Below are 45,132 nucleotides of genomic sequence, written 5' to 3'. Positions count from 1 at the left end.
ACGGGGCTATCCAGGACGGCTCCGACGCCGTGATCACACCAGCCACACCAAGATCATCTCACCCGTGGCCAGCAGTTACGGGACAACCCTTAGCCCCGCACTGCTGATCGACGAGATGGACAAAGACGACCTCGACTTGCCCAACGGCCTGGGCGAGAGCGAGGAACTCTGTCAGTCCGCAGCGGTTCCGGTCTGGGCCCCGTCTCCGAGTACACGGCGTGCGCCAGTGGCAGGCGCCGGGCGGGCGGCGAGGGTGCCGCGCGCCCGGAGATCCGCGACGTCGGGGAGGTCCACGGCGGGAAACTCGACGAGCAGGTCCGCCTAGGCAGGCCGTCCCAACCGGTGTCGTCGGGCCTCAGCGGCGCGGTGGAGGGCAGGGCGGTGAGGCGGGCCTTGTCGGCGGCGCGGTGGGCCAGGGGCCTATCGAGTGCGTGGGCGGCGACCGTGCCCGGTGTCAGGAGCGGTCTGCGGCGTTGCAGAGTCTGCGTGAGCCGCTGCAGATCGATGCGCCGGGGTGCGGCCGGCGGGCAACGGGCGTGGGGCCAACAGGCCGATCACGGCGGCGCGCTGCCCGGGCGCGTCCGGCGCGAGGATCGTGATTGTGCCGTTGGCCATGGCGGCGTCTCCGCGTTGGTCGTCCCGCCCAACATCCTGGTCCCGTGGGTGCTGCATCGCGCCACCCGGCCCGCTCCCCAGCACAGCAAGGACCGGTGGGTCTTCCTCACCGAGAACCCCTCCGTCGCCGCCGCGGCCCTGCGCAACATCGACGGCAACGTACGGCTGCTGTGCACAGTGGGGACGCCGTCGCAGACAGAACTGGACGCCGTCGCACGCCTGGCGGCAACAGGATGGCGCGTCGCGGTGCGCGCCGACTTCGACGGTGCGGGCCTCGCCCTCGTCCGCGCCGTCCTCGCCGCCGTCCCCCACGCCGCGGTGTGGCGTATGACCGCCTCCGACTACATCGCCGGCCTGCACCCGGCGCCCTTCGAACCAGGCGTCCTGGACTCCGGCTCTCTCGGCGGCACCCCGTGGGCCCCTCTCTCGCCACCACCATGCGTACGTCCGGCAGGCCGGCCTACGAAGAGGCCCTGATCGAGGAGCTCCTCGCGGACCTCCGCCGTGGATACCCCCCAGACACCGCTGCTCGACCCACCAGCTGCGGAACAGTCCTGAAGACCGGCGGAAGTGACAACAGTCACCTGCCGCGAAGGGACACCGCCGTCTCTTTTCCTGCGCAGTACCGGACACGGCCGACGACGGAGGGAGCTGTCGCTGTGCAGCACACCTTCCGCCTTCGGGATGGGAACGTAGCCGCCGTCGGCTCGAATGTTCGCGACGAGTTTCCCGAGTTCGGCCAGAGTGTCCTCACCGAGCAGCGAGGGGTTCGCTTCGAGCATCACCGCGACGTACTCCCCGATGCGCTGGGGCGTGGGGTCGTCCATCGCCCCCGGCTTCACTGGGTTGTCCTCCCCCCTTATGCGGGTGAAAAGACGCCCGAGTTCCCTGAGGGGGAGCTTCCCAGCAAACTCGCCCGCAGTCACGCGGAGTTCAACCTCCTTGAGAAGCATCACCGGCTCCTCCTGCCAGCCCTGGCCGCCAAGGACGACGAGCTCCAGAGTCTTCGGCGCGAGCTGAGCACGTTCAGCCGTACGTTCCCCGCTCCGGTCCCGGATCAGGGACCGGGGACGGCGCCAAGGGCGTAGCCCCAGGCACCGGCTCTGACACTCGTCCTGGTCGGAGCCCTATCCCCGCGTCGTCGGCGTCACCAGCCCCAGCTCGTACGCCAAGATGACCAACTGCACCCGGTCTCGCGCGTCCAGCTTTGTCAGCAGCCTGCCCACATGGGCCTTGGCCGTGGCCATGCTGATGTGCAGCCGCGCGGCGATCTCCGCGTTGGACAGTCCGCGACCGACGAGGGTGAGCACTTCCCGTTCGCGGACGGTGATGCCCTCCACCGGTCGCGGGGGCGGCGGTGTGACATCGGGGCGGGCCGCGAACTCCGCGATCAGGCGGCGTGTCACGCTCGGTGCGATGAGGGCGTCGCCCGCGGCGACGACCTCGATCGCGGTGAGGATCTGGTCCATGTCCATGTCCTTGACGAGGAAGCCGCTCGCTCCTGCACGCAGCGCGCCGTAGACGTACTCGTCGTCGTCGAACGTCGTGAGGATGAGGACCTTCGGCAGTGTGCTGGAGCCCGCGGTGATCCGCCGGGTGGCCTCGATGCCATCCATGCCGGGCATCCGGATGTCCATCATCACCACATCCGGCGCCATCTGCTCCGCGAGCCGCACCGCCTCCTCCCCGTTCGCCGCCTCGCCCGCCACCTCCAGCCCGGGGCGGTCGGCGATCAGCACCCGCAGCCCGTGGCGGACCAGCGGCTGGTCATCGGTGAGCAGTACCCGAATCATGTGACCGCCACCGGCAGCGGGAGCCGTACCGCAACACGGAAGCCGCCCTCGGGGCGCGGTCCGGCCGTGAACTCGCCGTGCAGCAGCGCCGCCCGTTCCCGCATGCCCGTCAGCCCGTAGCCGGCCGCGCCGGGCAGACCGGACAGGCCGCGTCCCTCGTCAGTGATCTCGATGAACAGATCGTCCTCCTGGCAGTCGATGGTCACCCGGCAAGCGGGGGCGCCCGAGTGGCGGACCACGTTGGTGATCGCCTCCTGGATGATGCGGTACCCGGACAGCTCGATCTCCGCCGGCAGCGGCCGCCGCTCCCGGCGCCACTCGACGTCCACCCGTACCCCCGTGCCCTGGGCACGCTCCACCAGTACGTCGAGATCGGCGAGCCCCGGCGCCGGGCCGAGCGGTGCACCGTCCTCGGGAGCCGTCTGCCGCAGCGCGCCGAGCATCCGGCGCAGGCCCGCCAAGGTGTCCCGGCTGGTGTCCTCAATGGCGGCAAGGGCGTTACGGGCCTCCGACGGCTGCGTGTCGATGACACGCCGACCCACCCCGGCCTGGATGGCGATGACACCGATGCTGTGCGCCACCATGTCATGCAGTTCCCGGGCGATCCGCAGCCGCTCCGCGACAACGGCCTGCTCCGCTGCCCGCGCCCGCAGGTCGGCCGTGTGCTGGCGGCGTTCGCGGACCGAGTAGCCGACCGTCCAGGCGGTGACCATCATCAGGGCCAGGAAGACCAGGGCGGCGAGGAACGGCGACGAACCCCCACGGTAGTAACTGGCGGCCCCGATCTGTACGCCGAGCGCCACCAGCGCGGCGACGACCGCGGTCCGCCTCGACCGGGTGGCGGCGATCCATCCGACGGTGAGATCGGTGAGGACTGCCTGTACAGACGCGATCTGCCACGCCTGTGTCTGCGCGGGCGGCACGATGTCCATCACGTGCTGGGCCGCGGCCATCACCGAGTCCGCCCGCAGGGTCGCCAGGAAGGAGGCGGTGAGCAGCAGCGCCAAGGCGGGCAGCGGCCGACACCGCACCAGGGGCAGCAGCAGAACGACCAGCAGTGCGGCCGGCAGCAGACGCATGCCGGTCAGTTCCCGGCCGGTGTTCAGCACGACGACGTGGAGCAGGACGACGTATGCGATACCTGAGCACCAGGCCAGGACCTCGGCAAGGAACGACCGCGGAACATCCAGCGGGACTTTCATGCGCCGATGATAGGCAGGCAGCCCACACCGCGGCATTGGCCCACGGGCCTACTCCCAGGGGCTACTTGGAACGCCCCTGTTGCGGCCCGTGGTCCGATGCCGAGCCGAATCCGCCCCGCCATCGTGGACACCGTGATCGAAGCAACCGAACTCACCAAGCGCTACGGCAAGACCACCGCCGTCGACCGGCTGTCCTTCACCGTACGCCCGGGCGTCGTCACCGGGTTCCTGGGCCCGAACGGTGCGGGGAAGACCACCACGCTGCGCATGGTCCTCGGGTTGAACCAGCCCACGGGTGGCACCATCACCGTCGACGGGCAACCGTTCGGCGACCGCCCCCGCGGCCTGCGACACGTCGGCGCCCTGCTCAACGCCCACGACGTACACGGCGGCCGCACCGCCCACGCCCATCTGACGACGCTGGCGGTCAGCAACGGCCTGCCGCGCAGGCGGGTCTCGGAGGTGTTGGCAGAGGTAGGCATGGCAGACGCGGCCGGCCGCAGGATCGACGGATTCTCCCTGGGGATGAAACAACGGCTCGGTATCGCCGCCACCCTGCTCGGTGATCCGCCCGCACTGCTCTTCGACGAACCGCTCAACGGCCTCGACCCCGAGGGGGTGCGATGGGCGCGCGGCCTCTTCAAGCAGCTGGCGGGCGAGGGCCGCACCGTGCTCGTCTCCAGCCATCTGATGCGGGAGATGGAGCAGACCGCCGAGGAGCTGATCGTCATAGGCCGCGGCAGGCTGATCGCGGCACAGAGCCTGCGCGACTTCGCGGCCCGCAGCACACAGCTGCGGGTGAGCGTCCGTACCCCCGACACGGAACTCCTCCCCGCACTGCTGTCGGGCGAGGGCGCGGTGGTTCGGCCGGAGGACGACGGGTCGTACACCGTGACTGGTCTGCCCGCGGAGCGCATCGGCGAACTCGCCTTCACGCACAGGGTGCGGCTGCACGAGCTCAGCCCGCAGTCGGCCTCCCTGGAGGAGGCGTTCATGGAACTCACCCAGGAGAGCGTCGAATACTCCGCAGGAGCCGCCCGATGACCGCCGTACTCGACAATGCCCCCGCTCGCCTCCCGGTCGGGGCACCTGCACGGTTCCGTCATCTCCTCGCCGCCGAGTGGATCAAACTCTGGTCACTGCGCTCCACCTACTGGGTGCTCGGTACCGGCGCGCTGACCGTGATCGGCATCAATGTGAACTCCGCCCTGTCGAACGCGGACCGGTTGGCGCATCAGCAACTGCCGTCGGAGCCGCCGCCGGGGGTTCCGGCCCGCCCTGATCTGTTGTTCGATCCGCTGTACACGGCGTTCGTCGATCCCGCCTGGCAGCTGCTCATGGTCATCACCGCAACGGTGGGAGGGATCGCGGTCTTCGGCGAGTACACCAGTGGGCTGATCCGTACGACCTTCACCGCCGTGCCTGACCGGCAGGCGGTGATCGCCGCCAAAGTGACCGTGGTGTCGGCGGTCATGCTGACGCTCGGCACGCTCGTCGCCGGCGCCTCCTTCGGTGTCACCCAAATGCTGCTGAGGGAGTACGGCGGCCTGTCGCTGGGCGACCCAGGCGCACTGCGCGCTGTCACCGCGGCCGCCCTACTGGCACCCCTGTGTGCGCTGGTCGGTATGGCGGTGGGTGCGGTCATCCGGCACGCCGCGGGCTCCATCGTCGCCGTCATCGCCCTGCTGTTGCTGGTACCGGCGCTGTTCCAGGGCGAGCGCTACCGCTGGGTCAAGGAGATCGGCAACGCCATGCCGCTCAGTGCCTGGGAGCGGCTGGTGACGAACCCGGAGCGAGCGCGCGACCTGGGCAAGTATCCGCTGACCATCACCGAGTCGTGGATCGTCTACGGCGCGTGGGCCACCGCGGCGGTGGCCATCGCGGTGCTCGTGGTGCGACGCCGGGATGTATGACCGAAGAGCCTGCCACCCTGGGGTCTGCCCGTTACTTGCCAGCACCCCGAGTTGGTGCCCTCTGTCAGCCTCGCGGGTGCACTTCGGTGAGACGAAACGCTCTCGCCAACCGAGACAAGCCGAGCTGACCCAGTGAGCGGTGTGCATCGTAAAGGTGCTGGCTGTGGGTCTGGCGTAAGTTGTCTTCGGCGTACTCGTGCTGGTCGTGGGCGGCAGTCTGAGGTGTGGATCGATCGTCTGGCAGGTGCGGGTTCTGCGATTTCTCGCCCGCCGTCTTGAGTTGCGCTCGTACGCTCCGGCGCATGGTGGACCCGGAGGTGCATGAGCGGATCACCGCCCGCCGCGCGGAACGGGGGGGGCCGAAGCCACTGGGCCACTGCGGGAGCAGAAGCTCTTGGTCGGGCCGCTGCGGGAGCAGCGGTCGGCCGGCTAATCGGTTGCGGACCTTCGGGATGGAGTGTCTGATCCCGGCTATGACGATTGTGCTGGGTACGCCAACTGTCGACGGGGTACGCGAGGCCATGGCCGCGCTGCGGGAGTGGCAGTACGACGAAGCGCCGATGCAGTTGCATTCCGGGGACATCGGCTGGAACTACCGGTTCGGAACGGCCGAGACGGCCGTGGTGGTCCGGACCTGGAGTCGGGACGGGCGGATTCTCGCGGTCGGGATGCTCGACTCGCCGACGCTGGTGCGGATGACGGTCGCTCCGGACGCTTTCCAGGATGAGGACTTGGCGCGGCGGCTTGTCGAGGACTTCTCGCTGCCTGAACGCGGCGTGCTGCCGGAAGGAGCGGTGTCCATCGAGGCGCCGCTGGGCCTGCTGCTCCACGACCTGCTGAGCAAGGAGTGCTGGGGCGTCGGCGAGCCGTGGACGCCGCTCTACCGCGACCTCACCGAGCCGGTGGAGGACCCCGGCGTGCGGATCAAGTCGATCGCCCAGGTCGGCGAGTGTGTAGGCGCGGGGGCAGGCTGTGCAGACCACGGCGACGTAGCGGTACTGACGGCCAGCCGACTCATAGGGACGGCGCAAGGAGTGCAGCGGTTTGTCGCTGTGGGGCAGGAGCGGGAGACTTGCTCCTGGTAGGACCACCCCGGCTCCCGGAACCGCGCCAGGAGGTCTTCCTCATCGAGGACGGTCCCCCAGCGCTGTTGGACGAGCTCAGCAACCGTGGTCTGGGCTGTTTCTTCTTCCGCAGCGTGCACAGGGGTAACTGTGCCATCGGCTGCCACTGTTGGCGGAGGAAACCAGCCGAGCCGGACGGATGCCCAGGCCCAGGGCCGCGCCTCTGGGGCCTTGTGGGGACTGTAAGACGTTCGGCGTAACTCGCGATCATGGAGGATGCATCGATGGCCGGTGAGAACGTGTCCGAGTCCGAGACCGCCCAGCCCAGCCCAGGAAGGCTGCGTCGGTGAAGGCTGCGGATGACCAGTTGATCGACGAGCCGGTGGGACGGGCCCGGGCCGAGGGCCTGTAGCTGACCGGCGAGGGCGGGCTGCTGCAGCAGTTGACCGAGCGGCTGCTGAAGTCCGCCCTGGAAGGCGAGATCACCGACCGTCTCGGCTATGACCAGCACGATCCGGCGGGCAAGGACGGCGGCAACTCGCGTAACGACAAACGCTCCAGGACGGTGCTGACCGATGTCGGCCCGGTGGAGATGGCGGTGCCCCGCGACCGCCACGGCTCCTTCGAGCCGAAGATCGTGAAGAAGTGGCAGAAGAGTCTGACCGGCGTCGACAAGATGGTCGTATCGCCGGCCGCGAAGGGTCTGACCCACCGGCGAGGGTCGGCGGGAGATTCTGGGGCTGTGGGCCGGCGACGGCGGCGAGGGCGCCAAGCACTGGCCGCACAGCCTCACCAAGATCAAGAACCGTGGCGTCAGCGACGTGTCTCATGGAGGAGTTCACCCCGTTCCTCCATTTCGACACCGAGATCCGCCGCATCGCCTGCATCACGAATGCGATCGGGTCGGCCAACGCCCGCACCCGGCCAGCGGTCAAGGCCCGCGGGCACTTCCCGAACGAGACCGCCGCCCTGAAGCGCGTCTACATGGCGATCATGTCACTCGATCCCACAGGCAAGGGCCAGGTCCGCTGGACCATGCGCTGGAAAACCGCGCTGAACGCTTTCGACATCACCTTCGACGGCCGGCTCCCCGCAGCCCGGCAGTAACCATCAACCTCAGCTACACCGCTCGTTTGACAGGCCCGGCACTCGCCGCCCGGGGCCGCTCCAGCATCTCGGCGACCTCCCCGTGAGGCATGCCGGGCTCTCGCCAGCCACGGGCCCAGTCCAGCGCACTGCCCCCAGCGCCGTCGCGCTCCTTCAGCTCAGGGTCGGCGCCGTGAGCCAGCAGCAACCCCACCATGGCGGTATCGGCATGGGCCGCCGCCGCCGCCAGCGGGAGCCCGTCGCGAGGGCCATGGGACTCCAGATTCGGCGAGGCTCCAGCCGCCAGCAGAAGCTCCGCACAGCGGACCTCGCCCTGCGCCGCGGAAAGATACAGGGCGGTCCCACCGTCCGGGCGCCGATCGTCCGGCGCGGCGCCCAGGCGCAGCAGACGGGTCAGCTCCCCCACTCGGCCTTGCTCTGCCGCCCCGCACAGGCGTCGGGCGAGCTTCTTGTACTGCCTGTTGTTCACCATGCTCCTCACCTGAAGCTGGGGTCGGTCGCCCGTGCACCGCGCTGCGGCCGCCCCCGTCTCTCACCTGAACACACTACGGAATGTGCAGTGATGGGCCCGGTACCCTTTACCGTACTTCTGGCTGATCTGCGCCTGGACATCACTCTGGGCCGCGTTCTCGGCAGCCTTCTTGCTCTTGCCCGTACCGTTCCCCTTGAGTTGCTTGTTGCCGTGATCCCCCGACCCGATCTTCTCGACCGCACAGGTCGCCGAGGAGTGCCACTTCTTCTTCAACGCAACGGCATCCGCGCTGGTCGCCCCGGTCAGCGGCACCAGAACCAGCAGAGCCGAAACCATCGCCGCACGGATCTTGTGACTCATCAGATCTCACCCTCCTGGCAGGTCGTCGTGGGCGCCGGCTGCCCCTCACAACGAGAACTCGCACACAGCGTAACGAGATCGCTACCGATTGTATTCTTGTGGAAGTCTTGGCTTCCACTGGAACTTCAGTACGCACGGTAATCACGCCGACATGCTCGGGTGTTCGCGTAGCGCTCTGCACAATGCCCTGGCCGGGGGCGGCGCTGCCCGGCCAGGAACTGCCGGCGGCCTTCGCCACGGCGCCGACGCCGGTACTCCGGACGAACAGCCACCCGGGCAGGCCCCCTTGGCGCACAGCACGCCGTACGTCACGCAGCCCGACGCTCGCACAGATGGCAAGAGCAGCATGCCTGCCGCCAGGACGGCCGGGACGATAAGCCCGGCCGACAGACCGGCCACGAGGCGGGAGCGGTCCCTTCCCGTGGCCATCGCCTGGTCCGGGGGGCGTCATAGAAGGAGCGGTGGTTGCCATTCATGCCCTGATCAGGCGCGGTCTGCAGGTCCGGCACAGCTGCCCGACCACGCACCTGCAGATGCGCACCGCACGCAGAGGGCGTTGTCTCGGCGCCCGCCGGAACGCCGGGAGAGCGACCCGCGCTTGAGCGATCTGCCCGGCCACGCGAAGATCACCGCACTGCGGCGGATCGCATCAGCGGCCCTCGGCTGATGGCACGGCACCTCTTCCCACGATTACCGCACGGAAAGAGGTGTCGGTGACGGAATGACCGGTTGATTCACGGCGTGGATGGCCACAGAGACTCACTGGCCGGATCCGTCGCATCGATCCCCTGGACGCGCGACGGGTCGGCTGCCCGTCGTCGGTCGCGCACAGAAAACCGGCTGCCCGTGAGCACCACCATCGCCACCCCGGCTCCGACTGCCGGGGTGGCGTTCAGCCGGCGAGCAGGGTGTCGAGCCAGTCGAAGGTGCGCTGGTGGAACAGGGAAATCGCACCCTCATGGCAGTGCTCTCCGGCGCCTTCGTCCTCACGGAAGAGGATCAGTTCCTTCCGGCAGGTCAGCTCGCCGAACAGACGCCGCGGCTGTCCCTTGAAGAACACATCGTTCTCCGCGTCGAGCACAAGCGTCGGACAGGTGATACGGCCGGCGATTCCCGCCATGGTGTACGCCTCGGTTGCCTCGACCAACTCATCGAAGTCACACCGAAGGTCCACCGGCCGTTGCGCACCACTCATCTCCATGCCGCCGGGCGTCGCGGCGGCGCGGCCGGCGGTTGCGGCGGCGACTTCGTGGAAGTCGTCGACACCGTCGTGCAGCACGCACGCGGCGATGCGGTGCTCGAAGGCGGCCGCCCTCGCGGCGAGGTAACCGCCGAGACTCGTGCCGACCAGCACGAGTTGTTCGGCGTCCGCCTCGGGCACGGTGAGCGCGAAGTCGACGACCGGGGTGGCCACGGCCTCCCAGTCCGGCCGGAAGTGCAGGCCCTGCTCGCGGACGGTGCTGCCCTGGCCCAGGCCGTCGAACGTTTGCGGCCCACTGGGCCGACCAGGCTTCCTCGTAGCCTTCCGGGATCTGCCGGCAGGTGACCAGGGCCTCGCCGAGGTCGGCGCCGCTGTCGGCGGCGTAGCCCGCGGCGCGCAGTGCCTCGAAGGAGAAGGACTCGTCGTCGTAGAGGAACTTCATCATCGGCTCCTTTCACGAATGGAACGGAATCGATGGCCGGCCCACCGTGGCTCTGGTCAGTTGCGAACAGAGCCACCGGCAAGTCCCGTGCTTGATGTGGGGTTGAAAATCCCCACCGCTCTTGCCCCCACCTGCCTTCGACGGCCGGCCGGCCTTGGCGCTCAGTCGTTCCATTGTTTGCGTGCGAACGCGGCCGATCCGGTTACCAGAGTGTTGGGGGGAACGTCCTTCGTGACGACGGCTCCGGCGCCGACCACGGCACCACGTCCGATCGTGACACCGGGAAGAACCGTCACTGCGGCGCCGAGCCATGCGTTGGCTTCGATCGTGATGGGTGCGCGGGTGATGAATTCGCTGCGCTCGGAGGCCGGGAGTGGGTGGTCGGAGGAGATGAGGTTGGTCTTCGGGCCGATCAGGACGCCGTCGCCCAGGTGGATGCCGCCCTGGTCCAGGAAAGTGCAACCTTGGTTGACGAATACGTGCTTGCCGAACGCGATGCGGAGTCCGTGGTCGGTGTAGAAGGGCGGATAGACGGTGACGGAGTCGTGGACAGGCTTGCCGACGATCTCCGACAGCAGGGTCGCGCGGGCAGCCTTGTCGTCGAAGGGCAGGACGTTGAGCCGTGACGTCAGCGCGGTCACGTACTCGATCCGCTCGGCCACCCGCGCGAATTCGGCAGTGCGGACGTAGAGACGGTTTTGATCAGGCATGAGGATCCTCACGATCGGGGCGTCCGGACCGTAGCCGTTGGATGACACCCGTTGGATACGACGCTCGATCAACCAGAGGTTGACCTGAGCCATCAAAGCGATCCGAGCACGCAGGAATCAAACAACAATCACGACAGCCTCGATCAACCCATGGTTGTCTGCATAGGATGCGTGGATGGACGTCATGGCCATGCGCACCTTTGTCGCCGTCGCGGATGCAGGGCAGTTCCAGGAAGCCGCCGCCGGTCTGTCGATCACGCCTCAGGCCGTGTCCAAACGCGTCGCCGCGCTGGAGAAGGAGCTCGGTGTCCAGCTCTTCACCCGCGATGCCCGCGGGGCCCGGCTGACCATCGACGGGCAAGCGTTCCTGCCCCACGCCCGAACCTTCCTCCACTCCGCCGAGCGCGCCGTCGCATCCGTGCGGCCAGGCCATCGGGCGCTGCGGGTCGACGTGATCGGCCGTCAGCTCTCCCTGGCCGGACTGCTGCGCGGCTTCCATCGCGCCCACCCCGAGATCGAGCTGGACGTGGTGACGTTGTTCGACTCCGACACCGCCATCGTCGCCGTCCGGGACGGGACCATCGACGCGACGTTCCGTGCCGTGACCATGCCTGGCCGGCAACTGCCCCGCGGTGTGGAGGCCACTTCCGTCTTCGACGAACCACTGCACCTGTTCACCGGACCACGCCACGACTTCGCGAACGCCCCGGCGCTCACTCCCGCCCAGCTCGCCGGACGACGGATCTGGATGCCCGGCAACCTGCCCGGCACCGAGTGGGCCGCCTACTACGACGAACTCGCCACCGCCTTCGGCATCACCATCGACTCGGTCGGCCCGGACTTCGGCATCGAGCCCTTGCTCGACACCATCGCCGGCTCCGCGACACTGGCCAACTTCGTCAGCGAAATGACCCCACTGGTGTGGCCCGCCGGCCACGACCTGCGCCGCATCCCCCTCAAGGACCCGATGCCGCTCTACCCCCACTCGCTGATCTGGCGCACCCACAACCCCCACCCCTCTCTGGCTTCTCTACGCCGCCATCTCACCGCCGCGTATCCCGGCCGCCCCACCGGCGGCATCTGGACACCGGAGTGGAGCCGGCCCAGGCAGCCGGAACCTTCCTGAGGGGGAAAACCAGGAAACCCACTCCCCCGGGCGTGGGCGTGGCCGGGTGTGTCAACGAGTCGGCAGGTCCTGCTCTTGCTCAGGGTGCGTTACGGGCATGGGTGTCGGCGGTTTCCTCAGAGCCCTGAAGGAGGTCAGGCCGGCCTCGATGAGCTTGGCTGCGCGACGGACGTCGACGGTCACCGCCTGGTGCACCTGCTCAGGTGTGCGAGCGCTCTGCAGGCGCTTTCCCAGGCTCCGGAACTGGATGGGCCACAGCACGATCAGAGCCGTTGCCGCGATCTGCGGCTCGGGATCATCCGGGCTCATCGCGGCACGCTGGGCCGGCGCCTCGGCTGCGACGCCGATGAGTCGGTCGGTCGGTCATGTCGCGGTGACAGGCACGCAATGAGGGCGTGGACCGGATCAGTTCGCGGAAGCGCCTGATCGTGGCGGCGGCTTGGGCCGGGTCGTCCTGGGCGGCGATCCAGGACGTCATGCTGTGCAATTCGTCGGACAGGACCCGCAGCACCGCGTGGACCGGGCAGCGGCCATCGATTGAGCCGGGGCGTTGGGCATCGCGGTATCGCGATGCCCAACGCCTGCCAATTGTTCCGCCCCGTTGTCACGCGGTCACCCGACGGTGACGGCCTCCGTGGTCTCCGACTCGTCCGCGGTGGCGAGACCGGAGCCCTTCGGCCCGCGAAGAGCGACGTAGACGAGCAGCGCGCCCATGACGGCGACGCCTGCCCACATGGCCTGCTGCCAGCCGTCGACGAAGGACCGCTGCGCGGTGTGGATCAGGGCCTGGGCGTTGCTGCCAGTGCTCGGGGCCACCTCGATGGCGTTGGCGATGCCTTCGCGTGCGGTGTCCGCGGCCCCCTGGGGGATGCCGCCGAGCCTGTCGTCGATGGCACTGCGGTAGCCGTTGGCCAGGAGCGCGCCGAGCATCGCTACGCCGAGGGCGGTGCCGAATTCGCGGGTGACGTCGTTGAGGGCCGAGGCAACGCCCTGCTCGGCGCGGGGCAGTGAGCTGGTGATGGCCTCGGTGGAGGGTGTCATCGACAGGCCCATGCCGGTGCCCATGGCGAGCATGCCGGCGAGGATGGACAGGTAGCCGCCGTCGACGGAGACGAACAGCGCCATCAGCGCGAGGCCGAGGGTGGACAGGGCGATGCCCACGGTCATGGTGGAGCGGGCGCCGGTCCTGGCGGCCATCCTGGGGGCCAGGCCGGACGTCGTCATCATCATGATGGCCATGGGCATCATCGCCACGGTGGACAGCAGGCCCGACCAGCCCAGCACTGCCTGGAAGAACGGGAAGAGCACCACGGCGATACCGGCCTGGACACCGAAGACGACAAGCAGCGTGACGGAGCCGCCGGCCAGGCCCCGCTCACGGAAGAGGCGTACGTCCAGCAGGGACGCGTCGCGGCGGTGCAGCTCCCAGGCGACGAAGGCGATGGCGGCGACGACGCCGACGGCCAGGCTGATCACGGAGACGGGGTCGGTCCAGCCGCGCTCGGGGCCTTCCTGCAGGACGAAGATGAGTCCGATCACGGCGATGGTGGACACCACTGCGCCGATGGTGTCGAAGGAATGGGCGGAGTGTTCGCGGGAGTTGGGCACCGACTTCAGGGTCATGGCCAGCGCGACGACGGCCAGTACCACGGGCAGCACGAACAGCCACCGCCAGTCCGCGATGTCCACGAGGAACGCGGAGAGGAACATGCCCAGGATGCCGCCGCCTCCGGCGACGCCGGTCCATACGCCGATGGCCTTGCCGCGTTCCTCCTCGGGGAACGTGGAGGTGATGACTGCCAGTGTGATCGGCATGATCATCGCGGCGCTGATGCCCGCGGCCACACGGGCACCGATCATCACTGCGGCCGACGGGGCGAGCCCGGCGACGACACTGGCCGCGCCGAAGATGATCAGTCCGGTGATCAGCATCGGTTTGCGGCCCCATCGGTCACCGATCGCACCGAGCGGCAGCAGCAGGGCGGCCAGGGCAAGGGTGTAAATATTGATGATCCACAGGACAGTGGTCTGCGAGGCGCCCCACTCGACGGCCATGTGGGTCTGGGCGACGTTCAGGCCGGACACCGACGCGATGACGGCCATCAGCGCGATCGACACGGTGATCAGGATCGCGCGCAGCTGACGCGCGTCCGGCGTACCCCCGCCGCTTACCGGCGTGCCCGCCGCCCGGGGAGGCTGGTTGCTTCTCATGTTTTCCTCTCGAAAAGGGCATGCAGAATCAGCGCCGGGACAGGGCCGGTCGCCGAAAGAGGGGTGGAACAGGGGGCTCGTCGCGCGGACCGCCCGCTGCGGTCCGCGCGGATCAGGCCGAGGGTCAGGCGGAGGTGCCGGAGGTGTTCGCGGCCTGGGCGGCGGCGAGGGCCACGTCGGTATCGGCGGTGGCCAGCAGGGCGTTGATGTGGGAGCCGGCCAGGGCGCCGGCCGCTGCGGAGGCGCCGAGCTGGGCGGTGAGGTCGGTGGCGTTGCCCGCCACCCACACGCCGGGAACGTCGGTGGTGCCGGCCATGGCTGAGGCGAAGCGGCGGCCCATGTTGTGGGGCAGGTCCTCCATCGGCAGCTTCAGCCCGTCCAGGCCCTCGGCGCGGGCCTGCAACCGCGTGGCCACCGCGATCACGCGCCGGGCGACGAAGGTCCCGTCCACCAGGCGCAGACCGGCCAGGGCACCGTCCTTCTCGACGACTTCCTGCACCCCGGTCTCGACGATGCGGATGTTACGGGCGGCGAACCGGGCGCGCGTGTCCTCGTCCAGGTCGGTGCCATGGGTGAAGTACACGAGGTCGTCGGTCAGCTGACGGAACAGTAGTGCGTGGTGGAGGGAGGCGGGGCTGGTGGCGAGGATGCCGATGGGCTCGTCGCGCACTTCCCAGCCGTGGCAGTAGGGGCCGTGCACAACGCTGCAGCCCCAGTGCTCGGCCAGTCCCGGCACCTCGGGCAGGACGTCGCGCAGGCCGGTGGCCACCAGGACGCGGCGCGCGCTCACGCCACGGCCGTCGGCGAGGGTGATGGTGAACCGCAGATCACCCCCGACGGGTTCAGCGGGCTCGGCGGAGGCGACTTCACCGAAGACGATCTGCCCGCCGTATGCGCGGACCTGCCGGCGTCCGCGCTTGAGGATCTCGGGCGGCGGGGTGCCGTCCAGGACGATGAAGCCATGCATCGTGGCGGCCGGTGCGTTGCGCGGGGTGCCGCTGTCGATCACGACGACCGACCGGCGCGAGCGTGCGAGCATGAGCGCGCCGTTCAGGCCCGCGGCACCGCCGCCGATCACCACCACGTCCACCGTCTCGGCGGGCAGGGTGTCGCTCTCGTCGCGGGAAGTCTGCGTAGACATGTCGCGTCCTTTCGTCGTACGTGCTCCCTCGTGCTGGACCAGCCGTATTCGACGTTAAGCTCGTTTTGCAGCAGGGACATAACAGGTTGCCTATGACGCAAGAAGAGGGGGCGTTGGACAGCCTCGTACGCAATCGAGGGCGGTCAGCGCCGCCTCACCCTGGACCACCTCGTGGAGAAACGCGTACGGAAATCCGCCCCCACATGGGGGATGATCTTGCGCGGCGGGCAGCACATCAAGCCAACCGCTTGCACATCCCGCAAGGAGTCGCCCGGTAGGCGCATGGGGTGCTTACGGTGATGTCATGCCCCCAGCGCACGAGCACACTTCCACAGCGCACGAGCACACCTCCACCACTCCGAACACGTCCCGCACCGAGCGCACCGTCCGGGCCGCCCGCCGCACCTGGCCCCTGGGCTGACCCGATTGCCTGCCGGGCAGCAGCAACCGCACCCAACACCCCTTGCCGCGCGCCGCCGTGCGCGTCGTCGGGCTGGACAACCATGCCCGCCCACCCCTCGCGCGGGCGCCAACTACCGCGCCCCCACGACGCTGTGAAGAGAAAAGGAACTCCCCTATGACTGCATCGCAGATTCCCGCCGGCTACGACGCCTGGCGCCAGGGCCGGTGGGGGGAGATCGCCGGAGAGAACGGGAAGGGCACAGTTATCGCAAAGGCCAGGATCAACTGCCGAGACCCGCACACCCTGGCCGGACTGCCCGGCACATGGACCACCACCGAAACCGGCACGCTGACCGTGACGGCCAGGGCCGAGGACGGCGTGCGCGTCAACGGCGAGACGGTCGACGGCACCACCGACGTCCCCTCCGGCGCCACGCTGGACTTCCCCGGCGGCCTCAACGGGATGGCCGGCGGCGCCAACGGTTCCTATGGCGTCATCGTCATGGACCGGGCCCGCGTCGAAGGCTCCGGCCTCAGCGGCATCGACCGCTTCCCCTACGACCCCACCTGGGTGTTCGAGGGCCGCTACCGGGCCGCGGCAGAGGGGCGCCGGATCGAGGTGGAACGACTGACCTCCCCGCGCACGACGGAAGCCATCCTGGCCCCCGTCGACCTGGTCGTGACCGTCCACGGCACCGAATACGTCCTCTCCGTGCTGGAGGAGTCGCCCGGGCAGCGCCTGGTGATCTTCACCGACGAGACCAACGGGAACACGACCCCGCAGATCGGCCGCTGGCTGGTCCTGCCGCTGCTGGAGCCCGGCAGCGCGGTGACCGTGGACTTCAACAAGGCCACACTCTCGCACCACCACCTGAACGCGGACGTGTTCGTCTGTCCGCTCTCGCCGCCCGGCAACCACCTGCCCCTGCGCATCGAGGTCGGCGAACGCGCCCTCATCCACGCCGCCACCGGCCAGAGCTGAACCGCCCCACCCTTACCGGACCCCATCCACCCGTACCGAAGGAAGACCCACGTGAGCCAGGACCTGAAGGACAAGGCCGTCACCTACCTCCGCACGCTGGAGAACCACGACTGGAAGGCCGCCCGCGCCCTGTGCGCCGAGACGACCACTGTCTGGCACAACGACGGCAAGGGCGAGCAGTCCATCGAGGAGAACATCGCCGGGATGGAGGGACAGATCGAATCCATCGAGTCGATGCGCTACACCGTCACCCGCCAGCTCTCACAGCCCGGCGAAGTCCTCCAGCAGCACGTGGTGCACGTCGCCACCACCAACGGCATGCGCGGCGAGGTCCACGCCGCGGTGTACTTCCGCTTCGACGACAAGGGTCTGATCACCCGCATCGAGGAATACGCGAACTTCATCCCCGCAGGCCAAAACACCTAGAACGGCGAAGGCGACGTTCCGCAGTCGGCTCGCTCGCAGCACGAGGTGTGTGTCTTCCGGGGGCCGGCCGGTCATCGGCCGGCGACAGGGACAGCCCGGGTCAGGGGAGGCGGCGGGGTCCGGGCCGGCCGGTAGCCGTGGCGGACACCGGAAGCACCCTGGTAGCGGGCGCGTACGGGTGGCGTCCAGTCGGCGAGCAGGCCGTCGTCGAGGTCGTAGACCTGGACGAGGATCGGGTGGCAGGTCGGCGCGGCTCCGGCGTCCGGTCCCCACAAGGGGACGCTCAGATCCCCGCCCGGGCATGTGGAGGCCGCGATCAGCAGGCCCACCTCCGCGAACAGTTCGAAGTAGTCCCCCGGTTCGGCGGGGCACGGCTTCATGAAGTAGCGCTCGTCATCCGCCGCGAGCCCGGTCACCTGGAAGGTGACGTTGATGACGTCGCGGACATCCGGTTCCGTCAGCCCGAAGGAGGCAACGGCGCGGGTGAGGTTGGAGTGGCAGTGGTAGTCATATACCGTGCCGGCGAGGAGCTGGTTGACGTACGGGTCGCACCGCCATGACCGCCGAGGCCGCGCTCATGCGGCGAGGCGGCGGGGCGATCGTCAATACCTCCAGCATCGGCAGCCGCCGCGCGAACCCCGCCCTGCCCGCGTACGGGGCCATGAAGCGCGCGCTCAACAGCCTCACCGAGACCGCCGCGGTGAACTGGGCCCGCGACAACATCCGGGTGAACGGCATCACGCCCGGCGGCACCGCCACGGAAATGATCGACGCCTGGGAAGCGGCCACGCCCGGCATGTCGAGCGGATGACCGCCATGATCCCGCTCGGAAGGATGGCCGAGCCCGAGCAGATCGCCGAGGCTGCCGCGTGGCTGCTCAGCGACCGGGCGTCGTACGTGACCGGTGCGATCATCCCGGTCGACGGCGGGGCCGGCGCCTGAGAAGACCGCCCCCGCCAGGTGGGCTCCCCGCTCCGCCTCGGAGCGACGCGCCCGTACCGCGGCGATCTTCCGCTTCACCCAGGGACCGGGACGGCGGCATGGGTCAACGGGCTGGAAGCCGAGGCCGTGGTGGGGATGGAATAACCGTGAAGCGCGGGTTCGGAGCAGCCGCTCGGACGGCTGCTCCGAACCCGCCGGCCGGTCAGTTGACGGCCAGGACCGCCCTGTTGTTCGTGAGATCGGGGTCGAATTCGAAGGGGTACTGGCCGAACTCGCCGTACGCGGGGTGGATGCTCACGGCACCCGTCACGCCGGGCACCACGGTGTCGACCCGCACGGAGAACGCGAACGTGCGCTGCGTGTCCTCCAGCACCCAGTACTGCAGCTCGCAGTCGTAGCGCGGGGCACCCGTCCGCTTCGGGTAGTAGCCGCCGTCGAGGGTGCGCGGGTAGCAGTCGGACGGCACGCCGGTGACCGTGGTGCCCTCGGGCACGATCAGCCGGACCTGGGCGACCGGGTCGCCAGAGCCGAGGTAGCCGAGCCAGGCCGGGCCGTTGTTCGTGAACGTGAGCTCAGCCGTGGCCGTCTCCCCCGCCGCGCCGGAGATGGCGTCGCCGGTCACGGAGAAGTCCGCGGTGTTCTCCGCGCCGATCTGGAAGGCCACGTAGTCGTTCTGGGAGTCGATGTCCTGGGCGCCGTCGCCCGGTTCGACACCGATGTCCAGCCGCTCGTTCAGCGCGTGCGAGGCGAGTCGCACCGTCAGCGGCTCGGGCAGCTCGAAGGAGTCGCCCGGCGCCAGCACCTGGTCGAACGTGCAGACCGCCTTGGTCGACGGTGCGAAGTCGTTGCCGTCCGTCGTGGTGTAGGTGCAGGCGTCGTACCGGGTCAGATCCGTCAGGCCGTACGAGGCGTACAGCTGGGCGGTGAACCCGTTCGCGCTCCGGTTGCCGTTGTTGGTGACCTTGAACGGGATCTCCCGCTCGTCGCCGGGCCGACCGTCCTCGATGTCGGCGACGGGCTCGATGGCGAGATCGGGCCCGGCACCGACGGTGAGCGTGGTGTCGAAGCTGTCGTGCGGCGCGGTGAGCGTGCCGTCGGGCCCGCCGGTGGCCGTCGCCTCGTAGGTGATCCTGCCCTGCGCGTCGGCCTCGGCACCGTCGGCCGCGCGCACCGTCAGGAACACCTGGTCCTCGTAGTCGCCCCCGATCACGGGCACCACGGGGACGTCGCACACCGCGCTCGCTCCGCTCGGCGTGCAGTTGTCGGGCCAGGTCACCTCGGCGACCCCGGCGAGTTCGGAGACATCGACGCTGAGCCTGCCGTCGGTCACCGTGAAGTTGTCGTTGTCGTGGGAGAGGCCGACGCCGAGGGTGCGGGACTGCGGCTGACCGCCGTCGATGCCGAGCAGCAGCGTCTGGTCGTACGGATCGTTGATCCACAACTGGTCGGTCTGCGGTGAGTCGTCGTCAGCGAACGCGGGCGCGGCGAGGCCGGCAGTCAGCAGACCGGCCGCCACCGTCACGGCGGCGCCGAATCTGAGACGTACCGGGCGTCCAGCAGAGAACAGTCTCATTGCTACCCCCCAAGGGTGTCGTCACGCGACTGACGCACCGGCGGCCCCGGCACATCTGAAGGATCATCACACGGAAGGGATCCCACCGCTCCCCGGTTTTTCGGCCCTGTTGGAGAGGAACGATTGCCGGCCCGTCAGCTCATGGCGCAGGGAGCGGAAGGGCGCCACTTCAACCTGTTCATGAGCGAATGAAGCAATCGCCGCGCCGGGCGTGATGTCGTGCGCGTCAACGGGCTGCCGCCCGGAGACGAAGGACAACAGAGCCCGCACGGCCAGGTGCTTGGTGCTGGAGAGGCCGGTGCGACACGGCGGGCACGTGGTGCTCGCGGTCACCGCCGATTGACGGCGACTCCCCTGTCGGTCCGCGCGCCCTGATGGTGTGCTGAGGGCAGGAGACTCCGAAGGGGATGGGGATGCTTGTCGAGACGGTGTTCCATACCGACGACGTACCGCCGGGCAAGCGGGTGGACACGTTCGTCGAACGGTTGTCACGGCGCATGCGCCGGTGACCGTGGGCGGCGCACAGAGCGAGGAATTCAGCGCGTACCAGCGGTTCTTCGGTTTGGGCAAGGTGTCGGTGTACGCGTCGAAGTCCGACTCCTTGACGGTGCTCAGGACGCCGGGGCTGATCCGGCGGTCGGCCCCGGAGAGCTACCATCTGTCGCTGATCACCAAGGGCACGGTAGGTCTGACCATCGATGGGCGTGACAGTCTGTACGAACCGTTGGGGATGCGCACCAACGAGTCCTCGCGGCCGTTCGAGATTCGGCTGGGCACCCGTGGCGAGCGTATCGAGGCCATCAGTGTGGATGTGCCGAAGGCCGTGCTGCCACTGCCCCCGGCCCGGGCCGACCGGGTCATCGGGCGGCCGCTCGACGGGCGTGGCGGTGTCGGAGCCCTGTTCGCCGGATTCCTCACCACCCTGGCGACGAGCACCCGTTCCTACAGCGCCGCCGACGTGCCGCGGCTGGAGACGGTCCTGACCGACCTGCTCGCCACGCTCTTCGCCCACGAACTGGACACGCTCGACGCCCTCCCCCCGGAAACCCGCCACCGCACCCTCACCCTGCGCGTGCGCTCGTTCATCCACCAGCACCTCGGCGACTCCGGACTCACCCCGCACACCGTCGCCGCCCACCACATCTCCGTCAGCCACCTGCACCGGATCTTCCGGGAAAGGGACCGGAGCGAAGGCGGACCGAACACCGTCATGGGCTACATCCACGAGCAGCGCCTGGAACGCGCCCGGCGCGACCTCGCCGACCCGGCGCTGCGCACCCGTCCGGTCCAGGAGATCGCCCACCCCTGGGGCTTCACCCACCACGCCGTCTTCACGCGCGCCTTCCGCGCAGCCCATGGCCTCCCGCCCCGCGAGTACCGCAGCCGACAGCTGCAGCCTGACCTCAGGGCTGGGCAGCACCGGCACGGCAAGGGCCACTCCGGGGAGGGGCACAGAAGCCCTGAGTGGCCAAGGAACCGGGCCAGGCCGTACGAGTGCCTCGGCGCGGTGCGCGACGGCAACCGCTCCGGCCGGCCTCTTCTGCCGCTACAATCCACAGGTAATTGAACAGGTTCAAAAAAGGGGAACAGGTCATGCCCGAGCCGACCATGCCCGTCCGGACGGATACTCCCGCCGATGCCCTGGGGCCCACCGCACTTGTTCTCGGCGCCCTCTCCGCGGCGGGCGTCTGCGTGCCCGCACTCTTCCTGTTCCCCTGGGCGGTCATCGCCGGAGCCCTCGCCGTCACTCTCGGCGCGGCGGGTATCCGCTACGCCCTCCGGGGAACCGGCCGCCTATGGACCGCCGTTACGGGGACCGTCCTCGGCGCCGTCGGATTCCTCGGCACCGTGGCTCTCATCTGGGCGCTCGGCGCTTCCTGAAGCGGGGCGCGGAAGGGTACCGGCCGGCAGGTTGAGGCTGGTCCGGTGCGGGGCACGCGCCTTCGACGGCCGAACCTGCTTCCAGGGCGACTCGTCCGGTGGATAATCCCCCCTGTGGATCAGGGACTTGCGGCGTTGCTGGGTGCAACGGTAGGCGTTCTCGGCACGGTTGCCGCGTCGGCGATCTCCAGTAGATCGACTTGGCGACAGTTGGAGAGGCAGGCCGAGGTCGAGCACTCCCATTGGCGCAGACAACTGCGGCGAGACGCGTACAGCGCTTTCCTCGCCCCGGCCAACGAGACGCGCAGCACGCTGAAGATGGCTGCACGAGCACTGATCGGCGATGCCCCGGACGTAGCGGAGGCTGACCGGCGGCTCCAGCTGGCGCAGGATCAGTTGGTTCTGACACAGGCCGCTTGGGCCGGCCTCGCAGTCGAGGGGCCCGAGTCCGTGGAGCAGGCCGCCCACGGCGTTCACCTGGGGCTCCACTCGATGCATACGACTCTTCTCGCCTGGCGCGACTCCTCGGGTGCCCCGGATCGCAACGTCAAGTTCGTCGAGCGTCACGCCGTCGAGGTGACCATGGTCTCCGAGCGCCTCGGCAGCTTCACTTCGGCGGCGCGGGCCGCCTTGGACGACACAAACCTTCCGTCAGGCAGGCGCAGTTGAAGGCCCGGCGCGGCCCCGCGGCCCGGTTGGTCAGGTCGGGGCGAGGGGCCCGGTTTCCGTACTCGCGACAGTCCTTGTGCCGGGCCGGGACGGCCGGAGCGCCTTGGCCGCTGTCGAGGGGCCGGCAAGAGAGCAAGGAGTCCGCTGTACCCGGAGGGGCGGCGGTGACGCGGCCAGGGCATAGCCCTGACCGCACCGCACGGTCACGCCGTGGTCAAGGGCGGCTCACTCGGCCGGCCCGGTTCAGCGGCGCGGATGACGCCGCGGCTGGCGCCGTGTTCGCGGGCCGGCGCGAAGAGCGGTTCCGGCGGCACTGACCAGTCTCAGCGGAACGCGGCGGCATTGCGGGCGGCCCAGTCCGCGAAGGGGCGCGGAGCGCGGCCGAGTACCCGTTGGACGTCCGGGCTGACGCGCAGCTCGGCCGGGTTCGGGGAACCGAGGATGTCCAGAGTGTCGTCGGCGAGCTCCGCCGGCATGCTCCGGGTCATGGCGGCCTTGGCCTCGTCACGGGTGAGCTCGTGGAACCTCACCGGCGAGCCCAGCGCGGCGGCGATGGCCTCCGCCTGCCGACGCGGAGTGATCACTTCCGGGCCGGTCAGCTCGAACACGCCACTGGTGTGCCGGTCGTCCAGCAGGCAGGCCGCCGCGACCGCGGCGATGTCCTCCGGGTCGATGATCGGCACCCCGACGTCACCGAAGGGCGCGGCGACGACCCGTTGCGTACGGACGGACTCGGCCCACCACAGGGCGTTGGAGGCGAAGCCGCCCGGCCGCAGGATGGCCCACTCCAGGCCGGACTCCCGCAACATGTCCTCCAGCGCGCGCATCGCGATCCGCGTGGTACCGAAAGGCCTGGTCACCACGCCCAGCGTGGAGAGCAGGACGACCCGGCGAACCCCGCTGTCCGCGGCTTCGCGGATGATGTCGGCCGGGTGGGCTCCCGTGGCGTGCAGGTCGCCGGACAGCAGGAGGAACAGCGCCTTCGCCCCGGCCAGCGCGGGCTTGAGGGCGGCCGGCTCGGCCAGGTCGGCCACCACATGACGGACGCCGTTCGGCACCACGGCCGTGTGCCGTGACACCGCAGTCACCTGCCGGCCCCCCTCGGCCAGCGCCTGCGTCAACGGCCGGCCGATATTCCCGGTAGCCCCGGTCACCACGATCATGATCAGCTCCTTGTCGGATGTCTTCTGTGGCCTTCACGCTAGGAGCGTTGGCTAACTCTTGGTAAGGACATACCTAGGGGTAAGCTGATGATGTGACAGGAAGCGTGCAGCACAGACCGGCCGAGGCGACCGAGCGGTATGACGTGTTTCACACCGACTGCCCCGCGCGCGATGTGGTCGACCATGTGACCAGCAGGTGGGGCATCTGGGTGCTGATCTCCTTGCGGGGCAACGACCTCCGGTTCTACGAGCTGCGTAAGAGCATCCAGGGCATCAGCGAGAAGATGCTCGCTCAGACCCTGCGCGCACTGGTTCAGGACGGCCTGGTCTGGCGGGAGGTCGAGCCGACGACACCGCCTCAGGTCACCTACGGGCTGACCGAGTTCGGCCGGGACGTCAGCGAGCCGCTGACGGATCTGTTCGACCGGATCACCCGGCGACTGCCGCCGCGCAACGCGGAATAGCACGGTGGTGGCTGGGTGCGCGTCCACGACGCGGTGGACACGTTACCGAGCCAGATCCTCGCCCTGATCCCGTAGCGCTCTCCGGCCGCCCCGAACGAGCTGCACGGCCTCCGGCCTGGAGGGTGCAGCTGCACAGGACTTGGTTCAGCCTGTGAGGAGGTGTGCGAGATGGAGCAGATCTGCCAGGTGCAGCACCCGTCCGTCGAAGCCTGGGAGGGGGACATGGAGCGGCTGGGTCCAGTGGGCGGGGATTGCGTCCACCCCGTAGTACGCGCCCGCGAGGCCTCCGGTCACCGCGGCGACGGTGTCCGTGTCACCGCCGAGGTCGATCGCCGCGCGTATCGCGTCTTCGAAGCCGGTGGTGGAACGCAGGGCCCAGACGGCGGAGCCCAGGCAGGGCCAGACGGCACCGTTGAACTCGGTCGCCTGATCGGGGTGCCAGCCGGGCGCGAGGACGGTGGCGTAGCGGTCGCGGTGGTCGGGGTGGACGAGAGCCAGGATGTCGGGGAGCGCGGTGAGGGGGTCGGTGTCCTCGAACGTGACGCGGACGAGTTCGTGGAAAATTGCGGTGCCCTCCCAGGCCGCGCGGTCACCGTGGGTGAGGGCAGCGATGCGGCGGGCCGCGTCCATGGTGGCCTTCTGACCGGCGGCCGCGAAATGGACCGCGGAGGTCGATGCCCGCATCAAAAAGCCGTTTCCCGCTGCTCGCTGGTTGGCCCGGACATGTGTCACGGCGGCGAGGTGCCAGGGCATGCCGTTGGTCAGGACGTCCTCGGTCTGCAAACCGATGTCCTTCGGCTCTGACGCCGCCCACCGCTGGAAGCGGGCGAAGATGTCCGGCAGATCCAGTCCGCCCCCCTCCAGCAGCGACTCCGCTACCAGGACGGCCATCTGCGTGTCGTCAGTGGCCTCACCGGGGTCCCAGCCGCCGCCTCCGCGCATCTCGCCACCGGCACCAGGCACGGGAAACCGCGCGGAGAACGCTCCCTGCGGACCGAACTCGAAGGGGCCGCCCAGGGCGTCACCCACCGCTGAGCCGACGATCACGCCGGCGGCCCGCTGAATCCGCTTCATCCGCGCAGGTTATCCGCGCCGCGCCGGCTGCCGCGCGGCGCGATTCGGCTCCGTCCGGCGGATGCCGCCGCTCTCCTCCGCCTCCTACCGGGCCACACCAGGGCCTGGCGCGCGAGGTCGCCCCCGATCAGTCGGTCCCCAGGGTGTGGTCGGATGAGGTCCGACCGGCGAACCGGGCCGGATCCCGGACCGCTCCGAATGGCACAGCGGTTCCCCTCCCGGCCGCATGAGCGCCGACCTGTACGGGTTCCGGTTACAGGCCGAAGGCGCCGCCCTCGATGAGGATGACCAGGCCGATGGCTATCAGCACCAGCGGGAGCAGGATGTGGCCCCATCGGCTGAGTGCCTGGGCGATGACCGGGCGGGTGGCGAGGAATCGTCCCGCGAAGCACCACACCGCCACCAGAACAAGGAAGACGATGGCGTAGACGGTCATGCCGCCGACGCCGGCGGTGGCGAACACGGGAACGTAGACGCCGATGTTGTCGCCGCCGTTGGCGAAGGTGACCGCGGCGACCGCCAGCATGCCCGGGCCGCCGCCCGACGGGGTCTTCTCCTCGTCGTTCTCCTCGCTCCGCTGCTTCCAGGCCTGCCAAGCCGCCTTGAGACCAAGAGCGAGAGGCAGAAGTCCGAGGTAGGGAATGGCGGCCTCGGGCAGGAAGGTCGCACCGAACGCCGCGGCGGCCGCTACGGCGAGGATGGCGGCGAAGCCGAGGTACTGGCCGAGCACGATCCGGCGGGCCGATCCGCGGTGTCCGGCGCCTTGGGCGAAGAACAGGGACAGGATCAGGATGTCGTCGATGTTGGTGACGGCGAACAGGCCGGCCGCCTGTCCGATGATGCCCGGGTCCACGGATGGACGGCCTCTCTGTGCTCAGGAGTTGACGTGCGGTCCGCCGGAAGGCCGTGCCATCACCGTCGGGCTCTCCAGCAGGCCCAGGCGAGGCAGGCCAGGAGCCCGGTGATCACCAGGTCGCCGCCGCGGATCGGCACACCGGGGTCTTTGGATGCGATGCTGCCGACGGCCAGCGCCGCGAAGCCCACGGCCAGCCCGGCCCAGATGCGTGCCACGTCCACCCCCACCGCAGATCTGACAGCCACCGTACCGCCGCTCGGAACATCGCGTCGGCCGCCCCCGGATCCCGGGAGCCGGCCCGTCAACTTTGCGCACGGCCCGTGAACAGAGTCCCGGCGAGCGGGTCAACGGCTGGAGGGATGGACGCGCCCGCGGGCTGTGCGTGCCTGCCGTTGGGGCCGGCACAGCCCGGTCGCGGCTCCTCGGCGGCACGCCCGCCGCATCCGCGCGGCGGGCGTGTACCGTCCTGAGTGATGAACTTCCGCTCCCGCAGTACGCCTTCGGGGGCGCAGGCGTCCGTCAGTTCAGGACCTGGAGGGCTTCGGCACCGAAGGGAACGAGCTCGGACTCCTTGCCTTCGAGGATCTTGTTCGCCCACTGCGGGTCCGCCAGCATCGCCCGGCCGACGGCCACGAGGTCGAATTCGTCGCGCTCCAGGCGTTCCAGGAGACGCTCGACGCTGTCGACCCCGACGTGCGAGGCCCCGAGGGTGCTGGGGTCGAAGACGGCGTCCAGCCCCACCGAGCCGACCGTGATGACGGGCTTGCCGGTGAGCTTCCTCGTCCAGCCCGCCAGGTTCAGGTCGAGCCCGCTCTCGGGGAACTCGGGTTCCCAGTAGCGGCGGCCCGAGGCGTGGAAGGCGTCGACTCCGGCCTGGGCCAACGGGTCCAGCAGTTCCTGGAGTTCGTCCGGACCCGCGGCCAGCCGGGCGTCGTAGTTGAACGCCTTCCACTGGGAGAAACGCAGGATCACGGGGAAGTCGGGCGAGACCCGTTCACGGACGGCGGCGACGATGTCGGCGGCGAACTTCACCCGCGAAAGGACGTTGCCGCCGTAGGCATCGGTGCGCCGATTGGTCCGCTGCCACAGGAACTCGTCGATGAGGTAGCCGTGCGCGCCGTGCAGTTCCACGCCGTCGAACCCGATGCGTTCGGCTTCCCGCGCGGCATCGCCGAAGGCCCCGATGATGTCGTCGATGTCGGAAAGGGACAGCGTCTTTCCGGCTCCGGGGGTGCCGTCGAGCGCGATGCCGGACGGACCGACCGACGGGGCGTCGGCGAACGGCGGGTTGCCGGCCTTCCGCGTGATGCCGACGTGCCACAACTGGGGCACGATCCGGCCGCCTTCGGCGTGCACGGCGTCGACGACACCGCGCCAGCCGGCGAGCTGCTCCACACCGTGGAATCGCGGCACGCTCTCCACATCGCCCGCGCTCGGGTGATCGACGTAGGTGCCTTCGGTGACGATGAGCCCGGTTCCTCCCGCGGCCCGCCGCGCGTAGTAGGCGGCGACGTTCTCCCCCGGCACACCGCCCGGGGACTGGGCCCGGGTCATCGGAGCCATCACGATCCGGTTCCGCAATTCCATGGAACCCAGCGTGAAGGGCCTGGCCAGGTGCTGAGCTGCGAGCGAAGGCATGAAGACATACTCCCGGGACGATTTATGTGTACTTTTCAAACGTACATATCTCATCCTCAAAGTGCAACTGTGACGAGTACGTTTTAAGGCCAGGGGAGGGATGTCCGTTAGGCTGCACTTGAGGAGAAAGGGTGGTACCCCGTGTTGGACGTCCGGTTCTCCAGCGCCCTGACGACGTTGGTGCTCCTCGGCGTCGCGGCCGAGGAGGGCGTTGCGGTGGTGAGTTCCAGCCAGCTCGCCGAGCGCCTGAACACCAACCCGAGCCTGGTCCGCAAACTCCTGACCCCCCTCGTCAGGGACGGCCTGGTGGACTCGGTGAAGGGGCGCACCGGCGGCGCGAGACTGGCCCGCTCCCCGCAGGACATCCCGCTCGCCGAGGTCTACGTCAGCGTCATCGGCGACAAGCCACTGTGGACATGCCGCCCCGAGGGCCGGCACACCTGCCAGGTGTCGGCACACACCGCCGGGTTCTTCGCCCGGCTGACCGAGCGCGCCGAGCAGGCCGTACTCACCACGCTCGGCGACCAGACGCTCGCCGACGCCATGCATGAGCTGCGCTGCGCGGACCACCACATCCGTCCGACCGTTCCGGCCACCGGCCGGACCCACACCGGCGGTACGCGGGCTCAGGCGTGATCCGCCGACGTCGCCTCGCAATCCGTCAGGTGCTGTGCTCAGCGATCGGCGTCCCGGCCGTTGCCGACAACTCGTTCGGCGTGACAGCACGGGCACCGGCACGGGCACGGGCACGGGCACCGAGCCGGGCTACCAGGTAATGCGCAATGCGTGAAATACCGTGTTTCCATGGTGCGTGCCAGTGGTCCCCATGCCCATGGACCGGTTGGGTCCCCGCCTTCGGGCCGGTCCCTCGCTCCGCTGCTCGCGGTCTGCGCGGGTTACTTCATGGTCATCCTGGACGTGACCGTCATCAACGTCGCCGTTCCGGAGGTGGGACGGGAGCTGTCGGCGTCCCTGACCGGAATCCAGTGGATCACCAACGGTTACACCCTGATCTTCGCGGGCCTGCTGCTCACCGGCGGGGCGCTGGGTGACCGGCTGGGCAACCGCCGGATCTTCTGCACCGGGGTGGCGGTGTTCACCGTCGCCTCGGCCTGCTGCGGACTGGCCTGGAGCACCGCCACCCTGGTCGCCGCCCGGCTGTTGGAGGGAGTGGGCGCGGCGCTGATCGTGCCCGCCTCGCTCGCCCTCCTCCAACACGCCTTCCCTTCGCCCGCCGAGCGCTCCCGGGCCTTCGGCCTGTGGGGCTCCATGGCGGGTATCGCCGCCTCCGCAGGTCCCCTCCTGGGCGGGCTCCTGGTCACCACCGTGGGCTGGCGCTGGGTGTTCTTCATCAATCTGCCCGTCGGGTGTGCCTGCCTGCTGCTCACACTGCGCCGCGTGCCCGCCTCGGCCCGGCGCACGGACCGCCCCGTGGACTGGCCGGCCCAGTGCGCGGTCATCGCGGTGGTGGCCCTGCTCACCGCTGTTCTCAACGAGGCCGGACGACGCGGCTGGACGGACCCGCTGATTCTGACCGGGGCGGGCCTGTGCCTGCTCGCGGCCGCCGTGTTCGTCCTGCGCGAGCATCTGGCCCGTACTCCCATACTGCCCCTGCCGCTGCTGTGCTCCCGCCCGATGAGCGGCGGAGCGGCCATCGGCCTGCTCTTCAACTTCGCTTTCTACGGCATGATCTTCACCGCCAGCCTGTACTTCCAGCACGAGCGGGGACTGACCGCGCTGCGTACCGGGTTCGCCCTCTTCCCGGCCGTGGCCATGACCATGTTCGCCTCTGTCCTGTCCGGGCGACTCGCGCGCCGCACCGGACACCGCCCGCTCGTGGTCACCGGCATGCTCCTGGGTGCGGCGGGCCTGGCGGGCTGGGCCGTGGCCGGACCCGACCCGGACTATGCGCTGCTCGTGGTGCCGATGATGGCGGCGGGCTTCGGAACGTCCTTCGCCCTCACCGGATCGACCACCACCGTGATGTCGGCCGCCCCGGACCAGTACTCCGGCACCGCCTCCGCCCTGTTCAACACCACCCGTCAGGTGGGCAGTGCCGCGGGCGTCGCGCTGGGAGGCTCCCTGCTGGCCGCCGCGGCCAGCTTCACCGCCGGGCTGCGGACCGGCATGGCCGTCGGCGCGGCCGCGTACCTGGCGGCCGCCGCCCTCGCGCTCTTCTGCATCCCGCGGAAGACTCCCCGCCACTCCCCCGGCTGAACGGGTGGCGCGCGGCGGCGGACATGTTCTTCTCAGCCGACCGTGAGGACCATCCGGAAGCGGGCCTTGCCGGCGAGCATCTTCTGGAATGCCTCCTCCGCGCGGTCCAGCGGCATGAGCTCGGTCATGGGCCGGATGTCGTGCAGAGTGCTGAACGCCATGGTGTCCTCGACGTCCTGTGCGGTGCCGGAGGGGTGGCCCCTGATGACGTAGGCGTCCGTGAGCAGTTGGGACGGGTTGATGCCCAGGGGCGTGGTGTCGGCTCCGATGACGACGAGTTCGCCCCGGGGCGCCATGCCGTTCACGACGGAGGTGATGGCTGCGGAGTTCGCGGCGGTCGCCAGGAGGACCTTGGCACCGCCGAGGGACCGCAGTCTCTCGGCCGCCGGGGTGCCTGCCGTGCTGTCCACGTAGTGATGAGCGCCGAGTCGCCCGGCGAAGTCGGCCTTCTCGGGACCGCGGGCGATCGCCACGGTCTCGAACCCCATCGCGACCGCGTACCGCACGGCGAGGTGCCCCAGGCCGCCGAGCCCGAGCACCGCGACCAGGTCTCCGGGCCGGGCGGAGCTGCGCCGCAGCCCGTTGAAGACCGTCACACCGGCACACGCGAGGGGCCCGGCGTCGGAGGCCGTCAGCCCGTCGGGGATGCGGGCCAGTGCGTCGACGGGGGCGATCACCTTCTCGGCGAATCCCCCGTCGTACGTCCACCCGGGAACCTTCAGGTTCCGGCAGACGATGAAGTCGCCCTGCCTGCAGGGCTCGCAGTGCCCGCAACTCCCGCCGAACCAGCCGACGGCGACCCGGTCACCGATCTGCAAGCCCTGCTCCCCGGCGCCTTCGCCCAGTTCCTCGACGCGCCCGGCGATCTCGTGCCCGGGCACGACGGGAAAGGACGCTCCAGGTAGTCCGCCGCTCACGAAGAAGGCATCGCTATGGCAGATCCCGCATGCCTCCACGGCAATCCTGACCTGCCCCGCGTCCGTCTGCCGCAGCGTCCGCTCGGTGAGTTCGAGCGTGCCGTTCGGAGCGGTCACCTCCGCGGCTCGGTAGGTATCCTTCATCAGCGCTCCTCGGAAGTCGTACCCGTGGACCGGCGGGCCCGCCCGGGGGCTGCTTTCGGGAGGCTCCTCCTCGGTCAGGTCGCGTGCGTCCCACGGTGTTCCGCCAGAGTTCCATTCTCAAGGCGGAAGAGGCCGACGGCAATCCACGACGCCGGCCGACCGCCCCTGAGCTGCGGGAAGGGACTGCGCGGTCAGTGTCCTCCCGCGACCACGCCGGACAGTTCGTTGGTGCTCTCCGGCAGGGTGACGGAGGCCGTCTTCCTGCCGGTCGCCAGATCGATGGCGTGCAGGGCCTTCTCACCGGGGTCGGAGACATACGCGGTGCCGTCCCGGACGAACAGGGTGGGCCGGGCCCGCTGCCAGTCCAGCGGCTCCTGCCACGCACCCACGGCGGGGATCCTCTTCTCGACCTCACCGCTGTTCTGGTCGATGACGTGGAGGGCGCCGTCGGTACCGAGGACAAGGGCCTCGCCCCGCGGGCCGCGGGCCAGCGAGCGGAAGGAGTAGCTGGTGCCCAGGTCGACCAGGCGCAGCTTCTTCTTCTCCGTGTCGATGAGGGAGACGCGGGTCGGCCGCTCCAACTCGGCCTCCGGGTCGGTCTTGTAGTCACCCAGGAGGACCGGGGAGGCGTCGCTGCCGGCCTGATTGCCGATGCGGCCGTAGTCGTCGGGAGCGTCGACCTTGGTGAAGTTCCCGTCCTGGTAGATCAGGACGCCGTCCTCGCAGCCGACGGCGATCGCCTCGTTGCGGGCGGCGGCCTCACCGTGCACACCGGGGCACTTCTCGTTGCGGGTGATCTCCTTGTTGTTCTCGTCCAGCACCAGCGCGCCGGTCCGCTTCTCCTCGGTGCCCAGGGTGCTGAGAAGTTCGCCGTTGGCCAGTGCGACGGCGACACCGTGGTGCGCCTCGGCGGAGGAGTAGGTGCGTCCTTCCGGCTTCCCGCCGCCGCTCAGATCGGCGGGGTCGAAGACGTTGACCTCTCCGGTGCCGTCGGTGAAGAGCGCCGTCCTGCCGGCGTGCCGTACGACGTGGCCGGGCTTGGAACCCTGGTACTCGATGTCGGTGAGGGCCTGCCGGGTGGCGTCCAGCACGCGGAAGCCCGTGCCGGTGGAGACGATGACGTGGTCCTCGTCACCGGCGGGGTTGACCCGGTTGAAACCGGACATCCCTATGGTCCTGATCAGCTTGAGGTTCTCACCGTCCAGGATGTACAGACCGCCGTCGAAGGTGGCGACCAGCGGGTCCTTGACCGCGGCGGCGGGCGTGGCCTTCGCGGTGCCCTCGGCCTTGGCGTCGGAGGTGGCCTCGTTCCCCGCACAGGCCGTCAGGACCGTGGACACCGCCAGGGCGAGTGCCGTCCCGGTGAGGACTCTGTCGCGTAGGGGCCTGTTCATCGGTGTGTTCCTTTCCGCGCCGCTCGGTGGCGGCGAGTGGTGTGCCGCGTACGGCATGGGGTGTGTGACAGTCCGGTCCGGTCCGCTCGCCCGGTGTCCGTACGGGAGTTGAGCCGGTGTCCGTACGGAGGGAAGTGAGCCTGTGTCCGTCCGAGGGGGGGCGTAAGAGGGGGTCAGTCGCCGTTCGTCGCGGCGGTCAGGCCGTCGGTCATGGCGGTGGTGTTGGCGCGCATCATCCGCAGGTAGGTGTCCGCGCCCTCGCCCTGGGCGGTCAGCGACTCCGAGTGGAGTTCCACGACCTGGACCCGGCCACCCGACTCCGCGCGCAGGACCTCGGCGAGGCGGGTGGGCCGGGAGGAGTCGGCGAACACGGTGCGTACGCCGGCCTCCGCCATCGCCTCGGTGAGCGAACGCAGGTCGGAGGAGCTGGGTGAGGCCAGTGTGGTGCCGCTGGGGATCACCGCGCCGATCACCTCGAAGCCGAAGCGGTCGGCGAGGTAGCCGAAGACGTGGTGGTTGGTCACCAGGGCGCGCCTGTCCTCGGGAATGCGGTCGAAGGATTTCTCCATCCAGGCGGTGAGGACCGCGAGTTCCTCGTCGTAGCGGTCGGCGTGTGCGCGTATCGCGCTCTCGTCCACGCCGTCGACATGCTTGATCACCTGGTCGGCTATCAGGCCGGTGACCTTGCGCACCCGGCCGGGGTCGGTCCAGAAGTGCGGGTCGGGTTGACCTTCCGTTTCGTCGGGGCTCATCCCCGAGGTCGTGCCACCGTCGTCGGCCGGCGTCCGGAAGGTGAGCGGGTCGGCCGCCTCGCCGGCCGCGAAAATGGCGACGCCGGACTCGCGGGCGGCGTCCACGTGCCGCAGGACGTTCTCCTCCAGCCCCAGGCCGTTGTGGACCACGAGGTCGGCGCGCTCCAGCTCGGCGGCCTGCACCGCCGACAGCCCGAAGGAGTGCGGATCGGCGCCGGGCTTCATCAGGACGGTGACGTCGGCTTCCGTACCGACGATCTCCCGGGTGATGTCGCCGAGGATGTTGGTCGTGACGACGATACGGGGCCGGTCCTCACCGGTGGTGCAGGCGGCGGCAGCAGCCACCGTGGCGAGGGCGAGCAGGCCCACGATCAGGCGGCGCAGCCGTGCCACGCTCACCCGTACGCGCTGCTTCGCCGCGCTCCGGCTCATCGGCCGGTCTCCGCCATGAGGACCGGCTCGATGTCCAGGTCGAAGGAGCGCGCGAGGCGCAGACCGTCGTTGTAGTCGATCTCGAACACCCGCTTGCCCCCGGGGTCGTTGACGTAGGCGCGGCTGCGGTCGACCTCGATCACAGGGGCGCTGTGGTCGGCGTCGGCCCGCTCTTCTCCGGTGAGGAGCGGTCCGGTCCGCGCGGTCTGCCGTCCGGTGGCGATGTCGTAGCCGTGCAGGGAGCCGTCGGTCTCCAGGACGAGCAGCGGGGAGCCCTCTCCGGCGGTGTTGGCGGCGACGACGGGCCCGGTGTCCACCCGGGTCCAGGTCCGTGCGGTGACGTCCAGGACCCATACGGCGTGGTCTCCGGCCGGTGCGGTGAGGGTGTCGCTGCCGGGTCGCCGGCGGAAGGAGGTGGCCCGTTCCTTCGCCGGGACGAACTCGCCGTAGGGAATCTCCTCGGCGGTGAAGGCGCCGTTCTCGTCACGGACGAGCAGGGCTCCGCCGGCGCAGCCGAGGACCACGCCACGCCGGGTGACGGCGTCTCCTCGTGGTTCCTCGCACCGCGCGTCCGGGGAGGCGATGCGCCTGCCCTTCCGGTCGAGCACGACGAGCCGCGTGGTGCCCGCCTCGTCGGCGAAGGCCAGCAGGTGTTCCCCGTACGGCAGGACGGCGCCGGTGTACGTACCGGCAAGCGTCCGGGACAAGGCGATCTCGCCCTTCTCCAGCTTGCTCCGGTCGTACAGGACAGTCCGCCCGTCCCCGTCGGTCACCGCGGTCACGACCGCGTCGCTGCGCACCTGCGCCCGGCGCCCCACGGCCAGCCTGCCGACGTCACGTGCCGCCGCGCTGTAGTAGTGGGCGTGGTCCCCGTGGTCCACCATCCAGGCGCCGCTGTCGAGCACGTGCGTGCCGCCGGAGGCGTGGAGATACCCGAATCGTCCGTCCGTGCCCAGCCGGACGGCGCCCTGCACCCGGGCTGTCGTGTGCACCCTGCCGGTGGTGAGGTCGAGAACCCTGCTGTCGCCGCTGTGGGGGTCGTTGAGGAGCAGACGGGACTGCTGTTCGGCGGCCTCGTCCGCCCCTTCGACGTATCCGTGCGGAGTGGCGGACGAGGAACTCGCCGGGGGGCGTGGGGCGTGCTCCTTCTCCCCCGCGCAACTCGTGGCGAGCAGCGCGGTGAGCACCAGTGTGGCCGAAGCCCACGGAGTGACGTTTCTGTGGACGGTCATGCGTTCGCCTCAGGCTTCTTTCAGTTGGCTTCGGGGGCGGGGGCAGGGCCAGGGCGCGTACGACGGTGGCGGAGGCCGGATGCCAGGTGGGAGAGGAAGAACAGGCTCACCGCGAGGGCCGATACGGTCGCGCCGGCGGCGGTGCCCAGGTGCCAGGACAGCAGGAGGCCGCCGAACGTGGCGGCGATGCCGAGGAGGGCGGCGAGCGCCATGACCCCAGGGACGCTGCGCGCCCACGGCAGAGCCGCTGCCGGCGGAGCGATGAGCAGGCCGAGGACCAGCAGTGTTCCCACGATGTGGAACGAGGCGACGATCGCCAGGCCGAGCAGGCCGAGCAGTACGGCGTTGGCCAGGCGGGGACGCAGCCCCAGCGTCCGGGCCTTGCCCGGGTCGAACGCCAGGGCCAGGAAGGGGCGGTGGCCGAGGACCGACACCACCAGCGCCACGGACAGCGCTCCCGCGAGCAGAAAGAGGTCCTGCTGCCGGACGGCCAGGACGTCGCCGAACAGGAAGCCGGTCAGGTCCACCGCGAAGGACTGCGACCGCGAGACGATGATCACGCCGAGCGAGAGCATGCCGACGAAGAGCAGTCCGATGCCGGTGTCCTGGGACAGCCTCGGGGTACGCCCGAGTACCGTGACGCCGGCCGTCATGACGGCGGCGCTGACCACAGCGCCCACCAGCAGGTTCGTGCCGAACAGCGCGGCCAGCGCGACTCCCGGCAGCAGACCGTGGGACATCGCGTCACCGAGGAAGGCCATCCCCCGCAGTACCACCCAGGTGCCCGCCGGCGCACAGATCGCGGACACCAGGATGCCGCCCCACAGGGCTCGCTGCACAAAGGCCACCTCGAACGGGGCCGTCAACCATTCCATGGCGAGGACACTACAATGAAAACCATGTTCAACAAACCGCCTTCCTCGCCCGCCTCGCCCCGGGACCTGACTTCTCGTGTCCACTTCACCGACCTGTGCGCCGGCTACCCCGGTCGCCCCGTGCTGCGACAACTCACCGCGGACATAGCGCGGTTGACCACGACAGCGCTCGTCGGACCGAACGGCAGCGGCAAGTCGACCCTGCTCGGCGTTCTCGCCGGTGTGATCCCTCCGACATCCGGCGACATCCGGCACAGCGGAGAACGGTCACCGGCGTTCGTACCGCAGCGCGGAGCCGCCGGTGAGGCCCTCCCGCTCACCGTCCGGCAGACCGTGGAGATGGGGCGCTGGGGCGAGCGCGGCCCATGGCGCCGGCTGACCCGCCGGGACCGCTCAGCCGTGGACGCCGCACTGGAGCGGCTCGGCATCGGTGACCTCGCCCCACGCCAACTGGGGGAACTGTCGGGCGGACAGCGTCAACGCGCCCTCATCGCACAGGGGCTGGCACAGGAATCGGACCTGCTGCTCCTCGACGAACCGACCACGGGTCTGGACCCGGAGGCGAGGGAACGGATCAGCGCCCTGCTGACGGCACTCGTCGCGGACGGTGTGACGGTCGTCCAGGCCACGCACGACCTGACGGCCGCACGCGCGGCGGACGCCTGCCTCCTGCTCCGGAACGGCCGCCTCGCAGCGCAAGGGCACCCCGACCAGGTGCTCACCGCGTCGACGCCGACCCGCATCCGGCACCTGCTCTGACGTCCTGCTCCGCTGTTACGACGGCACGACGGCGGGCTGTTCCGCCGCTACGGCAGGTACCGCACCTCGGGAAATGCCCGCGACGGTCCCTCCAGCAGATGGACCCGGCGGTGGCGGAGGTGCTGGTCGAAGAAGGCGAGCGGATAGGCCTGCTGGATCCGCACGGCCCTGGCCGGGCGGAGGGTGCCGATCCATGCCGCCAGCTGTTCGTCACTCATGCCGACCAGCTTCGCCACCTGCGGCATGAGCACCTGGATGTCGCCGGAGGACCGGTGGGTCGCGCCCGCGGCCCCGACATTGAGCCGCCAGCCCTTCAGATGGGACCAGAACTCGGCCACGTGCGGATCGTCGGGGCGGGTGAACACGGCGGTCATCATCATGAACGGCCGGTCCAGGTCGGTGGTGATCGTGGGCTGCGCCGGTCCGGGCTGCATCGGTCCGTCCAGGCTCAGGCCGGCCCGCACGCGCCGGTCCGTCAGCATGACGCACGCGGTGGCCGTGCCGCCCTTCGACCAGCCGAACATGCCGATGCGCGACGTGTCGAGCGCCCCCCGCAAGCCGTCCGGCAGCGGGCGGCGCCCGGCGTCGGGGTTGTGCCCGGCCGCGAGCTCCTCGACGCGGTCGAGGACGAAGCGGAGGTCCTTCGCGTAGTCCAGCGCGTACATCGTGTGCCGGCCATCCCTGATCGGGGTGACCACCCGGCCGTCGGGCAGCCGGCTGAACGCGTCGCCGATGTGGTCCACCGTCACCACGACGTAGCCGTGACTGGCGAGTTCCTGTACGACGACGGTGTGGTCGGCGCGGTGGCTGCCCGCACCGTGCGAGTACACGACGACCGGCAGGCCGTGGCGCGTGCGGTGCACCGGGGCGCCCTCGTGTCCGGCCGTCAGGGGTGCCGGAGCGACGTCGGGCGGGAGGCCCGCGGAGGCGAGCAGCGCCCGCAGTACGCCGCTGGGCAGCCACGGCACCCGCGGGTACCGATCGGTGTCGCCATGGGCGGGGTACCAGACACCGGCCATCAACTGACGATGGTGGCCGGCGTCGGGATCGGGGCGGGAGGTGTCGACGAGGTGCAGTTCCACCGTCCCCACCGGGTACGGTCCGGTGGGGACGGGCAAGGTGAGCCGCGCCGGGGCCGGTGGGGTGGCGTCCCGGCGGGCCTGGGCCGGGACGGCCCGGGCGGGACTCGCGGCGGCGAGCGGCACGGCGGTGGCACCGGACGCGAGCACGGCGCCCAGGACGCGGCGGCGTGTCATTGCGTGCCGGTTGGTGAACGGTGCGACGGTCACGGGCCCTCCCCGGAGTGTTCCTGAACATCGGATGCGTCACGAAGCCCGGTCTGACGGCCCGTAAGCACGGACGTCACCCTGTCAGGCACCCCACTCGGGCCGCATCGGCCCACGGGTTTACCTCCACAGGATGACGAGCCCGGCGGCGTGGTCCCTCATGGGAGACGTCGCGCACCGGCGGGCGTGCGGTCCGGGAGACTGCCGTCGACCGGCCCTTCCCGATCCGCACCCATGCTTCCGCGGCGGTGCGGTTTCCGGCTGCTCGCGGCCGCCCTTCCACTCCGCGTCCCCCGTGCCCCCGTACTTCTTCACGCGGAGCGGAAGGGCGTTCCTTCATTCCACCGGGTCTCCCGGGCGAACACCGGTCGCCGACCGGTCATGTCCCGGCCGGGATCCGCTCGACCAGCGCCGCCGCCTCCGCACCGCGCACCACGAAATGCACGTCCCACGGTGCCTCACGCGCCAACTCGGCTTCGACGGCGGCCCATACGGCGGCCAGACTGACGCGGTACGGCAGCCCGCCGCGCCCCGAGCCGAGCAGGGGAAAGCACACCGAGCGCAGCGGCGGCGTGTAGCGGTCGTGCTCCTCGGCCAGTAGCGTGAGGGCCCGGGACACGGCCCGGGTGACATCGGCGGGGAGCACGTCGTAGTCGTTGGTCCCCGCCCGGGGAACGGCGATCGCGGCGTGGTAGATCCGCCGCACCCCCTGTCTGGCCAGGGCTCCCGAGCCCGTGGCGGCCACCGTGCCGGGCAGCACCGGGCGTCCCGCGGTCCCCTGCCGGGCGGCCCAGGTGCGCAGCTCGTCGTGGAGCGGGTCGTCCCGCACGTCACCGGTCACGCCACGCACGGCGGCCGCGCGGCGGAGCGACGCGGCGACCGACGACTTGTACCGCTCGGGGAGCGCGAGGTGGACGTTGGCGGGAGAGACGATCACGTCCACGTCCCGCAGCAGGTCCACGGGGTGCATATGGAGGGTGAGCCTCGCCCGCCGGCCGCCGGCCCGGACCTGGACGAACCGGTGGGTGCCGGCCCCCCACTCGCCCTCTTCCGCGCTGCCCGCCTCCGTCCCCTGCGACACCAGCCGCAGGATGTGCTCGGCGACTTGTCCGAGGACCATCACCTCGTGGTCCTTGCGGAAGCGCTCGACGCTCACGCCGTACACCGAGGCCGCCCGGGCGCGGCGTGAGGACGCCGGCCAGTCCCGGGTGCCCTGAGCCAGCCCCAGGGTGTATTCGGCGGCGGTGCGCAGCGTGCCCGCGTCCAGACGCGAGGCGGCGAGCCGCAGCAGCGCCTCCACGGCCGCGCCGGGACTGCGGGCGGCAGTCGCGGTCAACGCTTTCTCCGCGGCCGACTCCAGGGCCGGCAGGGCGCGCCCGCGCAGCCGGACCAGCCCCGCGCGCCTGACTTCTCTGAGTTCAGCCAGAAGTGACGCGGACTCAGAAAGGGGGGATGCCATGCGTTCACCATGGCATCGCGCTTCGCCCGCGGACAAGCGGGTCCGGGACGTGGGCCGGTGCCTTCGTCAGTCCCGCAGGCACCAGTCGACGAACCGGACGATGCTGGCGTCCACCTGGCTGTCCTCGTCGGCGACCGCGGCGGTGCAGAAGTAGCGGACCTCCTGGAAGTCCAGTTCCATCGCCTGGACGAGGCTGCGCAGGCCGAGGCCGTCGCTGAGCCAGGCGCGGGCGCGGGCGCTGTCGTCGAGCCGGTCGGGCACCAGGCCATGCTCGACGAGCAGGTCCGTCTTGCTGATGGCGACGGCCAGACGGGAGCGCTTGAGCGGCGCGTCCATCGCGGCCACCGCCTGGACGGATCGGCCGAAGACCTCCTCCGGGTCGACCGTCGAGGCGAGGGTACGGTCCAGCAGTGGGCCCGGCGCCGGCTCCAGTGAGGTCCAGAACGCCTTCACCGACATCGGATCCAGGACGAAGACGAAGGTGCGGGCCTCCCGGGCGTAGCGCAGGGCGTCCGTCCCGTCTCGGTCGACGAACCGCTCGCCGGCCGTGTCGAAGAGATGGACCAACCGCTGGGAGCGGCCCGTGCCGAGGACGAAGGAGTGCGCGCGGGGCAGCGCCGTCTGGGTGGCGAGGGTGTGGCCCCGTATCCGCAGTACCTCGCGCAGCACCTGGTAGTTGGCGTTCGAGTCGTCGTCGGCGAGGGTGAATGCCGGGCCGCCTCCGGACGCCGCGTTCTCCAGGGCCAGGAGCATCGCAGCCATCAGCTGGGTCTTGCCGGCGGCCCGTCCGCCGATCAGCGGGAGGACCAGTTCGGGCATGTGCCCGGCGTCCGTGTTCATCGGCTTCCCGCAGTGCGGATGTACGCAGTACGCCTGGAGGCGGGCGTCCCTGCTCATCAGCATCAGCAGGGTGGGCATGCCCTGGCCGCACGCACAGCGGCGCCGGAAGAGGCCGTAGGTGCCCGGCCGGATGTCCGCGTGCCGGCGCCGGCAGGTGGTACGGGGGCAGTCGTAGGCCGGGTAGGGGACGCGTTCGAAACAGTGCGGGCAGAGCATCCCGTCGCGCAGCCGCCGGACCCACAACACGGCCCGGTCGACGGCTCGCAGGGTACCGGCGATCAGCCGCGCCCCGGCCGACAGCAGGAGGAGGACGAGTCCGTGCAGCGACAGCAGTGCGGCGAGCGCGGGCAGCGCCAGGACGGCGCCCAGGCACAGGCCCAGGTAGAGCGTCAGCCCGTACGGCACGGTGAGCGCTCGGTGCCGTGCCGGGGCGACGAACTGCCCGGTGGTCACGGTACGGAAGGAGTCACCGGTCGTCCGGGCGTACGCCCGCCGTTCCAGTGTGAGGAGCTGGCGCAGGTCGCGGAAGCCCGGCCCGAAGAAGTAGTTGCGGTACGCCTTCACCTCCTCGTCCTGCGGACGGTGGGGCGGCAGGGTCCGGAACTCGGCGGTGCGCCGGTACACCACGCCGATCAGCAGCCGGACGTGGCCCCACAGGAGTTCCGTCGCCAGCGCGAGTCCGCGCAGCAGCACGACGGCCGGGACGACCACCAGGTAGGCGCTGAGCGCGACGAGGTAGAGCGCCGGTACGAGAACCCAGGCGATGATCTCGGCCACCGGATGTCACCGTCCCTTCTTCTCGCCCGGGGTGCCGTCGCTGCCGCGGCGGCGCGGCAGCCGCACCTTGCGGGCCAGCTTCTGTGTGCCGCTCAGGCGGGCCTCGGCGCACTCCCGGTAGAAGTCGGCGAGCGACGTGAGGTGGGGGCGTACCGCGGCTTCCAGCCGCTTCAGGTCGGCGGTCCGCCAGTACCTGCCGGTGTGGCCGCGGATCTCGAGGACGAGTTCCTGCTGGGCCTGCGGGAGTCGGCCGGTGGACGTGGGCAGCGTGGCCACGGCGGCGACGTGGCCGAGCAGGACGTCGTCGATCCGTCCGCCGCCGGTCGCCGCCCGGCGTACGGCCGTCAGGTACTGCTCCGCGAGGGAGTGGCCGAAGTCCGGGAACTCGCCGCGGAGCCGGCCGATGTCGACGGGCAGGGCGAGCATGGCCGGCACGAGACGGTACCGCCTCAGTGCCAGCGGTGCCGTCCACAGAGCGGTGCCCGGTGCCCTGAACACGCGAGCCAGTTCGGTGGCCTCGCGCTCCGCCCGCAGGGCCCGGTCCAGTTCGAGGATGATCCGCACGCGTTCCTGTGCGGTCGGCGGCAGCCAGGCGAAGCATCCGGGTGAGGAGAGCGCTTCGCACAGTTCCAGACAGGCCGTCAGGTCCGGCTCGTGGTCGATCCGCTGGTTGACCGCGCGGTCGAACCACTCGCCGACCGCCTCGTCCACGTGTCCCGAGCCGGTCAGCCCGCGGGCGATCCGCAGGGCCTCCCGGTGGGTCCAGGTCCGTGAGGAGTGCCGCCACAGGCCGCCCAGCAGTTCGGCGTCGGGCGAGGTCCTGCCGCGGACCTCCAGGATCGCGAACATGATCTCGACCGTGCGCGCGGGTTCCCGTTCGGCCCGGGCCCGCCAGTGGTACTCCAGGAGCAGCGGACGGTTCCGCAGGTCCCGTTCACCGAGCAGGTCGGCGGGGAACTGCGTGAAGAGCTGCTCCTGCCCGTCCCGCCTCTCCAGGGTCTCCCGCACCGCCTCGGCCAGGGCCTCCCGCATCCGCGGCATGCCGCGGACGAGTTCCGTCACCTCGCGCCGCAGACCGGGGCCGGGGGTGGCGGAGCCGAGCAGAGTGCGGGCCAGGGCGAGCGTCTCGTGTGCGACGACGTCCGGTGCCGGTGCGAGGCGGGCGCCCTGTGCCCACAGCAGCAGCCGCACCCGCTGCCGGGCCGTGGTGGCCTCGGTCCGCAGCAGCCGTTCCCACAGGGCGGTGGCCCGCTCGCGCTCCGCCGGGCCGGTGAGCGGGACGGGCTCGGTGGCGTCCTCGGCGCCGGTCATGTGGGCACGCATCCGGGACGCGTGCAGTTTCCCCTCGATCTCCTGATGCGTGGACAGGTCTCCGCCGGCCTTCGCGGCGGCGCTGAGCGTGGCCAACTGGTCGCCGTCCAGGTCCCGGTGCTTGCGGTGCAGGTCGGCGGCGACGGCGGCTCGCCGCGCCCCCAGGTGGCCGGCGTCGGGCAGCCAGCCGATCACCGCGCGTACGTCGGCGCCGGTGAGGGCGATGCCGCCCGATGCCGCCGCCGCGGCGACGGGAGCGTGCCAGTCGTCCGGTGTCTCCTCCCGGCCGTGGACGTAGTCCGCCGCCCAGGACCAGACGGGCCGGACGGAGCCCACGCCGATCCGGGTGAGCAGTGGCACCAGACGGGGAACGGCGACCTCGGGGAAGCGGCCCCGGGAGAAATCGAAGACGGTGTAGGCGGCCTCGTCGTCGGTGCCGAAGTCGAGCTGTGCCTCGGGCACCGTGCCGATCAGGTGCAGCCTGCTGCGGGCGGGCCGGAAGACATAGGTGGCGAAGGAGAGACGGCGGGCGAGCGGGGGCGGCAGCAGGTACGAGACGGCGGCGAACCAGTGCGCGATCCGGTCGGTCGAATCGTCGACCAGTACGACCGAGCCGTGTTCGGTGAGCGCGGCGAACGCGGCGGCCAGCAGCTCCGGCAGCCGCTCCGCGTGCGGGTGGGCGCGGACGAAGTCGCGCACCGCCCCGGCGCCGAGCGTGCCGCGCGGGGGCGTGGCGGCGAGCGCCGGGATCTCGGTGCTCGGGGACGCGGCGCCGGCCCACACCGGCGAGTCCCACAGCTCGATCCCCAGCATGCCGCCGCAGGCCGCGGGGAAGTTCTCGCTGTGCAGGGCGTGGGCGAAGTAGTTGCCGAAGCGACGGGCGGAGTCCCGGCCCACGTACCGCACGGACAGCGCGGTGGCGGTCCGGCCCTGGGGGTCGTAGGGCCGGTAGCAGAGGTTGACCGGGCAGCGTTCGAGGAGCTCTGGGGTCTCCGACTCCACCATGGAGCGCGGCGGTTCATACCCTGCGAGGGCCTCCACGGCGTTGCGGGTCTCGACGCTGACGTTCGGGCTGACGGCGTTGAACTGGAATCCGGAGAAGCCGGTGAGCCCGTGCTCGCACGAGGTGTAGTACAGCTGCTGGAAGTGGGCCGCGAGGCCGCCCGGCGGCCCGGGCGCGGCCTCGCCGGTCATCCGCGCCCCGCCTTCGGCACCGAACCGAACTCGGAGAGCACCCACAGCAGCGGGTCGGCCACCCGGTAGGGCTGGATGCCGGTGGGGGCGACCCGGGCGTCGGGGGTGGGGTTACGGCCGAGGGCGGAGACCCCGAAGTAGCGGTAGCGCGTGTAGTGGTTCTCCAGGAGCTGGTCGATCTGAACGCCGTCCCAGTCCTTGAGAAGCCTGCGTACCTCCTCGTGGACGCTGAGGCTGTCGCCCACGTCGAAGCGGGCGCCGAGCGGCGCGTGGTCGCGCAGCGGGCTGCTGGATCCCAGGAGGTGCCAGAAGGCGTCCATCTTCGAGAAGACCACCGCGATCGGCGTGTCGATCTTCTGCGCGGACCGGCCGCCGCGGGGTGCGAGCAGGAGGCCGGTGACGCGGGAGAGGAGGTTCATGGGCGCGTCGAGTCCCTCGGTGCCCGGCATCGGCGTGCCCGGCAGGGCGCCGTCGCGGGCGTCGGGCATCTGCAGCGGGTCCAGCAGCAGGATGATGCCGTCGGCGCCGGTGAGGTAGCGGGTGTTGAGCTCCACGCTCTCCCGGGAGCTGAAGTCCTCGCCCGCGGTGTCGAAGAACGACAGCACGGTGTGCTGCGGGCGTTCGCCGAGGAGGGTGCGCCGGCCCATGCTGAAGCGGAAGACCAGCGGGTCCACGCGGTTGAGGTTGGTGGAGGCGGTCTGGGTGCCGGGGAACATCTGGTTGTCGCGGTAGAGGCGGTCCTCGTAGTCGGTGCTGTAGCGGCGCATCGTCGCATCGTCGAGGCCCATCAGGGCGGCCCCGAACGCCTCGCCGACCCTGTTCCGCATCTCGTGCAGCAGCACCGTCATGTACACGGTCTTGCCGGACGCCTTCGCGCCGACCATGGCGATCAGGCGGTTGTCGACCCTGCCGAACTGGACGGGCAGCTCCGAGTGACACACCGGGCAGATCCGGTAGGTGGTCTCGCCCTCGCACACCGGGCACGGGGCCGTCGGTCTGCGGCCGTCCGCGGCGAAGTCCGGGCCGAGCTCGTGACTCGGGCGCGGGCCCCTGCGCTCGTCCAGCACCTGGTCGCGCACGCGCGGGCACTGCTTCCCGGTACGGCTGAGGCGGCTGTTGCAGCGGAAGCGGATCTCGCGCGGGGCGAAGCTCTCGTAGCAGTACGGGCAGGTGAGCTGTCTGGCCATCACGTCACTCGCAGTCTGTGCAGCGCCGTCGGCCGAATGTCGACGGCGGCATCGGTGGCGGCGTTGCCGTCCGCCGGGAAGCAGACCAGCCAGGAGGGACCCCGGGTGGCGGGCAGCGGGAACTCCACGGTCAGCGGGGTGCCGCCGGGCAGTCGCTGCGCGGGCACCTCGTACAGCACGGTCCCCTCGGCGGTGCTCGTGGGGCGGAACCGGCCGAGGCTGTGGACGATGCGCAGGGCGGGCAGGTCGCAGCCGGTCGCGGAGATGAAGGCGACCGACGCGACCCGGCCCTTGAGGCGTCTGCGCACGCTCGGCTCGTACTCCACCACGGGCGCCTCCGCGGGCACGACCAGCGACGAGGCGCCCTCGCAGTCCGCGCCGGGGGCCGCGACGAGGGCCTCGACGGTGAGAGTGACCGCGCCCCGGCCGACGGCCAGTTCGAGGCCGCCGTCGTGCTCGTAGACACGGCGCCGGCACAGCATGTCGCCGTCCCTCGGCATGCCGTCCGGCCCCGCGGTGCCTCCCTCGCGGCGCCATCGGACGCGGGAGCTGAGGGCGCCGTCGGGCCAGGCCCACAGGACGAGGAGGTGGTCGCCGCGCCGCAGTGCCTGAAGCTGCCCGACCGGCACGGCGAGAAGTGCCTGCGGATCCGTGGCGCGGTCGGTGGCCGGGTCCTTGAGCGGATCGGCGGGGTCGGGGGAGGAAGGGCCGGGGGTACGGGAGCCGTACGGGTCCGGCGGGGGCTCGTGGCCGTGCGGTGGCAGGCGAGAGTCCCCCGGCGCCTGGCGGGGGCCGGGGACAGTGGAAGTGGAAGTGGAGGTGGAGGAGGCCGTGGGGACCGCGGACCGGGGGCCGGTGTCCGGGGCCGACGGACGCGGGTCGGCGGCCGGGCCCGGGGGCGAGTGCGGGGCCGGGCCCGGGGGCGAGTG

39 protein-coding genes and 4 pseudogenes (1 of these 43 cut by a window edge) are annotated in these 45,132 nt (G+C 70.4%); 16 read left to right on the top strand and 27 right to left on the bottom strand.

Going from position 1 to position 45,132, the window contains the following annotated elements; all coding sequences use genetic code 11:
* The first annotated feature begins 630 nt into the window (after positions 1-630).
* Entirely contained in the window at positions 631-1,092 is a 462-nt protein-coding gene (locus tag AB0P17_RS27170) for a DUF2399 domain-containing protein (RefSeq protein WP_365814550.1), read from the top strand.
* A 650-nt stretch (positions 1,093-1,742) separates the two neighbouring features.
* On the opposite strand, the gene AB0P17_RS27165 is transcribed toward AB0P17_RS27170, so the two are convergent.
* Both AB0P17_RS27165 and AB0P17_RS27160 read right to left on the bottom strand, forming a co-directional pair.
* Positions 1,743-2,408 (bottom strand): response regulator transcription factor, encoded by a 666-nt coding sequence (locus AB0P17_RS27165; protein ID WP_365814549.1) that lies wholly within the window; start codon positions 2,406-2,408, stop codon positions 1,743-1,745.
* Complete coding sequence (locus tag AB0P17_RS27160; protein ID WP_365814548.1) at positions 2,405-3,610, bottom strand: sensor histidine kinase; 1,206 nt, start codon at positions 3,608-3,610, stop codon at positions 2,405-2,407. Before AB0P17_RS27160 ends, AB0P17_RS27165 begins: the two co-directional genes overlap by 4 nt.
* Before the next feature lie 132 nt (positions 3,611-3,742).
* Here AB0P17_RS27160 and AB0P17_RS27155 point away from each other — a divergent pair, with 132 nt between their 5' ends.
* From AB0P17_RS27155 to AB0P17_RS27140, 4 genes and pseudogenes are all read left to right on the top strand, one after another.
* A complete protein-coding gene (locus tag AB0P17_RS27155; protein ID WP_365814547.1) occupies positions 3,743-4,654 on the top strand; it encodes an ATP-binding cassette domain-containing protein in 912 nt (303 codons plus the stop codon).
* Entirely contained in the window at positions 4,651-5,523 is an 873-nt protein-coding gene (locus tag AB0P17_RS27150; protein WP_365814546.1) for an ABC transporter permease, read from the top strand. Before AB0P17_RS27155 ends, AB0P17_RS27150 begins: the two co-directional genes overlap by 4 nt.
* Before the next feature lie 473 nt (positions 5,524-5,996).
* Positions 5,997-6,452 (top strand): annotated as a pseudogene (locus AB0P17_RS27145) (GNAT family N-acetyltransferase); the annotation flags it as partial.
* Between the two features lie 481 nt (positions 6,453-6,933).
* Positions 6,934-7,694 (top strand): annotated as a pseudogene (locus AB0P17_RS27140) (transposase).
* A 13-nt stretch (positions 7,695-7,707) separates the two neighbouring features.
* Here the strand turns inward: AB0P17_RS27140 and AB0P17_RS27135 are convergent.
* The 4 genes from AB0P17_RS27135 to AB0P17_RS27120 all read right to left on the bottom strand — a co-directional run bounded on the left by AB0P17_RS27135 (position 7,708) and on the right by AB0P17_RS27120 (position 10,879).
* Complete coding sequence (locus AB0P17_RS27135; RefSeq protein ID WP_365814545.1) at positions 7,708-8,166, bottom strand: ankyrin repeat domain-containing protein; 459 nt, start codon at positions 8,164-8,166, stop codon at positions 7,708-7,710.
* Between the two features lie 60 nt (positions 8,167-8,226).
* Complete coding sequence (locus tag AB0P17_RS27130; RefSeq protein ID WP_365814544.1) at positions 8,227-8,526, bottom strand: hypothetical protein; 300 nt, start codon at positions 8,524-8,526, stop codon at positions 8,227-8,229.
* Between the two features lie 892 nt (positions 8,527-9,418).
* Positions 9,419-9,940: an alpha/beta fold hydrolase gene (locus AB0P17_RS27125; protein ID WP_365814543.1), complete on the bottom strand. Its 522-nt coding sequence runs from the start codon at positions 9,938-9,940 to the stop codon at positions 9,419-9,421.
* A 390-nt stretch (positions 9,941-10,330) separates the two neighbouring features.
* The gene (locus tag AB0P17_RS27120) at positions 10,331-10,879 is read right to left on the bottom strand and encodes a DapH/DapD/GlmU-related protein (protein ID WP_365814553.1); all 549 of its coding nucleotides are present in this window, start codon (positions 10,877-10,879) and stop codon (positions 10,331-10,333) included.
* A 175-nt stretch (positions 10,880-11,054) separates the two neighbouring features.
* Here AB0P17_RS27120 and AB0P17_RS27115 point away from each other — a divergent pair, with 175 nt between their 5' ends.
* Positions 11,055-12,005 carry a LysR family transcriptional regulator gene (locus AB0P17_RS27115; RefSeq protein WP_365814542.1) on the top strand — a complete coding sequence of 317 codons (951 nt, stop codon included), beginning with the start codon at positions 11,055-11,057 and terminating at the stop codon, positions 12,003-12,005.
* A gap of 51 nt (positions 12,006-12,056) precedes the next feature.
* Here the strand turns inward: AB0P17_RS27115 and AB0P17_RS27110 are convergent, their stop codons facing one another.
* The 3 genes from AB0P17_RS27110 to AB0P17_RS27100 all read right to left on the bottom strand — a co-directional run bounded on the left by AB0P17_RS27110 (position 12,057) and on the right by AB0P17_RS27100 (position 15,357).
* A complete protein-coding gene (locus AB0P17_RS27110; RefSeq protein WP_365814541.1) occupies positions 12,057-12,314 on the bottom strand; it encodes a hypothetical protein in 258 nt (85 codons plus the stop codon).
* A 303-nt stretch (positions 12,315-12,617) separates the two neighbouring features.
* A complete protein-coding gene (locus AB0P17_RS27105; RefSeq protein ID WP_365814540.1) occupies positions 12,618-14,216 on the bottom strand; it encodes an MFS transporter in 1,599 nt (532 codons plus the stop codon).
* A gap of 124 nt (positions 14,217-14,340) precedes the next feature.
* Positions 14,341-15,357: an NAD(P)/FAD-dependent oxidoreductase gene (locus AB0P17_RS27100; protein WP_365814539.1), complete on the bottom strand. Its 1,017-nt coding sequence runs from the start codon at positions 15,355-15,357 to the stop codon at positions 14,341-14,343.
* A 577-nt stretch (positions 15,358-15,934) separates the two neighbouring features.
* On the opposite strand from AB0P17_RS27100, the gene AB0P17_RS27095 reads away from it, so the two are divergent.
* Complete coding sequence (locus AB0P17_RS27095; RefSeq protein ID WP_365814538.1) at positions 15,935-16,741, top strand: DUF1684 domain-containing protein; 807 nt, start codon at positions 15,935-15,937, stop codon at positions 16,739-16,741.
* A gap of 51 nt (positions 16,742-16,792) precedes the next feature.
* On the top strand, positions 16,793-17,167 hold the full coding sequence (locus tag AB0P17_RS27090) for a nuclear transport factor 2 family protein (protein ID WP_365814537.1): 375 nt from the start codon (positions 16,793-16,795) through the stop codon (positions 17,165-17,167).
* A 71-nt stretch (positions 17,168-17,238) separates the two neighbouring features.
* Here the strand turns inward: AB0P17_RS27090 and AB0P17_RS27085 are convergent.
* A pseudogene (locus AB0P17_RS27085) lies at positions 17,239-17,661 on the bottom strand (DUF1989 domain-containing protein); the annotation flags it as partial.
* Positions 17,662-17,717: 56 nt separating this feature from the next.
* Here AB0P17_RS27085 and AB0P17_RS27080 point away from each other — a divergent pair.
* Positions 17,718-18,109 (top strand): annotated as a pseudogene (locus AB0P17_RS27080) (SDR family oxidoreductase); the annotation flags it as partial.
* Between the two features lie 202 nt (positions 18,110-18,311).
* Here the strand turns inward: AB0P17_RS27080 and AB0P17_RS27075 are convergent.
* Complete coding sequence (locus AB0P17_RS27075; RefSeq protein ID WP_365814536.1) at positions 18,312-19,682, bottom strand: hypothetical protein; 1,371 nt, start codon at positions 19,680-19,682, stop codon at positions 18,312-18,314.
* Positions 19,683-20,193: 511 nt separating this feature from the next.
* On the opposite strand from AB0P17_RS27075, the gene AB0P17_RS27070 reads away from it, so the two are divergent.
* The 3 genes from AB0P17_RS27070 to AB0P17_RS27060 all read left to right on the top strand — a co-directional run bounded on the left by AB0P17_RS27070 (position 20,194) and on the right by AB0P17_RS27060 (position 22,232).
* Positions 20,194-21,249 carry a helix-turn-helix domain-containing protein gene (locus AB0P17_RS27070; protein ID WP_365814535.1) on the top strand — a complete coding sequence of 352 codons (1,056 nt, stop codon included), beginning with the start codon at positions 20,194-20,196 and terminating at the stop codon, positions 21,247-21,249.
* Between the two features lie 26 nt (positions 21,250-21,275).
* Positions 21,276-21,563, top strand: coding sequence for a hypothetical protein (locus AB0P17_RS27065; protein WP_365814534.1), 288 nt, complete (start codon positions 21,276-21,278; stop codon positions 21,561-21,563).
* A 114-nt stretch (positions 21,564-21,677) separates the two neighbouring features.
* Complete coding sequence (locus AB0P17_RS27060) at positions 21,678-22,232, top strand: hypothetical protein (protein ID WP_365814533.1); 555 nt, start codon at positions 21,678-21,680, stop codon at positions 22,230-22,232.
* Between the two features lie 323 nt (positions 22,233-22,555).
* Here the strand turns inward: AB0P17_RS27060 and AB0P17_RS27055 are convergent, their stop codons facing one another.
* A complete protein-coding gene (locus AB0P17_RS27055; protein ID WP_365814532.1) occupies positions 22,556-23,395 on the bottom strand; it encodes an NAD(P)H-binding protein in 840 nt (279 codons plus the stop codon).
* Positions 23,396-23,499: 104 nt separating this feature from the next.
* Between AB0P17_RS27055 and AB0P17_RS27050 the strand changes: the two genes are divergently transcribed.
* Complete coding sequence (locus AB0P17_RS27050; protein WP_365814531.1) at positions 23,500-23,859, top strand: helix-turn-helix domain-containing protein; 360 nt, start codon at positions 23,500-23,502, stop codon at positions 23,857-23,859.
* A gap of 144 nt (positions 23,860-24,003) precedes the next feature.
* Here the strand turns inward: AB0P17_RS27050 and AB0P17_RS27045 are convergent, their stop codons facing one another.
* The 4 genes from AB0P17_RS27045 to AB0P17_RS27030 form a co-directional block, all read right to left on the bottom strand.
* Positions 24,004-24,933, bottom strand: a complete 930-nt coding sequence (locus tag AB0P17_RS27045; RefSeq protein ID WP_365814530.1) for an ADP-ribosylglycohydrolase family protein — start codon at positions 24,931-24,933, stop codon at positions 24,004-24,006.
* A gap of 253 nt (positions 24,934-25,186) precedes the next feature.
* Positions 25,187-25,786: a cadmium resistance transporter gene (locus AB0P17_RS27040; RefSeq protein WP_365814529.1), complete on the bottom strand. Its 600-nt coding sequence runs from the start codon at positions 25,784-25,786 to the stop codon at positions 25,187-25,189.
* Between the two features lie 59 nt (positions 25,787-25,845).
* A complete protein-coding gene (locus AB0P17_RS27035) occupies positions 25,846-26,004 on the bottom strand; it encodes a hypothetical protein (protein ID WP_365814528.1) in 159 nt (52 codons plus the stop codon).
* A 304-nt stretch (positions 26,005-26,308) separates the two neighbouring features.
* Positions 26,309-27,427, bottom strand: a complete 1,119-nt coding sequence (locus tag AB0P17_RS27030; protein ID WP_365814527.1) for an NADH:flavin oxidoreductase — start codon at positions 27,425-27,427, stop codon at positions 26,309-26,311.
* A 141-nt stretch (positions 27,428-27,568) separates the two neighbouring features.
* Here AB0P17_RS27030 and AB0P17_RS27025 point away from each other — a divergent pair, with 141 nt between their 5' ends.
* On the top strand, positions 27,569-28,063 hold the full coding sequence (locus AB0P17_RS27025) for an Rrf2 family transcriptional regulator (protein ID WP_365814526.1): 495 nt from the start codon (positions 27,569-27,571) through the stop codon (positions 28,061-28,063).
* 168 nt (positions 28,064-28,231) lie between these two features.
* Complete coding sequence (locus AB0P17_RS27020) at positions 28,232-29,644, top strand: MFS transporter (RefSeq protein ID WP_365814525.1); 1,413 nt, start codon at positions 28,232-28,234, stop codon at positions 29,642-29,644.
* Positions 29,645-29,676: 32 nt separating this feature from the next.
* Here AB0P17_RS27020 and AB0P17_RS27015 read toward each other — a convergent pair whose 3' ends face one another.
* The 5 genes from AB0P17_RS27015 to aztB form a co-directional block, all read right to left on the bottom strand.
* Positions 29,677-30,705, bottom strand: a complete 1,029-nt coding sequence (locus tag AB0P17_RS27015; protein WP_365814524.1) for an alcohol dehydrogenase catalytic domain-containing protein — start codon at positions 30,703-30,705, stop codon at positions 29,677-29,679.
* A 191-nt stretch (positions 30,706-30,896) separates the two neighbouring features.
* Positions 30,897-32,099 carry a zinc metallochaperone AztD gene (gene aztD, locus AB0P17_RS27010; protein WP_365814523.1) on the bottom strand — a complete coding sequence of 401 codons (1,203 nt, stop codon included), beginning with the start codon at positions 32,097-32,099 and terminating at the stop codon, positions 30,897-30,899.
* 173 nt (positions 32,100-32,272) lie between these two features.
* On the bottom strand, positions 32,273-33,283 hold the full coding sequence (gene aztC / locus AB0P17_RS27005; protein WP_365814522.1) for a zinc ABC transporter substrate-binding protein AztC: 1,011 nt from the start codon (positions 33,281-33,283) through the stop codon (positions 32,273-32,275).
* Positions 33,280-34,515 (bottom strand): hypothetical protein, encoded by a 1,236-nt coding sequence (locus tag AB0P17_RS27000; RefSeq protein ID WP_365814521.1) that lies wholly within the window; start codon positions 34,513-34,515, stop codon positions 33,280-33,282. The genes aztC and AB0P17_RS27000 overlap by 4 nt, the downstream gene beginning before the upstream one ends.
* Positions 34,516-34,535: 20 nt before the next feature.
* The gene (gene aztB / locus AB0P17_RS26995; protein WP_365814520.1) at positions 34,536-35,390 is read right to left on the bottom strand and encodes a zinc ABC transporter permease AztB; all 855 of its coding nucleotides are present in this window, start codon (positions 35,388-35,390) and stop codon (positions 34,536-34,538) included.
* A 15-nt stretch (positions 35,391-35,405) separates the two neighbouring features.
* On the opposite strand from aztB, the gene aztA reads away from it, so the two are divergent.
* The gene (gene aztA / locus AB0P17_RS26990) at positions 35,406-36,149 is read left to right on the top strand and encodes a zinc ABC transporter ATP-binding protein AztA (RefSeq protein WP_365814519.1); all 744 of its coding nucleotides are present in this window, start codon (positions 35,406-35,408) and stop codon (positions 36,147-36,149) included.
* A 47-nt stretch (positions 36,150-36,196) separates the two neighbouring features.
* On the opposite strand, the gene AB0P17_RS26985 is transcribed toward aztA, so the two are convergent.
* From AB0P17_RS26985 to AB0P17_RS26960, 6 genes are all read right to left on the bottom strand, one after another.
* Positions 36,197-37,438 (bottom strand): acetylhydrolase, encoded by a 1,242-nt coding sequence (locus AB0P17_RS26985; protein ID WP_365814518.1) that lies wholly within the window; start codon positions 37,436-37,438, stop codon positions 36,197-36,199.
* Between the two features lie 376 nt (positions 37,439-37,814).
* A complete protein-coding gene (locus AB0P17_RS26980) occupies positions 37,815-38,894 on the bottom strand; it encodes a hypothetical protein (RefSeq protein ID WP_365814517.1) in 1,080 nt (359 codons plus the stop codon).
* A 66-nt stretch (positions 38,895-38,960) separates the two neighbouring features.
* On the bottom strand, positions 38,961-40,511 hold the full coding sequence (locus tag AB0P17_RS26975) for a hypothetical protein (protein WP_365814516.1): 1,551 nt from the start codon (positions 40,509-40,511) through the stop codon (positions 38,961-38,963).
* Between the two features lie 6 nt (positions 40,512-40,517).
* Complete coding sequence (locus AB0P17_RS26970; RefSeq protein ID WP_365814515.1) at positions 40,518-43,016, bottom strand: GTPase-associated protein 1-related protein; 2,499 nt, start codon at positions 43,014-43,016, stop codon at positions 40,518-40,520.
* On the bottom strand, positions 43,013-44,203 hold the full coding sequence (locus tag AB0P17_RS26965; protein ID WP_365814514.1) for a hypothetical protein: 1,191 nt from the start codon (positions 44,201-44,203) through the stop codon (positions 43,013-43,015). Before AB0P17_RS26965 ends, AB0P17_RS26970 begins: the two co-directional genes overlap by 4 nt.
* Positions 44,203-45,132 carry the end of an Hsp70 family protein gene (locus AB0P17_RS26960; protein ID WP_365814513.1) on the bottom strand. The gene runs 1,146 nt beyond the window's last position, so the window shows 930 of its 2,076 coding nt (coding positions 1,147-2,076); its start codon lies beyond the right edge, outside the window; its stop codon occupies positions 44,203-44,205. The genes AB0P17_RS26965 and AB0P17_RS26960 overlap by 1 nt, the downstream gene beginning before the upstream one ends.

This window comes from Streptomyces sp. NPDC088124 (genome assembly GCF_040685895.1).
GTDB lineage: Bacteria > Actinomycetota > Actinomycetes > Streptomycetales > Streptomycetaceae > Streptomyces.
The sequence above is the reverse complement of the archived record's forward strand: the minus strand, read 5'-3'. Positions and strand labels throughout refer to the sequence as shown.

Bases quoted from the DNA above. Each gene is read 5' to 3' on its own strand.
- AB0P17_RS27165 (WP_365814549.1), bottom strand. From the start codon at position 2,408: ATGATTCGGGTACTGCTCACCGATGACCAGCCGCTGGTCCGCCACGGG.
- AB0P17_RS27160 (WP_365814548.1), bottom strand. From the start codon at position 3,610: ATGAAAGTCCCGCTGGATGTTCCGCGGTCGTTCCTTGCCGAGGTCCTG.
- AB0P17_RS27150 (WP_365814546.1), top strand. From the start codon at position 4,651: ATGACCGCCGTACTCGACAATGCCCCCGCTCGCCTCCCGGTCGGGGCA.
- AB0P17_RS27135 (WP_365814545.1), bottom strand. From the start codon at position 8,166: ATGGTGAACAACAGGCAGTACAAGAAGCTCGCCCGACGCCTGTGCGGG.
- AB0P17_RS27130 (WP_365814544.1), bottom strand. From the start codon at position 8,526: ATGAGTCACAAGATCCGTGCGGCGATGGTTTCGGCTCTGCTGGTTCTG.
- AB0P17_RS27120 (WP_365814553.1), bottom strand. From the start codon at position 10,879: ATGCCTGATCAAAACCGTCTCTACGTCCGCACTGCCGAATTCGCGCGG.
- AB0P17_RS27115 (WP_365814542.1), top strand. From the start codon at position 11,055: ATGGACGTCATGGCCATGCGCACCTTTGTCGCCGTCGCGGATGCAGGG.
- AB0P17_RS27110 (WP_365814541.1), bottom strand. From the start codon at position 12,314: ATGAGCCCGGATGATCCCGAGCCGCAGATCGCGGCAACGGCTCTGATC.
- AB0P17_RS27105 (WP_365814540.1), bottom strand. From the start codon at position 14,216: ATGAGAAGCAACCAGCCTCCCCGGGCGGCGGGCACGCCGGTAAGCGGC.
- AB0P17_RS27100 (WP_365814539.1), bottom strand. From the start codon at position 15,357: ATGTCTACGCAGACTTCCCGCGACGAGAGCGACACCCTGCCCGCCGAG.
- AB0P17_RS27095 (WP_365814538.1), top strand. From the start codon at position 15,935: ATGACTGCATCGCAGATTCCCGCCGGCTACGACGCCTGGCGCCAGGGC.
- AB0P17_RS27075 (WP_365814536.1), bottom strand. From the start codon at position 19,682: ATGAGACTGTTCTCTGCTGGACGCCCGGTACGTCTCAGATTCGGCGCC.
- AB0P17_RS27065 (WP_365814534.1), top strand. From the start codon at position 21,276: ATGCCCGAGCCGACCATGCCCGTCCGGACGGATACTCCCGCCGATGCC.
- AB0P17_RS27055 (WP_365814532.1), bottom strand. From the start codon at position 23,395: ATGATCGTGGTGACCGGGGCTACCGGGAATATCGGCCGGCCGTTGACG.
- AB0P17_RS27045 (WP_365814530.1), bottom strand. From the start codon at position 24,933: ATGAAGCGGATTCAGCGGGCCGCCGGCGTGATCGTCGGCTCAGCGGTG.
- AB0P17_RS27030 (WP_365814527.1), bottom strand. From the start codon at position 27,427: ATGCCTTCGCTCGCAGCTCAGCACCTGGCCAGGCCCTTCACGCTGGGT.
- AB0P17_RS27020 (WP_365814525.1), top strand. From the start codon at position 28,232: ATGGTGCGTGCCAGTGGTCCCCATGCCCATGGACCGGTTGGGTCCCCG.
- AB0P17_RS27015 (WP_365814524.1), bottom strand. From the start codon at position 30,705: ATGAAGGATACCTACCGAGCCGCGGAGGTGACCGCTCCGAACGGCACG.
- aztD (WP_365814523.1), bottom strand. From the start codon at position 32,099: ATGAACAGGCCCCTACGCGACAGAGTCCTCACCGGGACGGCACTCGCC.
- aztC (WP_365814522.1), bottom strand. From the start codon at position 33,283: ATGAGCCGGAGCGCGGCGAAGCAGCGCGTACGGGTGAGCGTGGCACGG.
- AB0P17_RS27000 (WP_365814521.1), bottom strand. From the start codon at position 34,515: ATGACCGTCCACAGAAACGTCACTCCGTGGGCTTCGGCCACACTGGTG.
- aztB (WP_365814520.1), bottom strand. From the start codon at position 35,390: ATGGAATGGTTGACGGCCCCGTTCGAGGTGGCCTTTGTGCAGCGAGCC.
- aztA (WP_365814519.1), top strand. From the start codon at position 35,406: ATGAAAACCATGTTCAACAAACCGCCTTCCTCGCCCGCCTCGCCCCGG.
- AB0P17_RS26980 (WP_365814517.1), bottom strand. From the start codon at position 38,894: ATGGCATCCCCCCTTTCTGAGTCCGCGTCACTTCTGGCTGAACTCAGA.
- AB0P17_RS26970 (WP_365814515.1), bottom strand. From the start codon at position 43,016: ATGACCGGCGAGGCCGCGCCCGGGCCGCCGGGCGGCCTCGCGGCCCAC.
- AB0P17_RS26965 (WP_365814514.1), bottom strand. From the start codon at position 44,203: ATGGCCAGACAGCTCACCTGCCCGTACTGCTACGAGAGCTTCGCCCCG.